At 46.6% G+C, this 45,986-nt stretch carries 36 protein-coding genes; 26 read left to right on the top strand and 10 right to left on the bottom strand.

From position 1 onward, the window contains the following. Window positions 1–486 precede the first annotated feature (486 nt). On the bottom strand, window positions 487–1,173 hold the full coding sequence (locus IEY34_RS15695) for a putative endonuclease domain-containing protein (RefSeq protein ID WP_229757669.1): 687 nt from the start codon (window positions 1,171–1,173) through the stop codon (window positions 487–489). 738 nt (window positions 1,174–1,911) lie between these two features. Here IEY34_RS15695 and IEY34_RS15690 point away from each other — a divergent pair. The 9 genes from IEY34_RS15690 to IEY34_RS15650 all read left to right on the top strand — a co-directional run bounded on the left by IEY34_RS15690 (window position 1,912) and on the right by IEY34_RS15650 (window position 13,173). After that, window positions 1,912–2,358 carry an OsmC family protein gene (locus IEY34_RS15690; protein WP_189012812.1) on the top strand — a complete coding sequence of 149 codons (447 nt, stop codon included), beginning with the start codon at window positions 1,912–1,914 and terminating at the stop codon, window positions 2,356–2,358. Between the two features lie 136 nt (window positions 2,359–2,494). Beyond that, window positions 2,495–4,309, top strand: a complete 1,815-nt coding sequence (locus tag IEY34_RS15685; protein ID WP_189012811.1) for a cache domain-containing sensor histidine kinase — start codon at window positions 2,495–2,497, stop codon at window positions 4,307–4,309. Then, on the top strand, window positions 4,306–5,904 hold the full coding sequence (locus IEY34_RS15680; RefSeq protein ID WP_189012810.1) for a response regulator: 1,599 nt from the start codon (window positions 4,306–4,308) through the stop codon (window positions 5,902–5,904). The genes IEY34_RS15685 and IEY34_RS15680 overlap by 4 nt, the downstream gene beginning before the upstream one ends. Before the next feature lie 93 nt (window positions 5,905–5,997). Further along, on the top strand, window positions 5,998–7,356 hold the full coding sequence (locus IEY34_RS15675; protein WP_229757668.1) for an extracellular solute-binding protein: 1,359 nt from the start codon (window positions 5,998–6,000) through the stop codon (window positions 7,354–7,356). 11 nt (window positions 7,357–7,367) lie between these two features. Continuing rightward, entirely contained in the window at window positions 7,368–8,252 is an 885-nt protein-coding gene (locus IEY34_RS15670) for a carbohydrate ABC transporter permease (protein ID WP_189012809.1), read from the top strand. Continuing rightward, a complete protein-coding gene (locus tag IEY34_RS15665; RefSeq protein ID WP_229757667.1) occupies window positions 8,249–9,064 on the top strand; it encodes a carbohydrate ABC transporter permease in 816 nt (271 codons plus the stop codon). The genes IEY34_RS15670 and IEY34_RS15665 overlap by 4 nt, the downstream gene beginning before the upstream one ends. Window positions 9,065–9,091: 27 nt before the next feature. Beyond that, on the top strand, window positions 9,092–10,723 hold the full coding sequence (gene nagZ, locus IEY34_RS15660) for a beta-N-acetylhexosaminidase (protein ID WP_189012808.1): 1,632 nt from the start codon (window positions 9,092–9,094) through the stop codon (window positions 10,721–10,723). A gap of 30 nt (window positions 10,724–10,753) precedes the next feature. Next, complete coding sequence (locus tag IEY34_RS15655) at window positions 10,754–11,761, top strand: ROK family protein (protein ID WP_189012807.1); 1,008 nt, start codon at window positions 10,754–10,756, stop codon at window positions 11,759–11,761. A gap of 155 nt (window positions 11,762–11,916) precedes the next feature. After that, the gene (locus IEY34_RS15650) at window positions 11,917–13,173 is read left to right on the top strand and encodes an MFS transporter (RefSeq protein WP_189012806.1); all 1,257 of its coding nucleotides are present in this window, start codon (window positions 11,917–11,919) and stop codon (window positions 13,171–13,173) included. Window positions 13,174–14,331: 1,158 nt separating this feature from the next. Here IEY34_RS15650 and IEY34_RS15645 read toward each other — a convergent pair. Next, window positions 14,332–15,087, bottom strand: a complete 756-nt coding sequence (locus IEY34_RS15645) for a DeoR/GlpR family DNA-binding transcription regulator (protein ID WP_189012805.1) — start codon at window positions 15,085–15,087, stop codon at window positions 14,332–14,334. Between the two features lie 390 nt (window positions 15,088–15,477). On the opposite strand from IEY34_RS15645, the gene IEY34_RS15640 reads away from it, so the two are divergent. The 5 genes from IEY34_RS15640 (at window position 15,478) to IEY34_RS15620 (ending at window position 28,953) form a co-directional block, all read left to right on the top strand. Further along, window positions 15,478–16,380, top strand: coding sequence for an ABC transporter permease (locus tag IEY34_RS15640; protein ID WP_189012804.1), 903 nt, complete (start codon window positions 15,478–15,480; stop codon window positions 16,378–16,380). Between the two features lie 14 nt (window positions 16,381–16,394). Next, window positions 16,395–17,264 (top strand): carbohydrate ABC transporter permease, encoded by an 870-nt coding sequence (locus IEY34_RS15635; RefSeq protein WP_229757666.1) that lies wholly within the window; start codon window positions 16,395–16,397, stop codon window positions 17,262–17,264. A gap of 31 nt (window positions 17,265–17,295) precedes the next feature. Continuing rightward, on the top strand, window positions 17,296–18,840 hold the full coding sequence (locus IEY34_RS15630; protein WP_189012803.1) for an ABC transporter substrate-binding protein: 1,545 nt from the start codon (window positions 17,296–17,298) through the stop codon (window positions 18,838–18,840). Between the two features lie 46 nt (window positions 18,841–18,886). Next, a complete protein-coding gene (locus IEY34_RS15625) occupies window positions 18,887–26,485 on the top strand; it encodes a discoidin domain-containing protein (protein ID WP_189012802.1) in 7,599 nt (2,532 codons plus the stop codon). Window positions 26,486–26,658: 173 nt separating this feature from the next. Then, the gene (locus tag IEY34_RS15620) at window positions 26,659–28,953 is read left to right on the top strand and encodes a helix-turn-helix domain-containing protein (RefSeq protein WP_189012801.1); all 2,295 of its coding nucleotides are present in this window, start codon (window positions 26,659–26,661) and stop codon (window positions 28,951–28,953) included. Between the two features lie 59 nt (window positions 28,954–29,012). Here the strand turns inward: IEY34_RS15620 and IEY34_RS15615 are convergent, their stop codons facing one another. Together IEY34_RS15615 and IEY34_RS15610 are read right to left on the bottom strand one after the other, a co-directional pair. Then, the gene (locus IEY34_RS15615; RefSeq protein WP_189012800.1) at window positions 29,013–29,951 is read right to left on the bottom strand and encodes an aldo/keto reductase; all 939 of its coding nucleotides are present in this window, start codon (window positions 29,949–29,951) and stop codon (window positions 29,013–29,015) included. Window positions 29,952–29,972: 21 nt separating this feature from the next. Continuing rightward, window positions 29,973–30,977, bottom strand: a complete 1,005-nt coding sequence (locus IEY34_RS15610; protein ID WP_189012799.1) for a Gfo/Idh/MocA family protein — start codon at window positions 30,975–30,977, stop codon at window positions 29,973–29,975. A 131-nt stretch (window positions 30,978–31,108) separates the two neighbouring features. Between IEY34_RS15610 and IEY34_RS15605 the strand changes: the two genes are divergently transcribed. Beyond that, a complete protein-coding gene (locus IEY34_RS15605) occupies window positions 31,109–31,954 on the top strand; it encodes a helix-turn-helix transcriptional regulator (protein ID WP_189012798.1) in 846 nt (281 codons plus the stop codon). Here IEY34_RS15605 and IEY34_RS15600 read toward each other — a convergent pair. Continuing rightward, on the bottom strand, window positions 31,943–32,764 hold the full coding sequence (locus tag IEY34_RS15600) for a glycosyltransferase family 2 protein (RefSeq protein ID WP_189012797.1): 822 nt from the start codon (window positions 32,762–32,764) through the stop codon (window positions 31,943–31,945). The genes IEY34_RS15605 and IEY34_RS15600 overlap by 12 nt on opposite strands. Window positions 32,765–32,938: 174 nt before the next feature. On the opposite strand from IEY34_RS15600, the gene IEY34_RS15595 reads away from it, so the two are divergent. From IEY34_RS15595 to IEY34_RS15570, 6 genes are all read left to right on the top strand, one after another. Continuing rightward, entirely contained in the window at window positions 32,939–33,595 is a 657-nt protein-coding gene (locus IEY34_RS15595) for a DUF2238 domain-containing protein (RefSeq protein ID WP_189012796.1), read from the top strand. Continuing rightward, window positions 33,592–34,677: a lactonase family protein gene (locus IEY34_RS15590; RefSeq protein WP_189012795.1), complete on the top strand. Its 1,086-nt coding sequence runs from the start codon at window positions 33,592–33,594 to the stop codon at window positions 34,675–34,677. The genes IEY34_RS15595 and IEY34_RS15590 overlap by 4 nt, the downstream gene beginning before the upstream one ends. An 857-nt stretch (window positions 34,678–35,534) precedes the next feature. After that, on the top strand, window positions 35,535–36,905 hold the full coding sequence (locus IEY34_RS15585) for an MATE family efflux transporter (RefSeq protein WP_189012794.1): 1,371 nt from the start codon (window positions 35,535–35,537) through the stop codon (window positions 36,903–36,905). A 254-nt stretch (window positions 36,906–37,159) separates the two neighbouring features. Continuing rightward, a complete protein-coding gene (locus IEY34_RS15580) occupies window positions 37,160–37,609 on the top strand; it encodes a MarR family winged helix-turn-helix transcriptional regulator (RefSeq protein ID WP_189012793.1) in 450 nt (149 codons plus the stop codon). After that, window positions 37,606–38,862: an MFS transporter gene (locus IEY34_RS15575; RefSeq protein ID WP_189012792.1), complete on the top strand. Its 1,257-nt coding sequence runs from the start codon at window positions 37,606–37,608 to the stop codon at window positions 38,860–38,862. Before IEY34_RS15580 ends, IEY34_RS15575 begins: the two co-directional genes overlap by 4 nt. A gap of 79 nt (window positions 38,863–38,941) precedes the next feature. Then, a complete protein-coding gene (locus tag IEY34_RS15570) occupies window positions 38,942–39,340 on the top strand; it encodes a hypothetical protein (protein WP_189012791.1) in 399 nt (132 codons plus the stop codon). 75 nt (window positions 39,341–39,415) lie between these two features. Here IEY34_RS15570 and IEY34_RS15565 read toward each other — a convergent pair whose 3' ends face one another. Continuing rightward, the gene (locus tag IEY34_RS15565) at window positions 39,416–39,778 is read right to left on the bottom strand and encodes a LytTR family transcriptional regulator DNA-binding domain-containing protein (protein WP_189012790.1); all 363 of its coding nucleotides are present in this window, start codon (window positions 39,776–39,778) and stop codon (window positions 39,416–39,418) included. A gap of 194 nt (window positions 39,779–39,972) precedes the next feature. Further along, the gene (locus IEY34_RS15560) at window positions 39,973–41,712 is read right to left on the bottom strand and encodes a sensor histidine kinase (RefSeq protein ID WP_189012789.1); all 1,740 of its coding nucleotides are present in this window, start codon (window positions 41,710–41,712) and stop codon (window positions 39,973–39,975) included. A gap of 93 nt (window positions 41,713–41,805) precedes the next feature. Here IEY34_RS15560 and IEY34_RS15555 point away from each other — a divergent pair, with 93 nt between their 5' ends. The 3 genes from IEY34_RS15555 to IEY34_RS15545 all read left to right on the top strand — a co-directional run bounded on the left by IEY34_RS15555 (window position 41,806) and on the right by IEY34_RS15545 (window position 44,109). Further along, window positions 41,806–42,540: an MBL fold metallo-hydrolase gene (locus tag IEY34_RS15555; RefSeq protein ID WP_189012788.1), complete on the top strand. Its 735-nt coding sequence runs from the start codon at window positions 41,806–41,808 to the stop codon at window positions 42,538–42,540. 231 nt (window positions 42,541–42,771) lie between these two features. Next, window positions 42,772–43,218: a MarR family winged helix-turn-helix transcriptional regulator gene (locus IEY34_RS15550; protein WP_189012787.1), complete on the top strand. Its 447-nt coding sequence runs from the start codon at window positions 42,772–42,774 to the stop codon at window positions 43,216–43,218. Between the two features lie 60 nt (window positions 43,219–43,278). Further along, a complete protein-coding gene (locus tag IEY34_RS15545) occupies window positions 43,279–44,109 on the top strand; it encodes an NAD(P)H-binding protein (RefSeq protein ID WP_189012786.1) in 831 nt (276 codons plus the stop codon). Here the strand turns inward: IEY34_RS15545 and IEY34_RS37560 are convergent. Further along, a complete protein-coding gene (locus tag IEY34_RS37560; protein ID WP_308423025.1) occupies window positions 44,070–44,288 on the bottom strand; it encodes a TetR-like C-terminal domain-containing protein in 219 nt (72 codons plus the stop codon). The genes IEY34_RS15545 and IEY34_RS37560 overlap by 40 nt on opposite strands. Continuing rightward, a complete protein-coding gene (locus IEY34_RS15540) occupies window positions 44,185–44,505 on the bottom strand; it encodes a TetR/AcrR family transcriptional regulator (protein WP_308423024.1) in 321 nt (106 codons plus the stop codon). Before IEY34_RS15540 ends, IEY34_RS37560 begins: the two co-directional genes overlap by 104 nt. Before the next feature lie 171 nt (window positions 44,506–44,676). On the opposite strand from IEY34_RS15540, the gene IEY34_RS37555 reads away from it, so the two are divergent. Beyond that, entirely contained in the window at window positions 44,677–45,231 is a 555-nt protein-coding gene (locus tag IEY34_RS37555; protein WP_308423023.1) for a ketopantoate reductase family protein, read from the top strand. 59 nt (window positions 45,232–45,290) lie between these two features. Next, on the top strand, window positions 45,291–45,470 hold the full coding sequence (locus IEY34_RS37550) for a hypothetical protein (RefSeq protein WP_308423022.1): 180 nt from the start codon (window positions 45,291–45,293) through the stop codon (window positions 45,468–45,470). Between the two features lie 290 nt (window positions 45,471–45,760). On the opposite strand, the gene IEY34_RS36840 is transcribed toward IEY34_RS37550, so the two are convergent. Continuing rightward, on the bottom strand, window positions 45,761–45,986 hold a 226-nt coding region (locus tag IEY34_RS36840), incomplete at its 5' end, for a hypothetical protein (RefSeq protein WP_229757665.1).

Raw genomic sequence — 45,986 nt, 5'->3', positions numbered from 1 at the left:
AACGCTCATCCGCCACTCCGTAAGGCTGAAAAACAACCTTAAAGCAGGCGAATCTGGGGGGAAGCGCCGAAACCCCCACCGTAACGCTGAATTTCAGCGTTAACGAGCGCGAAACGTCCATCCGCCACGCCATAAGGCTGAAAAACAACCTTAAAGCAGGCGAATCTTGGGGAAAGCGCCGAAGCACCCACCGTAACGCTGAATTTCAGCGTTAACGAAAGCGAAACGCCCATCCGCCACGCCGTAAGGCTGAAAAACAACCTTAAAGCAGGCGAATCCTGGGGAAAGCGCCGAAGCACCTACCGTAACGCTGAATTTCAGCGTTAACGAGCGCGAAACGTCCATCCGCCACGCCATAAGGCTGAAAAACAACCTTAAAGCAGGCGAATCTTGGGGAAAGCGCCGAAACCCCCACCGTAACGCTGAATTTCAGCGTTAACGAGCGCGAAACGTCCATCCGCCACGCCGTAAGGCTGAAAAACAACCTTATAGAATGTGTTCTATAAGTTTCATTGCCGAGGGTGTTAAGCGATAACCGCGAATACGCTGCTTACCTTTGCCAGAAGCTTGTATAAGTTCTTTCTCTAACATGATTTTCAAAATCCGTCTGGCTTTCTGACTCTTCACGGAGAGTATCTGACAAACATCTTGTGGGGTCAGGGGTCTGTCCAAGGCCCAAGTGAAACGGATGATTTCCTTCTCCATATAATCTAAGGCATAGATTGACTGAGTGCTTCCGCCAAAGAAGCGGCCCATAAATTGCTGCAACAGTTGTATACACATGCGCGGCTGGTCTTTGATATCGTCGAATGAGAACCGAAGGATTTTCCATCCATCCATCATCAGGTGATTTTGGCGGATCCACTGGTCGGAAAATTGTCTGCGACTTATTTGGGCAGAATGCGAACCATAACCATCGATCTCAATAGCCAGTTTTAGTGCATGCCGAAGGAAAGCGAAATCGAGAAAGCGCGTGCCGTCACGGAAGTCTTTTACTTCGTACTCAGGGTGAAGGTCATTAAAGTTGCCAAACGCAGGCAACCAAATCTGGCTAAGAAACAATCGTTCCGCATAACCATGACCCTCACTAAGTCGGCGATAGCGTTCGCCATTCCGTACTGCCAGATGTTGTGAAAGATAGTTATTAACCTGCTCCTGCAATTGATCCCTCAAATAGAAACCCTCCTCTTGGAAATAAATAAGCCGCTCCTCCCAATCAACAATAAAGTTGATCTGGAAAAGCGGCGTGTGCTTCAAGCCGTATTTGTTATGAATTTGATATGATATGATTATATTACCACAAAATAGAAATAAAAGGTTCTCGTTTCGGAGCGGATTCTAACTCGTATGTCATCGGCCATCCGATCATACGAATAGCCCGACCAAGTTCGGGTGGATTTGTCGCAACCGCGAAATTCGGGGAGAATGCAGAGAGTAGATGCATAGTTGACACATCACCAAATATCCTATATAATTTAAAAATTGATTGAAATGAACCATACAACACTTAAAACCAAACCTCATTTACCCCACACGAACGATTAGCGAGAAGAAAGTAACCCCCTCTCCTTGTTTGTTTTTCTCCCAATGATGCAGTACATCAGCTCATTTATGGTAAACCCGAGGCAACGTAAAGTGTTTCGGAAGCAAGTGTTTGTTAAGCAATTCGCACTGGCGCGGTCATTGGAGCCGCAAGGATGGAAGAGAGGTAGGGCTTTCATTGTTTTGATTCCAACACATGAATTTTGCAATTTCATAGAAATCAATAATAGCTGTACGAGATATAGCTGTAGCCAAATCGTTGTCGGCCTGATGTCATCAGGATCGGGAACGATTTTTTGCATACTGGTGAAACCAGTTGGTTTCCTTTACAATTAGACCCATTAGATCAAAAGACGAGGTGCAACACGGATGAGCGAGCATCGGTTTGAATTAAAAGCGGCGTGGTTCGGAGGCTTGGATGGGACAGGCCATCTCCTTTCGGGACAGCTGAACACGGCCATTTCGGTACCGAAAGAACTAGATGGCCCAGGTGTTGGGACGAACCCGGAGGAACTGCTTTTGGCCGCTGCGGCAACCTGCTATCTGATTACGCTCGGCATGCTGCTGAAGCGCCAAGGGATTACTGCGATTGAACTGAACTCGGAAATCTTGGTTCAAAGCACTCCGGCCATGAAAGTGGAACAAATCATTCATCGTCCGCGCATTGCAGTGCCTTCTCATACTTCCCATGAGCAATTGGACAAAATAAGAAAAGCTGCTTACCGGGCAGAGATGACCTGCATGATCAGCAAAGCGCTAAAGGGGAATGTTGAAGTCTCCGTGGAACCAGAGATCACGCACCAATCCGTGGAGTAGAGGATTTTATCCCTCTTGCATGCAAACCTATCCCTGATCCAGAAATTCAGGCTCATTTATAATTAATAGGTAGGAACGAACAGGCGCCAACGCTCGGAGGTGCCTCATTTTGTTTGGAAGGAGCCATCTATCACGCATGAATTTGAACAAAAAGGTATTTATCGGCTTCTTACTGTTTATTATTATCCCTTTATTTGTGCTAGGCTCGGCCGTGTATACCGTGTCTCAACAGTTGATTGAGAAGAAATATGGCGATTTGACAGAGGTTACCTTGCAAGCGATTTCCCGGAATATTTATTACATGTTCAAAGAAGCGAATTATTTCTCCGATTTCTGGATGGTCAAAGACGGGATTCAAGGCATTTATCGAACCATGGATGAAGTGAAACCGAATGAAGATGCGCCCTCCTCTTATGATTTAAATACATTTGATACGTTGCTCCGGGGGTCCATTCTGACGTATTCACCGATCCAATCCGTGGTTATTTATAATAATGTAGGCAAATTTTTTAGCGCAGGACGAACCAGCGGCAGTGCATTGCCCTGGAAAGCATTGAACAACAGCACGGCCTTCGAGCAAATCAAAGTACTGAATGGGAGTCCGCTATGGATCGGACCTTCTGAGCATAAAGAGTTCGGGAGCGGGCGAGGAGAATTTTATCAAGCGCGCATGGTTAAAGATTTCTGGACGATGGACAATTTGGGGTACATGCTGCTGAAATTTAAATTTAATGAGCTGGACCAGATTTTCAAATCTTTTAATACGAATGAAGAAAATGATAAGCGCTACCTACTCGTCAATAAGAGCGGGCTTATTCTGTATGATAATAAGCAGCATTTGGAAGGTGCGAATGTGCTTCAGCTATTGCCCGGGAAATTGGACCTGGGGCAAGACAACCATAGCTTTCAGGCTTACTTTCAAAACGAGAAGAGTTTAGTCTCCCTCTATCATTTACAGATTAATCAGATGGGTGTACAGGATTGGAGTGTTGTCTCGATCACCTCATGGAAGTCCGTAGCCGGTGAGATTGAAACCATAATGAAGCTGGTGGCTGGCATTACATTTGTCTGTTTGTTTTTCGCTCTGGTCTATAATTTGGTCTTCGTCCGCCGCATTATTCAATTGATTTTGCGTATGCTTTCTTCCATGAAAAAGGTGGAACGCGGAGATTTGACGACACGCATGGAAGAGAGCGGGAAGGACGAGACGACTGCGCTAGCCCGAGGATTCAATAGTTTGGTCGTACGGGTGGAGGATTTGCTTGATGAGGTCAAACGCCAGCAGGATCGTAAAAATAAGGCGGAGCTGATGCTGCTGCAAGCCCAAATCAAGCCGCATTTCTTGTTTAATACACTGGAATCCATCAATGTGCTGGCGATTCAGAATCAAGGCAAAAAAGTAAGTCAGATGGTGTATCGACTTGGCAATTTGCTGCGGATCGGGATGGAAAGCCGGGAAGAGATTACGTTGAAGCAGGAGCTCGAGCATCTTAAGAGCTATTTGGAGATCCAGGAATTCCGTTTCGAAGATCAGTTCCAGTATGAGATTGATGCGCCTCCTGAACTGTTGGATTTCTACATATTAAAGCTGACACTTCAGCCTTTAGTTGAAAATGCGATTCAACACGGCTTTGAGCCTATTGCGTATAAAGGTTTGATCACGATCAAGATTGTAGATGAAGATGAGCGTATTGCGCTGTATGTGAGTGATAACGGTATCGGCATCAGTGCGGAGAAATTAGCGAAATTTCATTATAAAACAGAGCTTGAGACTCCTTTTCACGAAATAATGGATGCCAATGAAGAACGCAGAGGACTTGGGGTCAGCAATGTAGCCGACCGGATAAGAATCCAGTATGGCGAAATCTATGGCATGTTTATTTGCAGTCAAGAAGGGCACGGTACGACGATGAAGATCGTGATCCCAAAAAATAAGGGGGAAGGCTTATGAGACTCAAGGCAATTTTGGCCGATGATGAGCCTAATATTTTACGGAATTTGCAGGCAGTAATCCCTTGGGATGAACTTGAGATTGATATTGTGGGCACAGCCAAGAATGGGTTAGAGGCACTGGAACTTTGTGAAATGCATGTCCCTGATATAGTGATGAGTGACATTCGAATGCCGCTGATGGATGGGATAACGTTTGTGCAAAAACTGCGTGAAATCAATGAGGAATGTACGGTGCTGATGGTCACCGGGTATCAAGATTTCGAATATGCGCGTTCTTTGATGCGGGTGGGTGTCAGTGATTACATTTTAAAACCCATTAATTATGAAGAGTTAGAGAATAGTATTAACAAACTGGCCAATGAAATGAGAGAGAGAAAGATCAGTCATCTGGAGGAACAGATGAAGTGGGGCAAAATGAAAAATTTGGCCTATGAGAAGATTTTGCAGGATGTCTTGATGAATTATACGGAAATTACAACGCATACGCTTCTGCCGATCGATAATATGGATCTTGAAACACTGACTTATCTGTTCGCTATGATTGATGTTGATAATTATTCGCAGAAATCGCTTCCTTGGACCGAACAGGAACGGAAGCTTTGGAATTTCGCTGTGCGCAATGTGCTGCAGGACTCTTTGACAGATGAGCAGTTGAAATTCTCTGTCCTTCAGATGAGGGAAGGGGAATGGTGCCTGCTGATCCAATGGGAGGACGCGGATGAAAGCCAAGTGCAGGCGAAATTAAATGAAATCGCGCTGCGGCTGCAAAGCAACGTATTGCAATCCGTGAAATTAGGGATCAGTGTCGGATTTTTTCCGGTAGCCGTAGGATTGCATCAATTGTCGGAAACGTACCGCAAGCTGCAAAGATTTTTTCAGCTGAATCTGGGAAAACAGCAATGTGTGCTGATCTATAAGGAATCCAAAGAGCTTTCGGATGCCAGCAATTCGCTGTGGTTTCTGGTCGAGGAGATTGTTGCTGGGCTGAAACAGTTGAACCGCGGCAAGACCGAGGATGCCTTGAATCGTCTGAAACTGCTGCTGGAAGGGCTGCCTGACAGTTCATTTGCCAGAGCCTATCAGATGCTGCATTTTCTCATTCTTCACCTATTGCGGGAACTGCGGGAAATGAATTCTGTAGACATTCACGAAGAGGAGCAGATTTGGCGTCTATTGGACAAGAGTGAATGCATTCAACATCTGCTTCAGGTCATGGTTCAACTGGTCGCGATCGGTTTGGAAGGAACGAATAAGAAGAAAAATAGCGAGCTGCTAATGGCAGCTGCGAAGGAATATATTCGAACGCACTATGCCAATGATTTCGGCATTGAGGATGTTGCGAGTTCTCTTGGGATCAGTTCCAGCTACTTCAGCTTACTGTTCAAGCAGTATTTTGGAGAGACATTTGTTGAGTACGTCACCAAGCACCGGATGGAACTGGCTAAGTCGATGCTGCTGCTCAGTGACAAAAGTATTACGGAGATCGGGAAATCGTGCGGTTATTTGGAGCGCCGTTATTTCACGAAGGTTTTTCAGAAATTTACCGGTGAAATTCCATCTGAGTATCGAGATAAGCGCAAAGATGTGAAGTAGAGAAATTTGCCCCTTAATAAGAAATTTGTGGGTCTACAGAGCAAAGATCCGATATTTTATACTTAGATGGCAAGCCCAAAGGAGTTCAATGAGATGAGAACTAGAGCGTTGATTTCGGTTGCTGGCGCAATAGCTGCAACATTCATCGTATCAGCTTGCAGCGGTTTAAACTTGAACAGAGAGCAGAATATCCGCAATACGGGTGACTCGGCCAATCGTCAAACTCAGAAAGTGGAAACGGTTATGCTGACCATTCGCCATACGCAAGTGAAGGATACGCAGAAGAAACGGCTGGCGATGCTGCAGGAGGTCGTGAAAGCAACCGAAGCGAAAGTACCTGGCCTGTCTATTACCTTGGATGGGGTTGAGGACAAAGTCAATCGTTTCGAAAAGCTGAGATCTGAGATGGCCGCGGGCAATCCACCAGAAATATTTGACCTGTTCGGCGGCACCGATACGAAGGATTATGTCAAAGCCGATCGGCTGTTGGATCTGACTCCCATACTAGGTGAGCTAGGATTAATGGATAAATTCTATAGTTTTGAAGAGTTTACTGTTGACGGTAAAATTTATGGCATTCCCATGGCTGGTTATGTTGAAGGCTTGTATTATAACAAGAAGTTGTTAGCGCAGGCCCAAATCGCTCCGCCGCGAACCTGGGAGGAACTGCTGGCTGCCGCGGCAGCGTTTAAAGCGAAGAAAGTGACCCCATTTGCCGTAGCGGCCAAGGATTCCTGGGTTATTAATATGATGAGCAACACGATGTGGGTGCGGACTGCTGGCAGCGATACGATAGAAGGAATCTTGGATGGCAGCAAAAAATGGACGGATGCGAATGTTGTTGACGCCTTCGAGAAGTATCATTTGTTAGTGAAAAATGGCTACTTCCAAGAAGGAAGCTTGGCCTTGTCCTATGCCGAACAGCAAAATAAATTCAGCAGCGGCGAAGCGGCTTTCATGTTCGATGGCAGCTGGGCGAATACGCCGCTGTTGGATCCGGAGAAATCAGCTATCGTGCATGATGTCGGGTTTATGAGTTTTCCTTCGATGGGAGGCCCCGGCGATGGCTATATTAATGGCGGTTGGTCGAATGCATATGGTTTCTCCAAAAAAGTGACGCCAGCCCAGCTTGTGGCAATCAAAGAATTTATTAGACAAATGTATAACGAGCCTATGCAAAAAAGACAGCTGATTGAGGAAGGCATGCCTCCAGCTATGAAACTTCAGGACACCAGCAATGTGAATCCGCTGATTACCCAAATCTTAACCGTGTTTGCAGACAGCAAAGGCGCTTTTCCGGCCTTCGATTCCCGTATTCAGACGAAGGTGCGTGAAAAATTAGAGCGTGGTATGCAAGAATTAATCGGAGGCAGAACGAATCCTGCTTCTCTCATGAGTGAAATACAGAAGCAGCAGGAAGCTTCGAATAAGGAAGAAACTCATACCAGATAATAGGATAATGCATGAATAAAATAGGTAAGAACCCGTGGGCTTACGCCATGTTTACGATTCCGACACTGGTGTTAATTTCTGTGTTCTTTCTATACCCATTGATGATGTCTCTGCGGTATGGCTTCACACAGTGGAACGGAATTATGCCCGCCCGTTTTAATGGTCTGACGAACTTCGTGACCGCATTTCAGGATAAATATTTTTGGATAGCGGTAAGAAATAATATCACGTTTATATGCTTTTCAATCGGGGTACAGATTCCAGTGATTGTCTGTCTCGCACTCTTGGTCAGCAAAGTCAGACGCGGGAAGAGCCTATACAAAACGATGATCTTCCTCCCTACGATTCTCTCAACGGCTGTTGTCGGTGTCATCTGGAGCTTCATCTATCATCCGCAGGCTGGGCTGCTCAATCAAGTGCTGGCAACGATTGGATTAGCCGCTTGGCAGCATGTTTGGTTGGCAGAAGCGTCAACGGCGATGCTCTCCATTTTAGTTACAAATGCTTGGCAATGGATTGGCTTCTATGTTGTCCTTGTTGTTTCTGCCATTTATACCATCCCTAAGACGATTCTGGAGGCTGCTGAAATCGATGGGGCGGCCGGCTTTCGGCAGACTTGGTGGATTACGCTTCCTTTATTGCGGCCGATCATCATCGTCATGATGCTGCTGAGCATGATCGGAGCGATGAAAGCTTTGGACATCGTCTTCGTGATGACTGGCGGGAATCCATACGGCATCACCGAGGTCATGGCTACTTATATGTATAAAAAAGCATACCGAATTGGGGAGTATGGCTTTGCTAACAGCATCGCTCTGCTCATTCTGTTGTTTACGGGAATACTGACCGCCGTATTTGGCCTGTTGACAGATAAACAGGAGGAGGTGCGTTATTGAAGGGAAATCCTTTGCGCCGTGTCTTCCCGCATGCTGTCCTTGCGATTTATATAGGAATTAGCTTGTTTCCATTACTTTGGGTGTTGAATTCTTCTTTCAAAACGAATAAAGAGATTATTGCCTCACCCTGGTCTTTGCCGCAGGAGTTGCTGGTGGCGAATTATTGGAATGCCTGGACAGGTACTCATATCAGTCAATATTTTATGAACAGCTTGTTTATTTCAGTTGTATCCGCAGTCGTTACGCTTACGTTGGGAACAGCAACCTCATATGCCCTGACCCGAATGAAGTTTGCAAGGATAAGTAAAGTGATAGGACGTGTGCTGCTGCTTGCCCTGATTGTTCCTGTTGGATCACTGCTCATCCCTTTGTTGCTGCTGCTCAGGGATTTGCAGTTGTATAATACACCGCTTGCTTTAATTCTGCCCTACATAACGATGGGGCTGCCCTTGACTGTGTTTATGGTGAGCGCGATGATGAAATCGATTCCGAGTGAATTAGAGGAAGCGGGAATCATGGACGGCTTATCGATTTATGGCATTCTATGGCGCGTCATTGTCCCCTTGGCAGGACCGCCTTTGGTTCCCGTATTTATGCTCGATTTTCTCAGCAACTGGAATGAATTTATGATGGCTAATTTATTTTTGACCAAAGAGAAGTTTCGGACACTGCCTGTCAGCATGGTAGCCTTTTATGATCAATTGAATATGAACTATGGTTCTTTGTGCGCAGCGATTATGTTTAGTCTGATTCCTGTTGTTCTTATTTATCTGATCGTACAGAAGCGTATCATTGCAAGTGTTAAAGCCTAATCACCTATATCAAGGAGCGTGTCATTCATGTCATTGTCATCTACTAACTCACATCAACCCTTAACTTTGCGTCAAAAAGTAGGTCAATTGTTTATCTGTGGCTTTGAGTCCTTGGAACCGAATGAAGCTATTACTCAATTAATAGAAAAATACGGCCTTGGCGGTGTGATCTATTTTCGGAGAAATGTGAATGATGCGCATCAACTCGCCCATTTGTCGAATGACCTGCAAACGCTGAGTCAGCAAAGCGGCGGACAACCCTTGTTCATTGCGGTAGACCAAGAAGGCGGGATGGTATCGCGCATTGAAAAAGGAGCGACGCTGCTTCCAGGCAACATGGCGCTCGGGGCCGCTTTTGCTCCAGCAGGCGTATATGCAAGTTCGAAAGTGATGGGGAAGGAACTTCGCCAAATGGGTGTTAACATGAATTTCGCGCCTTGTTTGGATATCAACAATAATCGTTTGAATCCCGTCATCGGCGTGCGTTCTTATGGTGAAACCGCAGCGATTGTGAGTGATATGGGAACACATGCGGTGAAGGGCTTGCAGGATATGGGCGTAATTGCTACGGTTAAGCATTTCCCAGGTCACGGCGACACGTCGGAAGACTCGCATCATGATCTGCCTGTTGTGCCCCACAGCATGGAACGGTTGATGGAGCTGGAGTTAGCCCCGTTCGTGAAAGCGATTGAAGGTGGCGTAGATGCGATTATGACCGCTCACGTGGTGTTCGCTGCGCTTGAGGAGAACGGCGTTCCCTCTACGTTGTCATACCGTATTCTAACGGAATTGTTGCGTGAACAACTTAGTTTCCAAGGACTGATTGTGACCGATTGCCTGGAAATGAAGGCGATCTCTGAGGGAATCGGCGTCGCGGAAGGCGCTGTTCGCGCTATTGAGGCTGGATCGGATATCATTCTCGTCAGTCATAGGCTTGATCGTCAAGTAGCGGCGATCGAAGCGGTCATAGCGGCCGTTGAGAGTGGACGTATTCCAGAGTCGCGTATTGATGAATCGGTACTGCGTGTTATGACTTACAAATATAAGCGGGAAATTAACTTCGCCTCGCTTGCTCCAGTTCCGACCGAACCGATTTCTACTCCGGAGCATCAGCTTCTGGCCAAAGAGCTTAGCCGCAAAAGCATTACATTGGTCAAAGATGAAGTTGGCAAAGCACTTGATCTGAATGAGCCTACATTGGTAATATGGACGGAAGTACAAACAGGAACAGAAATCGATGAGGTTGTTGACCGCCAAGGGACGTTGGGCAGTACGCTTGCAGAAATCAGCGGAAAATCCGTTGATGAGGTATACTTAGGATTGTACCCGACAGATACGGAAATTGCAGGTGTTCTGGAAGCTTGTGCAGGCAAGAAACAAGTGGTTATCGTGACCTACAATGCCACTTTCTCCACTGGACAGACAAGCTTGGTCAAAACCTTGGCGCAAAAGGAAGGACTGCATTTCATTGTAGCTGCAGGCCGCAACCCGTATGATTTACTTGAGTTTCCTGAAGTGAAAACGTATTTGGCTTGTTACGAAAATCGTCCATTGGCGATGGTGTCGCTTGCGAATGTACTGCTGGGGAAAGAAAAACCGGTTGGACGACTGCCTGTTACGTTATCGGAACAATATCCGATTGGCTGGAGGCAGTACTGAGGTCTGACGGTGAACAAGGAGAGCGAAGAGATGAGTGGGGAAGAGAAACAAGATGGAAGCCTACGCGAATATTATGTAGGCGTTGATTTGGGCGGCACGAAGATGTTGGCCGCTCTCGTTGCAAGCGATGGCAGCATCATCGCGCAGGAAGAGATTCCCACCTTGGCGAAGCAGGGGGCGGATTCGGTTCTCGATCGGCTGGGCAGCCTGATCGAGGGCTTGCTCGCGGCGTCGCCCGGCGGCCGCGGCATCGTTCGCGGGATTGGCGTTGCCACCGCGGGCACGCTGGACACGGCGAAGGGTGTCGTCACCTACGCCTCGAACCTCGGCTGGCGCGACGTTGCCGTCGCCAGCGTGCTGTCGGACCGCTTCGCATGCGCGGTCCGGCTGGAGAATGACGCCACCGCGGCTGCGGCTGGCGAATGGCTGGCCGGCGCGGGCGAAGGCTCGCCGGACTGCTTGTTCGTGACGATCTCCACGGGGATCGGCGGGGGCATTATATCCGGCGGCCGCTTGATCGCCGGAACGAACCACAACGCAGGGGAGCTTGGTCACATTACCATTGATGGCAATGGGATGCTCTGTCCCTGCGGGAATGTGGGGTGCCTGGAGCTCTATGCGTCAGGCACTGCGATAGGCCGTCGCGGCGCTGAGCACGTGCGCCGCGCAGCCGAGGGCGCCAGCAGCCACGGCGCCCTCGCGCGGCTCGCGGGAGGCGACCCGGACCGCGTCGATGCGCGGTTGGTCGCGGCTGCAGCCGCGGAAGGGGATGCCGATGCAAGCGGCATCCTGCGCGAAGCAGGACGAGCCCTCGGCATCGGGCTCGTCAGCATCTTCCACCTGCTGAATCCGCAGGTGGTCGTTCTTGGCGGCGGCGCTTCGCATATCGGCGAGCCGCTCCTGGCTCCGATGCGCGAGATCATCGAGGAGCGCTGTCTGCCTTCGATTCGCAGTCAAGTGCGATTCGTGGCTTCTGCGCTAGGCTCCTCGGCAGGCGCCGTAGGCGCAGCGCTTCTGATGACGAGAAACGATAACTGACTTATTCATTTGTGACTAGTCATATGACAAATGGCACTGTACGATAAACATCTTTTTCGATAAATTAGAAAAGGTTATGAAACTTCTTTCTTCCTGGCACGCAGGTTGGAGGTCAAGTTTGATAAAGCAATCTAATCTCGAAGGGGTGTTTTTCTATGTCTCAAGGTGCTTCAAGCGGCGCGCCGACGATGCGGACTTTTTTCTCCAATCGTTTCGTGCAGTCGATTATGCTATCAGGTGTTTTTCTCCAAGTGGGGATTTGGATTCGCAACTTTGCGATTCTTCTTTATGTCACGGATATGACCAATAATGATCCCAAATCGTTATCTTTAATTTCAGTTGCCGAGTTTGCGCCAATATTTATTTTCTCCTTTATTGGTGGTGCTTTTGCGGATCGCTGGAGGCCTAAGTTGACGATGGTCTGGTGCGATATTCTTAGCGCCGTGTCCGTTTTTATTATTATGATTACGTTATATTATGGGTCATGGAAAGCGATCTTTTTTGCCACGTTAGTATCGTCGATTCTATCCCAATTTTCCCAACCATCCGGGATGAAGCTGTTCAAAGTTCATGTGCCGGACTCGCAAATGCAAATGGGAATGTCGCTTTATCAGTCCATGATGGCAATATTCATGATTTTAGGCCCTATTATGGGGACATTCGTCTACTATCATTTTGGGATCGAAATAGCTGTAGCGATTATGGGCGTATGTTTCCTGCTCTCAGCATTGATGCTTATGTTCTTGCCTGCCGATCGGAAAGTAGAAAAAGGAGCAGAACCGCGGACAACGCATATCTGGGCTGAAATGGGGCAAGGCTTCCGTTACGTGCTCAAGAACCGCATGCTGGTTACTTTAGGCGGCTGTTTCGCGGTTGCGGGACTTGCTATTGGATTAATTAGTCCGCTTGGCCTTTATGTCGTAACCGAAAATCTGGGGCTGCCCAAAGAGAATCTGCAATGGTTCATGGCTAGCAATGGGATTGCGATGATCATCGGTGGCGGCGTTACCATGGTTTTCTCCAAAAAAATGCTCCCGCAAGCCATGCTGACTCTAGGAATGGCAGTAAGTGTGGTCACATTCGCTGTCATCGGAACGACGCATCTTCTTTGGTTAGCGCTTGTCATGCAATTCCTCTCTGGATTTGTTATGCCTGCTATCCAAATTGGCATCAACACGATGATTATGGGAAATACGGAGGAATCTTTCGTCGGACGTGTTAACGGAATCTTGAATCCCCTGTTCATGGGCGCGATGGTTATCACGATGAGTTTGGCCGGAACGCTCAAAGCGTCCTTCTCCTTGGAAGCCATTTACTTCACAGCAGCAGCGCTGTTTGTTGTTGGTGTGCTAATCATGCTGCCTTCGTTAAAATATAAAGCCAGCGCTGCTCCTCAAGCTGCTAGTGAATAGAGTTTTCAGAAAAGAGTCCTCTGGGCTCTTTTTTGCTTATAGCCCGTGTGCGCGGCAGACGCAGATGAGCTGTATTTTAAGTTCGAGTACCAGTCAAGGTACAAACGTAAGTACCGGTCCAGGTGCCGGTCCGAGTACCAGTCGGGTGCCAATGCCAGGTGCCGGTCCAAGTACCAGTCGGGTGTCAATGCAAAGTGCCGGTCCAAGTTCCAGTTCCTCCAGTCACGCGGATCGTAGATACGCTAATTGTGAACAAATCCCAAAAATTGTGTTCTCGGGGAACTACGATCCGCGAGGGGAGGAAGTTCCGTATAATTACGGAAATAAGTGATCTACAATCCCTGGCAGGAGGTGTCCTGCATCTATCGCGCGCCAAATCCCACTTGTCCCACCAATAGCAGTCTCCAGAGACTCGTATAACTTCAATTAGCTAGTGTTTCGCGTTACCTGAGCCAGATAACAGCCTGCAAAGACTCCTATTCCGCGCCAAATCCCACTTTTCCCGCAAATAGCAGCTTCCAGAGACTCGTATCCCTTCAACTTGCTAGTATTTCCCGTTACTTGAGCCAGATAACAGCCTGCAAAGACTCCTATTCCGCGCCAAATCCCACTTGTCCCACCAATAGCAGCCTCCAGAGACTCGTATAACTTCAATTAGCTAGTATTTCCCGTTACCTGAGCCAGATAACAGCCTGTAAAGACTCCTATTCCGCGCCAAATCCCACTTTTCCCGCAAATAGCAGCCTCCAGGAGTCTGTCCGACGAAAAGAAATAACTAATAAATATGCAGAACTCTGTAATACGAGGAGAATAAACGTGTATTTCCAGCGTGTTTCGACCTATAAATCCAACGTTTTTTATTAAAATCAAGATGTAAACTCCCTTGTATTGAATATATCTGAATAAATATTCATCAAAAGTATTCCGTCGGACAGACTCCCAGAGACTCTTATCCTTTCAACTAGCTAGTATTTCGCGTTACCTGAGCCAGATAACAGCCTGCAAAGACTCCTATCATGCGCCAAATCCCACTTTTCCCGTAAATAGCAGCCTCCAGAGGCTCTTATTCCTGAGGCGTTGGCTTATGCGAGAGGTCCCGCCGCATACACCATCCCGCAAATAAAAAAACGCAATTCCGTCATCCGGAATTGCGTTTTTTTATAAGAACGGAGCGCCGGCTTCTTTGAAGGCGAGCTTCATTTCCGGGGTGATTGTGGAGTCGCTGATGATGCCGACGGTTTCTTGGACTTCGCCGATGACGAAGAGCGAGCTGCGGCTGAATTTGGAATGATCAGCGACGAGGTAAGTTTCCATCGATTGCTTCATCATGCGGCGATTGGTTTCGGCTTCGAGCTCGTTATAAATCATCATGCCGCGAGATAACGAGATGCCGTCTACGCCCATGAACGTTTTGCGGATGCTGAGATTCTCGAGCGTTGCGTTGGCAAGAGGACCAGAAAGCTCGAACGTTTGGGTGCGAATCACCCCGCCCGTGAGAATGAGCTGCAGACCTTGGGTCCCGATAAGCTCATAGGCGATATTCACCGCATTCGTGATGACGGTAAGGTTTTTGAATTGGTTCAACTTTTTGGCGATGAAGGTGGTTGTAGTTCCACCGGTCAAGCCGATGATATCGCCATCTTCAATGTAGTTCAGCGCCTTGTCGGCAATTTCTTTTTTCTCATCGGTGTAGAGGTCCATTTTGTTAAAAAAGGGAACTTCGACCTTCAAGCTCTCAAGGACGGCACCGCCAAAGGTGCGAATGCAGCGTTTCTCTTGCTCCAGAATTTCAAGGTCCCGTCTGGCTGTGGCTTCCGAAACAGCGAACTGCTGTACAATATCGGTCAAGGCAATAGAGCCCTTATCTTTAATGGCTTGCATAATGGCATCTCGACGAATGTCTGTCTTTCCCATGGTACCTCCTTAAAGCTTTCCTGGAGGAAAGCGAATGCAATCTATTTGTCAGCAGATTCTGCTGGGTAGAACTCTTCATGAATGAGATAACGCTTACTTCTATCTTATCATGCAGACAGATAAGTCGTCCATTAAGTGGTATTTATCAGTCATCCGTATTTTCCGGCAAATGCTGAGAAATTGATATCATATTAAAAAATTTAAGCCGCAAATCATAAGATTTTAATATGTTAAATGGAATGAGAAGTAGGCATTTCCAGATGAAAATCTTATGATCATGCTATGAAGTAAAGCGTTTACATAAAAAGGGTGAAAGGAGCTAATCCATTGCGTCAGGCAGCTTTAGCAGTTCGAACTGGTTATCAGGGAAAGAGATCCAAGAAGGGTTTTATGTATGAGTTATGGAAAAATGGATGGTATTACACGATGGCGTTGCCAGGCTTGCTTTTTTTTATTGTCTTTAGTTATATGCCTTTGCCGGGGATCATCATTGCCTTCAAAGATTATCGTTTTACAGATGGCATTTTCGGAAGTAAATGGGTCTGGTTTGATAATTTCAAGTTTTTCTTCAGCAGTGAGTACGCCTGGAAAACGACATTCAACACACTGTTTATTAATGCAAACTATATCCTTTTCGGTACGTTTTTTGCGGTTGTATTTGCACTGTTACTAAATGAAATAAGAAACGGACTTTTGAAAAGACTGTATCAAAGTTTAATGTTTCTGCCTTATTTCTTCTCAGCGATTGTCGTTGGCGATTTCGTGTATTTGATATTCAGCACCAAATTTGGCATAGCGAATCAATTGCTGTCTCTTTCCAGCAAAGCGCCTATTGATTGGTATTCCAGCGCGCAATATTGGGTGTCGATTCTGGTCGGTGTATTCATCTGGAAAAATACTGGCTATGCTGTCGTCATGTATCTGGCAACTATCGTAGGCATCGACGGTGAACTGTATGAAGCCGCTGCCCTTGATGGGGCAAACAGGTGGCAGAAGATCCGCTTCATTACGCTGCCCTTGCTAGTCCCGACAATCATTATCCTTACGCTGCTATCCGTAGGCAAAATGTTCTATGGTGATTTTCAAACGATCTATTCGATTGTTGGCGATAATGGCTTGCTATTTGCTACGACAGATGTCATTGACACTTATGTCTTCCGGGCGGTCAAATCGGTAGGCGATATCAGTATGCCAGCTGCTGTAGGGCTCTACCAATCGGTTTGTGGATTCATCACCGTTCTCGTATGTAATTGGGCGGTAAAAAAATATAACAATGAGCATTCGTTGTTTTAGTCAGGGGTGGAGTAGTGAACAACCATGGAAGAATGACGCAACTGCTATTCCATTTGATCTTTCTTGTTTTTTGTATCTTTACGACAATTCCTTTCCTGCTAACAATCATCGTTTCGGTGACTGACGAGAAGTCAGTTGTGCAAAATGGCTATCGATTTTTCCCCGAACATTTTTCATTGGATGCTTTTCAATTGATTTTCTCATCCAGCGAAATTTATCATGCCTATTTGATCTCAGTAACGGTGACGATTGTGGGGACTGTGCTGAGTCTGCTGGTGACTACCATGCTGGCATATGCGATCGCCGTTCCCAAAGTCAAATACAGAAACGTGCTTGCTTTATGTATTTTTATTCCAATGATTTTCAACGCAGGTTTAGTTCCGTGGTATATATTTATAACGAAGTACCTGCATCTCAAAAACTCTATGTTGGCTTTAATTTTGCCAATGCTCGTAAGTCCATTCAATGTTTTCCTGGTTCGCAACTATTTTAAATCCTTGCCTCCGGCATTGGTGGAATCGGCAGAAATTGAAGGGGCTAACCCGCTGTATATTTTCGGTAAAATCATCCTTCCGCTTTCAACGCCCATCACGGCGACTATTGCCTTATTCAGCTCACTGGCCTATTGGAATGATTGGAATTTGGCACTGTGGCTGATTGATAAGCGCGAGTTGTATCCACTGCAGTTTATGTTGTTTCGTATTTTATCAATGATTAACTATATCAGCTCAGGCGGGAATTACGGTGTAGGCAGCACGACGCTGCCAACTGTCACCGCCCAAATGGCGATGGTTCTGGTGACGATCGGACCGATCATCCTGGTATACCCATTTGTTCAAAAGTACTTTATTAAGGGCATCATGATCGGTGCTGTTAAAGGTTAACCCAAAGCTTAATTCATGAGGAGGATCTACATTGAAAAAATTACAAATGAAAGCAGCGAGAGCGGCCTTGATGCTTGCGATATTCATGAGTTTTACGGTTGCCTGTTCCAAAGAGGAGGGAAATAACCCGCAAACGTCTCCTGCGAATGCTTCAGCAAATTCTTCATCAACTGCAGCTAAATCCAAAGCAGAAGGAACCGTGAAGATTGTGCTGCCAGGTGATGCGCCCAAGGATTTGGCTGGCGTTCAGAAAGCTATGGAAGAGAAACTCAAGACAGACGGTTTAAACATTAAATTGGATTTTACGTATTTCCCATGGGATCAATATAACAACAAGCTCAATCTCATTGCCGCTTCTGGAGAGAATTACGATCTTGCTTGGACGCATGTCAGCTGGCTGTCACAAATCGCGGCCAAAAATGTTATCATCCCGCTGAATGATTTGATTGCGGAGCAGGGCCAACAGTTAAAGGCTGATATCCCGGCCGCAAGCTTTGCGAGCGCATCGATTGAGCAGATGATCTATGGCATCCCAACCTTGGTCCCTTCCGCCGAGAACAATAACTTCTTCGTCATTCGGGGTGATTTAAGAGAGAAGTACAAATTGGCCCCGATCAAAACGTTAGCAGACTTTGAAAACTACCTGGATACGATCAAGAAAAATGAACCGAATATGGTCCCGATCGCCAATGACAACACGCGTGGCCTCTTACGGGAATTCGGTGATATCTATTTGCCGATAGGTGATTATGGTGCAGGTCCGGCTTACATAGATCCTGCGGATAAGAGCCTTCAGGTGAAAAACTTCTATGAATCTGAGATTTTCAAAAATATCGTAAAAACCAAAAGAAAGTGGTATCTCAAAGGCTGGTTCCCCAAAGACGCGCAAGAAATCAAAGATTCAGAAGCAGCTTTGAACAATGGGAAAATAGCGGCTACTTGGTCTAATGTGCTGAAAACGTCCGAGCGTATCGATGCTTTCAAAGCAGGCGTTCCTACAGGTACGTTGGAAGATGTGTTTCTGAATCCTGAAAAGCCCAAATATGTCTTCGACGCCGCTTCTAACTTATTGTCCGTCTTCTCCACAAGCAAGAACAGCAAAGCTGCAATCGCTTTTGTCAACTGGTCTAGAAGCAGTAAGGAGAATTATGATTTGTTCTCTTACGGCGTGAACAATGTGAACTACAAGCTCGATGGGAACGCGGTTTCCACACAGGGAATTGCGGATAAGTCGACTTACAATCAAGTGAACTGGGCTTGGGATGATATTCGGATGAAGCGTTTCAGCAAGAATGTGAGTCCCAGCTATATTGAAAATCTCAAAGTATGGGATAAGAATGCCGTTGTGGCGCCAACCCTTGGTTTCAGATTCAATGCAGATCCCGTTAAGTCAGAAATCGCGCAAATCGATGCGGTAGGTCAAGTGTATGTCGGAGTCGCCAATAATGGCTACGTGGAGTATGACGATTTCTACCCTGAGTTTAAAAGCAAATTGAAAGCAGCCGGAATCGATAAAGTGATTGCCGAGGTGCAGAAGCAACTGAATGATTTTGTTGCAAAAAAGGCTGCTAAATAAGCGAAGCTCGTGTATTCCAAATTGACTCTAAAGGGGGCAAGTTGACATGCGGAAAAGCAAGATGTTCCTCCACTTCATCTTGTGTTTGGCGATCATAAGCAGCAATTTCCTAGTGCTGCTCCCAGATGCAAATCGTGTTTATGCTGCTGCAAATAACGGGAATTTGGCTTTAGGTAAGACGGTCATCGCGAGCAGCTCGCTATCCCAGCATCAGCCTAGCTATCTGGTCGATGGGTCGATGGATACGATGTGGTCGACGAGTGATACGGGCTGGCAAACAAGTCCCATAACGGATGAATGGGCAGTTGTTGATCTTGGGGGCAATTACGATATTGCCAGATGGGTGGTTAAGCATGCCGCTTCGGGAGCGCTGATGACAAGCGATTTCCAACTGGAATACAGCGCGAATACCCAAGGCCCTTGGCAGACAGCAGATACGGTCACTGGCAATACCTATAAGGTAACAGATCGCATTCTCACGCAGACAGTTCAAATGCGGTATGTCAGGCTTCATGTGACGAAGAAAACGTCGGACGGGGTTGATTGGCCTGCGGTAAGAGTCGGCGAGTTCGAGCTGTACGGGGCTGAGGTGGTCGTACCTGAGCTAACGGCGGTGCCAGGCTCCGGCACCGTTGCCAAAGGGACGAAGGTCGTGCTTAGCAGCTCGCTTGCCACTGCGACTATTTATTATACGACCGATGGCAGTGATCCCACCTCTTCGGCAAGCAGGCAGCTCTATACGGAGCCGATAGGGATTGATCAGGATATGGTTTTGAAAGCTGTGGCGCTGGATACAGTGAAAGGCGGAGCCAGCCAGATTCAAATTATGACGTATAAGCTCGCCAAGACTACAATTGCCGGCAATTTGACGCTGGGCAAATCGGTTAGCGTAAGCAGTTCGCTAGCCCAGCATCAGCCAAGTTATTTGGTTGATGGCTCGATGGATACGATGTGGTCGACAAGTGATACGGGGTGGCGAACGAGCCCCATAACGGACGAATGGGCAGTTGTAGATCTTGGAGAAAGGATGGACATCGCTAGGTGGATCGTTCAGCATGCTGCCACGAACGAGTTGGCGACAAAGGATTTCCAGCTTGAGTATAGTTCAGGCAATGGAGGCGGCCCCTGGCAAACGGCAGATGCCGTAGTAGGCAACATAGCCAAGGTAACGGACAGAGTACTGCCGCAAGTCATAAATACCCGATATGTCAGACTTCATGTAACGAAGAAGGCTGCGGAAGGCTCTGATTGGCCGGCTGTGAGGATTGGCGAGTTCGAGCTGTATGCGGAAGCAGCGATGATCCTGCCAATCGCGGCTTCGCCGGGCTCCGGCATTATACTTAAAGGGCGAACGGTGACCCTGAGCAGCACGTTATCCACGGCTTCGATTTATTACACGATCGATGGAACTGACCCGATTACGTCAACCAGTCGAATTAGGTATCATGAAGCGCTGGCTATTGAGCGCAATACCAGTCTTCGTGCCGTTGCCATTGATGAAGTAGGTGGTGGCGTAGGCGTACCGCAGACATTCACCTATCAACTGCCTGTGGATGACTTAAGCCAATATGCCAATCTCGCGCTTGGAGCTGCTGCCACGATGACCGTTGAAGCAGGATGGGGTAATGTCGCAGGGCGAGCGATTGACGGCGACAATACGACGTACGCGCAACCGGAGAAATCAGGCCTATGGGATCTTATCCTTGATTTAGGGAAGAAGCAGCCCGTCAATTATGCCATTTTGCGTAAAAATCCAAATCATCAAAATTATCTCACGAAATATACCATAGATACCTCTGATGATGGGCAAAACTGGACGTCTGTTGTCACGGAAAATAATCATACGGATTTGGAAGACCAAGTTCATCCTTTCCCAGTAACGAATGCACGCTATGTGAGATTGCATCAGCTTGCTACTGTCGGCTCTCCTGCCGCCGTATGGGAGTTCAATCTGTTTAACACTTCTACAGCTTTACCTGTAAATACGGATCTAATGCCTGCGATAGTCTCAGAAGGAACAACAACAGGGCTATCGAGCAGCGAGTCTACTGCCAAAATTTATTATACGACCGACGGCAGTGATCCCAGAACATCAGGAAGCAGTCGGTTATATACAGGTCGAATACCGCTGACGGGAACTTCTATCGACTCCACAGTCACAGTAAAAGCCTACGCAAAAGTTGACGGGAAAACGGATAGCGATGTAACGTCTTTGGCCTATCAGGTTATAGCGCTTACTGCCAATCCTCCTGCGGGCATTCTGACTGAGAAGACGGATGTTGCATTATCCAGTTCAATCAGCGGCACTGCCATCTATTACACGACGGACGGGTCAGATCCCAAAAGCTCCGGAACGAAACAGATGTATGTGAAACCGCTTGCCATTACGCAAGATACAGCCATTAGAGCCTATGCGGTCAAAGCTGCGAAGGAGAGCGCCGCTATCACTTTTTCTTACACAATGGTTGGTTACAATGAGATCAATGCAGCACTTGGCAAGACGGCCAAGGCATCTACAGAGGAGCCCGATCATCTGGCGGCAAGTGCCGTCGATGGAAAATTGGAAACGGCTTGGGCAGCTATGGATACAAGCAAAGGCAATTGGCTGCAAGTCGATCTGGGCCAAGATTACGAATTGACCGGCACAGAGGTAACCTGGAAAGAGTCAGGGAAAAGCTATACATATAAAATCGAGGTCTCGAGTGATGCAATGAATTGGTATCCGGCTGTCGATAAGACTAATCAGACGGAACGCAGCCAAGTGAATACGGACCGATTCCTGGATGCAGCCAGACGATATGTTCGGATAACGGTGACGGATTTCGAACTTGGCAGCAAAGCCGGGATTGCTGAGTTTAAGGTGTTCGGATACATCAGCGACGCCATGCCTGTTGTACCTGTAGGGCTTGAAACGAATGGCTGGCCGCGCCCCGTGATTGCTCCTTTGCCTGCAGCCGTTAGCGGCGTGCAGCATCCGATCATCAACTTGAGCGGGATTTGGAAATTCACGCAAACGCCTGTCCAGGGTTTCTGGAAAAATAGCGCAGAGCCCTCGGGATGGTCTGACGCCAAAGTGCCGGCTAACTTGGAAGTGCTGGGGTTTGACATTCGCGGCAAGCAAGGCGGCGATTGGTTTCCTGATCGGAATATAGAGAACGTGTACAAAACGTCGGTCTCCATTCCACAAGATTATCAAGGCAAGAAGGTCGTGCTGCGATTTGAAGCTGCTTTTGATTTCGCCCGTGTGTGGGTGAATGGTCATTTGGTTCGTACGCACCGAGGCGGCTTTACGACATTCGACTGCGATATAACGGACTATGTGAAGCCAGGCGAGGCAGCATGGGTTACCGTAGGCATTACGGCTGAGAAAAACTTCGTGGAATACCAGCATGTCAGAGGTTTGGTAGGAGAAGTGAAGCTGCTTGCGCTGCCCCATGATTATTTGACGAGATTGCAAGCGGATACCTCCTTTGATACAACTTATACGGATGCGACATTGAAGCTCACTGCAGGGATGATGCTGGCAAATACGGAAACAGGAACAGGAACTACTGGAACTGCCAGTTCTGTTGTAGAATTTAGTCTTGTTGACCCTGATGGCAGGCCAGTCGCAATTGATCCTGGTTACATGCAGTTAACTGTGCAGGATTCAGAAAAAACGATCCTTATTCCAGTTAAAAACCCATTGAAATGGGATGCTGAGCACCCTAATTTGTATAAGTTGACGGCAAGCGTCAAGGTGAAGGGGGAGACGGTGCAGACCGTCATTCGCAAAATCGGCTTCAGGGAAATCAAAGTCACAGGGAACAAGATGCTCGTTAACGGGAAGGAAGTCAAACTGCATGGCGTGAATTGGCACCAATCCTCTCCTTTTGTCGGCGTTGCGGTAGACCCGCAGCACGATCTGGCTTCGCTTGCGAAATTGAAAGATGGCAATATCAATTACATCCGTACATCGCATTGGCCACAGTATGAATATGTGCTGGATTACGCAGATGAAATCGGCCTTTATGTAGAGCAGGAGAACTCAGTTATGTTCATCAATGACGCGCGATTGAATGACGCTGCTTATTTGAGTTATTTTATGGGTCAATTCTCGGAAACGATCGAAAAGGATCGGAGTCATCCCAGCATTGTGATCTGGTCGCTCGAGAACGAGAGCGGGTGGGGCTCCAATATTGCTGCTATTCATGACTATGTGAAAAAAATCGATCCAACAAGGCCGGTCAAATCAAGCTTCGGTTTTAATGCCCCTAGCAGCTATAATGATTTGTTCAGTGTGCATTATGTGGGCAACGGGCAGAAGATCGGAGGGCGGGATAAACCAGAAATCGATGATGAGTACGCGCATTTATATGTGTACTATGAAGATTGGTTTAATAACGACCCTGCTTTCGAGGATTTCTATGGTGAAGCCATTAAGCGCTATTGGGATGAAATGTATGCTTCCGAAGGTGCTTTGGGCGGAGCCATTTGGCACTCGCGGGATTTGAACACGTATTGCAAGGATGAAATCTGCGGTTTCCGTGTCAAATGGGGCATTCTGGATTCATGGAACAGGGAAAAACCGGAGTATTGGAACGTCAAGAAGGCTTATTCGCCAATCCGGATTAATGCCAATTCCTTGCCGAATCCAGGAGCGGGCAATGTTATGGCGATTCCGATCGAGAATCGTTATAATCACACGAATCTGAATGAAATCAAGGTGGAATGGAGCTTTGGAGATCAGACAGAAACGATAACGGGGCCATCTGTCGAGCCGATGCATGCAGGCGAATTAGTCCTTCCTGCTAAAGGTTGGAAGCTAGGGGATGTGGTGCATCTCAAGTTTTACCAAAGCGATCGTTTTCAGTCCTCACGACTAGTTGATGAATACAATTTGATGATCGGGGAGAAGACCTTCCACTTCGCCGAGCCGCAAGGCAAAGCCCCTGATATCAAGAAAGATGACACGCAGGTCACCCTTTCAGGTCAAAACTTCAAACTCATCTTCGACAAAGCCACGGGGATGATCACAGAGGGAACGTACAAAGGGGAAAAGATACTTACTGGAGGCCCTTACTTAACTATGGGGTTCACATCCAAGCTTGATCCTTGGAAACTGAGCAGTTTTGCCAGCTCGAGCACAGAAAGTGAGGCTATTATCAATATAGCGGGTTCTTATGGAGGTACCGGGGTGACGTTCACGCTCCACGTTGATGGAACGGGACTGATTTCAACAACCTATACTGTCACGAACCTGCCTTCTGTCTATGATGCTGTGGGCGTAGCATTCGATGTCTCAGCGAATGCAGATAGAATGACATGGGACCGAAGCGGTCTCTGGACTTATTATCCGGTGGAGCAAATCGGAAGAAACGCGGGAACTGCCTTCAAGAGCAAGCTGGCGGGCGATGACAGATACGGGATCGAACCGACTTGGGCATGGTCGCAAGACGAGAAGGATTATCACAAGTATGGGAAAGACGATATCGGGAAACGAGGAACCTCTGATTTCGTGGCTTCCAAAAACAATTACAACTACGCATCTCTCCTAATCGGAGAAACAGGGAAGAGACTCACCGCTGAAGGAGACGGGAATGGCTCTGTTAAAAGCTCTGTCAACGCAGACGGGTCCATACGCTTTCAGGTAAACAATATTTGGTCGCATCCAGCGGCGTTTCCTGGTTGGGTGGAAGCTAATTCGATCAGCAAACCAATCATACTAGCCTCCACTTACACGAATACGGTGAATGTTCGACTGGCGGACGAAGATCGTTTTACAGTGAGTTATTCGGATGTACCGACGTATGCAAGCGATATGAACTGGGTTTCTGCAACGACAGGATGGGGTTCGGTAAGAAAGGATTCCAGCGTTCAGGACAACGTACTTACCCTATTCGATGGAATGGGCAGCAAATCTTATACCAAAGGGATCGGCACGCATGCTTATTCTGAGATCGTGTACGACATTGCGAATAGAGGCTTCGAGAAATTCGAAGCGGTTGTTGGAGTTGATCAGGAAAGCACAGAAGGCAAAGTAGCTTTTCAAGTGTGGGCAGATGGACAGCAGCTATTCGACAGCGATAAGATGGGAATCCGCACAGCAGCGAAGAAGGTTAGTGTAAACATTGTCGCTAAGCGTGAGTTGAAATTAATCGTAACCGATGGAGGCAATGGCAACAGCAGCGATCATGCCGATTGGGCGGACGCCAAATTCATCAAGTCGGCGGCTGTGATCATCCCAAGTTCGGACGCCACCTTGCGTTCCATTGAGGTGAACGGTCAAACAGTGCCTTCCTTTGACAAGAACAAATTCGAGTATCAAGTGGTATTACCAGCAGGTACGAAAGCCATTCCACTTGTAACAGCATCTACCACCGATGCCAAGGCTGATCTAACCGTAAACCAAGCGATAGCTTTACCAGGAACGGCTTCTGTTGAAGTGAGAGCGGAAGACGGAAAATCCGTGAAAATCTATAAGGTTAAGTTCACTGCAGAATCCATTCCGACGGGGCCTGGCGGCGGCTACTCCGGGGATAGCGGATCAGAAGCCACAGCTGCGAAGGGGAAACCAATCGTTAAGGTGCTCGAAGTGAAAGACGGTAATGCTATTGTGAACTTAGATTCAGGTGTCACGGAGGTGCTTATTCCCCTCGAAGACAAGTCGCTGCACGACATGACCAAACTTATTATCCGCAACGAAGACCTGAGTTTGGAAATTCCAAGTGCTGTCATGATGGAGTGGGCTGGATTCGTCAAAGACTTGAACCCAGCGTATGTAAGCTTCAAACTGAGCAAAATCGAGAAGAGTGAAGCGGAGAAACTGCTGAATGCTGCAGCCCAAGAAGCGGTTGCGAAGATCGTATTAGCAGGATCGATGTATGAGCTATCGCTGCAAATTAGTGATCGCGATGGGACGAAGCTGAGGACGCTATCCTCCTTTGCTCAGCCGCTTGTCTTAAAGCTGAAGGCCGGAGAGACGGCAAACAAGGAATTAACCGGCATCTACTCTTTCAAAGATAACGGAGGACTTGAGTTCGTGGGCGGATCAGAGCACAATGGCATGGTTGAAGCGTCGATTCATCATTTCAGCAAATACGGTGTCCTGATGTACGACAAAACGTTTACCGATGTTCCCCCATCCCATTGGGCTGCTTCGGTCATTCAGAGGATGGCGGCTCAAGGTATTATCACAGGCGTAAGCGATAAGGAATTTGCTCCGCAAAGCAAAGTAACTCGTGCAGAATTTGTTGCGATGCTGACGCGTGCTCTCGACTTGAAAGCGACAACGGGTCCGACGACATTCCATGACGTCAACGAAAGTGATCCGTATGCAGGTGCAATCGTGGCAGCATATCAGGCTGGCATTGTAACGGGGAGAAGTGAAACCCTCTTTGCTCCTAAGGATACGATTACACGTGAAGAAATGGCCATCACGATCATCCGTGCCTATGAAGTAAAGACAGGCAAGAAGGCTCCCGCTCTTCCAATGCAGAGCCAATATGCAGATGATGATCAGATAAGCGATTGGGCCAAAAAGGCGGTTGACGCTGCTTCGAACTTAGACCTTCTTCGTGGGCGAGGGGAGAATGAGTATGTACCGCAGGGTGTCACTACCCGAGCAGAGAGCACACAAGTCATTGCTAATTTAATGGGTAAATAAAATGTAAAGTTGGAATCTAAAGCACTTGGCTTCTTGAAGCGGGGAAGTTGAAGTGCTTTTAGATTCGAACAGATGCTTGACGCGATTGAATTATCGGCAGTATAGTTGACATGAGTAATGACATAAATTTACATTGTGAAAACGCTCTCAATTTGGGTAATGGGGATGATTCGATGTTGAGGCTTTTCAAGCTAAGGGGAAGTTTCCTAAGTCGAATAATTGTAGCGACGGTAGCTATCTTTTTATTTTCAATTATTTTGATTTCGATCATCAATTATTCCTACAACACCAAAATCAATGATAAGCATACTTCTGATACATACCAGAAATTACTATCGCAAACCGATTATAATATCGAAACGCTGTATGAGCGAGTCTTTCAGATCGGGGAACAGCTTCTCAATGATAGCGAAATCATTAGGGGGCTATATTCCAATGAGCTTAACCCGATAGATGCCATGAAGGTTGAAAACCGAGTCGATGAAGTGGTCAGTGCGAATCCCTATATTAATTCCGTCTATTTGTACAATGGGGAAACGGGAAGGTTCATTCATACGATTAACAAGGATGTTGACATTCCAGCCATTGATCAGCAGGCGGTAGGACTCATCGATGTGCGGAAAAAAATGAACAAAATGCTGTTTCTTCCTCATCAACAAAGCTATATCTACGATTCCAAACCTTACGTTAGCAACATTCTCTCTCTGATTTTCACGTATTCAGGCAGCAGGAATGGACACGCTATCTTTATCAATTTGGAGCTGAAATCCATTCAGGATCTCTTCAACAAAATGGGCAGTACCGCCTATTCGAACTTTATTATTGTCGATAAACAAGGCGTGAATATTCTCAACAGCAATCAACCGGAACAATTCATGCATGATCGCAGTAAGCAAGATTTTATAAGCAAAGTCATCCATTCCGAGGCAAAATCCAATCATTTTATTGAGCAAATTGATAAGAAGAAGTTCCTGATCACCTATGTTTATAACGAAAAGCTGGAATGGTATCTCATCAATACAACAAGTTATGACTACCTATCCAAAGATAGTTTTACTTTTCTGAGGAATATCATTCTTATTTCGTTGGTTGTTCTATTGTTTAGCATTGCTGCGACAGTGCTCCTAATCAATAAAATCTATCTGCCATTCGGTAAAGTCGTTAAGATGATTAAATATAGTCATCCTTTCGGTTCCTCTGCCGAATATGCGGATGATGTGGAATATGTCAGCGATGTCTTCAAGGGACTTATTCACAAAGTCATGTCACTGGAAGACTCGGCCGTCAAAGATCGCAACAAATTGAAGGAAGGCTTCCTCAGAGAATGTTTGAATCAGGAAGGAAGCATGGATGAACAGGGCATTGCAGCTCATTTCCAAAAGCTCGAAATCCAGCTAAAGACGACGAACTTGCGTGTACTCGTGCTGGTGATGGAAGGGGAACATGGCGTCATATCCAACCAACGCGACACGCAGCTCTCGCTTGTTAAAGAGGCTGTTTATGAACTTGCACTGAGAACAATTGCGGATCATGGAGCGTTGGAGAAAATTGAAACAGGCAGCCATTCCATGGTGCTGTTGATGAATGATATGGAAGGCATGAGTGACGATGCCTGGTTAGGATTTGTTCATCACGTGGACAAAATGATGGGAATTCAGCTGAAAATCGGCGTTGGCGAAGGGGCGGCTACGATGCAGGAGCTGGCTAATTCGTATGAAACAGCCAGAGAGGCTTTGGATTATGTATTTCTGAGGGATGATCAGCGCATTTATTTCTATGACAAAATTCAAGCAGCGATTCGCAAGAAGTTCCATTACCCTTTCAAGCTTGAGAATTCCCTGCTTAACCATTTGAAACTTAATGACAGCAAGGCGGCGCTGGAGAACATTGATGAATTGTTTGAGGAAATTGAAGACTGTTCCATTAAGGATATCCATGCGACTTTAAAACAGATTGGTTCCAATCTGGATAAGGTTTTCAATGAGATTGTGGATTTGTCCCCCATCTATACGGCTCATCAGATGGAATCTTTAGCAGATGTAATCTCAAGCTTTGTAAGAGTGGATATGCTCAAGCAATTTTTCAAGGAATTAGTGCCATTTATTATCCAAGAGCTTAAGGGGAATAGGCATCGGGATTGCAAGGAAATCATCAAGCAAGCCTGCGATTATATTCAGCAGCATTATAGGAAAGATGACCTCTCAGCGGATTCGGTTGCTACGGCGCTCCATATCTCGATTCCTTATTTCAGTAAATTATTTAATGAAAATATGCGGGTATCCTTCTCTACCTATGTCACCAATTTGCGCCTGGCGGAAGCGGAAGATTTATTATTACATACTTCGCTAAGAGTCAAGGAAATCGGCGAACAGATCGGCTTCTTGAACAGTACTTATTTTATTACGGTTTTCAAAAAGAAACATGGCCTTTCGCCGAATCAATTCAGGCAAATGAAGAAAGCGAATTAAGGGAACAGAGAATAGAGAGAACCCCCCGGCCCATCTTCGGCCGGGGGGTTCTTGACTAGTTACACGATTGCAGCGCTCAAATCAAGCCACGCCAACTCCTGCGCAGTGAGCACCAGCTCCGCGCCGTCACGGCATGACTGCATCTCGGCTTCGCTGCGCGGGCCGATGAGCGCACACGCCGGGAACGGCTGGCTCACGACATAGGCGAGCGCGATCTGAATCGTGCTTACGCCTTTCTCTTGCGCAAGCTGCTGAGCACGCTGCAGCCGCGTCCAGTTCTCGTCGCTGTAGAACACGCGGACGATGTCAGCATTATCGCTGATCTCAGGGGAGAACCGCCCGCTGAAGAAGCCGCGCGCCTGCGACGACCAGGAGAGCAGCGGAAACTGCTGGGCTTCGTACCAGCGCAGCGCTTGCTCATCGACGGAGACGCAGCCGGCCCAGAAAGGCTCGTTGGCTTTGGCGAGGCTGAGGTTCGGGCTGCTGAAGGTGAAACCGATGAGACCGTGTTTCTCAGCGTAGGCATTGGCTTCTTGCAGCCGTTCGTGCGTCCAGTTGGACCCGCCAAATGCGCGGATGCGGCCTGCTTCTACATGCTCATTAAGCGCCTCAACAATCGCGCCAACCGGCGTTGCCAGATCATCCCGATGCAGGGCATAGAGGTCAATATAGTCGGTGCGCAGTCGTTCCAGACTCGTGAACAAATCGCTGCGAATCGCTTCCGCATTCACGCGCGGACCGTGTTCATTATGATGAGCGCCCTTGGTGAAGATATTCATTTCATCGCGATTGCCCATCTCATCGAGCCAAATCCCGATCGCTTGCTCGCTCTCGCCGCCGCAATAGATGAAGGCTGAGTCAATCGTATTGCCGCCAATGGCCAAATAGTGTCCAAGAATTTCGCTGACTTCATGGGGGTTATTCAAGCGGAAGAAGTCTGAGCCCATGACTAATTTAGAAACAGGTTTTTCCAAGCCTTTAATATGAATGTGCTTCAAAGATTTCATCTCCTCTGTTATTTAGGATTCATTCATGACAATGCGTGAGCGCTCTCTGGCGGATTGCAAGCAAGCATCGATTAATTTCATATTCAGGACGGCATCACTCGCAGGGAAGCGAGCGGCTTTCTCGCCCCAAGCCGCATAAGCCAAATCATCTGCTTGCAGCGCATATTGATTAAGGAAAGGCACTTTCTCTTCACGACGCTCATTCCCTACTTGCACGATAAAGTGACCGGATTCCTCCGTAGGTGTCACGAAAGCAGAGGGGACTTCAATGCGTCCGATGGCACCGACGATTTCAAGCGTGTTGCGGAAGCCCGCCCACATACCGCAATCGAAGGTTAAAGCGACGTTGCCGCTGAATTCAACCAAACCGGACATCATCATATCGACATGATCGTGTTCAGGTGAGAAGAAAGCGTGCGTCGTAACGGCTTCAGGCTCTCTACCTAGAATTAATCTAGCTGCGCTAAGCGGATAACAGCCAACATCATAAGCAGAACCGCCGCCCCACTCGCGAACGTAGCGAACATTCTTGCTGTCGCCAGGATTGCTGAAAGTAAAAGCGCCATGAATGCCGCGAACATCGCCAATTTCTCCAGAGTCAATAATCGCCTTGATACGGTCGTAACGAGGGTGATGCCGGTACATGAACGCTTCGGCAAATTGAACACCAGCTTGTTCGCTTGCTGTAACCATCTCTTGCACTTCAACAGCAGTCAAGGCTGCCGGCTTCTCACAAAGGACATGTTTGCCTGCTTGCACAGCGCGAATGGTCCACTCTTTATGAAGATGATTCGGCAAAGGTATATAGATGGCGTCAATATCGGGATCGGCTATTAATTCTTCATAACTGCCATACGCTTTTGGAATATCAAGCTCAGCGGCTTTCTCCTGCGACTTCTGTAAACTACGGCTGGCAATAGCGCTTACAATTCCTGTTTGCGACTGTCTGATGCCTGGGATACAGGCTCTAATAGCAATATTCGCGCATCCCAAAATTCCCCAACGAAGCTTTGTCATTCTGAAATTTCTCCTTTGTCAAATAAAGTGATATCGTTATATTGTTATTATAGAACGAGTTATTTAAAATGAATATGACAATATATTGTGCCAGATATCGGAATATTGTCATTAGGAAACGGGGTGTGCCTGTGTCAAGACAATCTATGCTGCCGAGATTGCAGCAATCCTCCTATTTCATTTTTCCAGAATCGGTCGGTTGGTATTATGATATGCTGACCCATACCGTCTACCGGCCTGAAGGGCTCTGTGAAACGTTCAGTATCCACTTTGTAATTTCCGGCAAGGGGTATGTCGAAATAGACGGCGAACAGCATGTGCTTCAAAAAGGAGATGCTTTTCTATATTTTCCGTACCAAGAGCAGAAATACTATACGTCCAAGGATGATCCATGGAGTGTGCGTTTCGTTCATTTTTACGGGAGCTATCTCAAAGAATTTTTGCTGGAAAAAGGTTTTTTTCGCGTGTTGTGGTCACTAAAAAGATTGAATGAACTCGAGGAAGCCTTCCACCACTTATTGCTGGAGGCGGAGACGAACGGGATTCTTCGAACAACCAACCTATCGACATTGACGTATCAGATATTGAGCGAATTCATGAGTTATGCGGCTCCTTTGACCGTGAATCGTGGGATGGAGTCGGTTGATCGCATTCTGTCACTGCTCCCAACGATGCAGCAAAAAGCATGCGAGCCGTTCATCCTCGAGGAATGGGCGGAGCTCACAGGCGTCAGCACGTACTATTTCTGCAAATTGTTTCGGAAAGCCATGTCCATGACACCGCTCTCGTTCATTACGTTATGCCGGATCCAGTATGCGAAGCAACGTTTGATTGAGAAAGAGCATTTATCGATCAAGGACATTGCGCGGGAAGCTGGCTATGCAAGCGCAAGCTATTTCAACCAACGGTTTCAAGAACAAGAAGGCATGACGCCCAGTGAATATCGGAGCTTTTATGCCAAAGGGTTATTCAGCTAAGCGGGATCGGATCGGTTGACCATCCCAGATAAGCTCTGTGGCAGCTTGGCGGGCTTTCACTTCGGGTTCTTCCAGCAGCAGGAAGAAGTTCGCGGTAGGCAGTTCACCAAGCTGATGCTTCACCGAAAGCAAATCCAAGTAGGGACGCATGTTGTCTAATTGCCCTGACATGTTGCTGGTTCCTTGTTGGGCAAATGCATAAAGAACACTCGCGATGGGTGCGCGTTTGACACGAAACTGTTCAGCCGCGCGCAGGAAGAAATCCCAGTCCCAATAATGGAACACCTCTGTGTCAAATGGACCCAACGCGGCAATAAGCTCAGGCCGGAAGATGCAGCCGGAAGAAAAGAACGTGGAAAATCTGCGCATGGCCGGGACATCGAATTCATATGCAAAGACGAAGCGATCTGTTATGATGCGTGTTTGGTTTTCATAAGCGTAATGGAAAATTTCAACGTCTGGATAGACGAGATCATAGCCCTCAATCTCCTGCAGCATGCGTTCAATATGAATGGGAAGCAGTAAATCGTCATCATCACAGAGCATGATGTAATCGCCCTTCACTTCTTGCAAACCGCGATTGCGGGCATGGACGTGCTTCAAGTTTTCCGGCATATTGATAATTTGGATATTCAGTTCAGGGTATAGGTCCTGAATGAAATCAACGGATGGACCGTAATCGTTCACAACGATAATTTGCAAATTTTTGTAGGTTTGACGCACTAAAGATTCAGCCAGCTCAGCCAGCTCAATGCGGCGATTATAGGTTGGAATAATAATGGATACCAAGGGTTGGTTTTGGTTAGACATCGCGGAGATCACCTCTATTTTTATATAAACCAAGCTTACCTTAATTGCGTCCTATTTCTCAAATATGGATTTGAAATTTTTCGCGATTTGTTCAGTACTACATAAATCTAGTACTTTTGCAAAAAGTGGCGGCGAGTTACCCTGAACGTATAGAAGCGATAGGGGGATGAAGCCGTGAGAGAAAGAGCAGGCAAGTGGTTGGGAAAAGAACAAATGTTTGCTTCGAACCGTCCACTGCATGTGATGATTATCGTGTATCTGGTCATATGGATATGGATGGCAGTATCGCCGTATAGCAGATTTGATTGGGTGCTGGAGAATCTATTGATATGGGCCGCACTTATCGTGTTGGTAGGTACATATAAGCGGTTTTGGATATCCAATCTATCCTATGGGCTTATTGGCTTATTTCTGGTGCTTCATACAGTAGGCGCGCATTATTCGTATAATGAGAATGTAGTGGATGTCTGGATGAAGCTCCTGTTTCATTCGCAGCGAGACAATTTCGACCGCTTGGTACATTTCAGCTTTGGGCTGCTGCTTGCTTATCCAATTAGGGAAGTCATGTCAGCCTGTACGACACTAAGTCGCAGATGGCTTTCTGTCATAACCTGTGTTATCGTTTTGGCTATGGGAGCTTTCTATGAGCTGATCGAAATGTGGGTGGCATTACTTGTTGCCCCGGAAATTGGGATCTTGTTTCTTGGGACGCAAGGGGATCCATGGGATACGCACCACGATATGGAGCTTGCACTTTATGGTTCGATCATTGCGATGTGCGTGACCGCATTCATGCAGAGGATTAAACAAAGGGAGGCTGGTTGTAGATGACGATTGGCGGACAAAAGGAGCAGTTTTTGTATGTTGGGTCCTATACCGATGAGCAAAATCAAGAAGGAATTCGCTTATACAGTTTGAATTCCGAACATGGTGAGCTGACGCTTGTAGCAGCTTATCATGATTTGCCGAATGCTTCATTCCTGGCATTGAATGATACTCGCAGCGTTTTGTATGCCGTTAGCGAGACGGTAACATATAACGGGGGGTTCGGAGGCGCTGCGGCGGCCTATGCGATTCAAGCCGGAACCTGGACGCTTGAGAAAATCAATCAGCAGCCAACGGACGGATCAGCGCCTTGCTATATCAGCTTAGACAAGACGAATCGCATTGCCTTGGTCGCTAACTATGGAAGCGGCGATGTAACGGTCTATCCCATCGAGGATGGGGGCGGGTTGGGCGCACATAGCCCGCTGGTGAAGCATGAAGGAGCTTTGGGTCCGCAAACGGACCGTCAAGAAGCTCCGCATGCCCATTCGATTGTTCCGTCCCCGAACAATCGTTTTGCGATTTCCGCCGATCTGGGGCTCGATCGGCTGATGGTTAGCCGGATTGACGCGGAGCGCGGTATCCTGCTGCCACATGGCGAAGCTGTGATGAAGCCGGGCGCGGGCCCGCGTCATTTGGTTTATAGCGCGGACAGCCGGTACGTGTACGCGATTAATGAGCTGGACAGCACGATCTCCGTGCTGGGCTTCGAGGCAGACGCGGGCGTGCTGACCGCGCTGCAGAGCATTGAGACGCTGCCGGAAGGCTTCAGCGGCGAGAGCACTTGCGCAGACATCCATCTCAGCGGAGATGGACGGTTTCTGTATGCCTCGAACCGCGGACACGACAGTATCGCGGTTTATGCGGTGGACCGAGAGAGCGGAACGCTCTCGGTCGTGGGCTGGCAGGCGACGCTGGGGCGGACGCCGCGGAACTTCGCCCTGTCGCCGCAAGGGGATTATCTCCTCGCGGCGAATCAGGACTCCAGCAGCATTACGGTTTTCCGCATAGATGCGGAGACCGGCATGCTGCAGGAAACCGGGCAAAGCGCTGCGGTAGCGCGCCCGGTTTGCATCAAGTTTCTTTAGGCTTCGCCCTAGCGTGGCGAGTGTCTATACGTTGAGAATAAGGTAGTTAAACGAAGCTAAATGTGTTTAATTGTTCGAAAAGAGGCTTTCCGCTTATAAACTGACGTCCACCACAGAATTAGGGGGGCGGTCTCAGCGGGCATCTAATGAACTGTAGGATGCTTATAGACCGGAAAATGGCTACTTTGGCGATTTAATGAATTGGATTAACGCTATAGAGCAAATTTTAGCTGGAAAAATGATCATTTGGTTGTAATAGAACTTCTGGGATTCATTAGAATTTCAGAATGAGCGATTTTGACCGAATAAAGGGTATTGAGTTCTTTAGGGGGCTTGGGTTTGCCTCAAGGTGCATGGACTGGATGACCTAGCCGCAGGCTGGGTTTTTCTTTTGGAGTGAACGTGGAGCTACTCCGGCTGCCTCGCGTGGCGGTAAGGGAACTATAGTACGCTATTCTAGTAAAAAGTGGCATTATCGCGGGGAGAGGGAACTACAGTACGCTATTTTGCTGTTTCATGGGAAATTCAGCGCTTTTCGTGGAAATAAGACCCTGTAGTTCCGCTATGACCCTCGTATCCCTGCTTTTTGCCTAAATAGCGTACATGAGTTCCCCTTACTTGGGTTTGTCGCTAATAAGAGGCTGATCTCTCGTGGCGGCGAAGCCGTTAATCTCATGCTTAAAACTCCCATGAAAGCAGGAACTCCACTGAAAATCTCGGATTAACCCCCTTTCTGGTTGTCATAGACCGGAGAAGGGGGTTGTTTTTACTTATTTTAGGCATTGACTTCTGTCCAAGAGTTGCTAGAATAAATTCTTGAACGCGTGTTTATACTGACAGAGAGAATAGGGATGGCTATGGAAACTGCAAAAAAAATGACACTTTTCGGGCTGGTTTGGCCGATCATGATCGAATTATTTCTTCAATTTATGATTGGAACTGCGGACACATTGATGGTTAGCCGAATTTCGGATGATGCGGTTGCTGTTGTTGGCATCAGCAATCAATTTTTCCAGGCGGTAATTATGTTGTTCGTTCTTATTTCCAGCGGAGCGGGGATTGTTATCTCACAGAAGCTTGGAGCGGGAAAAGAGGAGGAAGCTCGCAAAGTTGCTTCAATGGCTTTCACGTTGACCGTGGGTCTAGGCTTGGTTGTTTCGTTGTTCCTATTTTTTGGAGCAAATATTTTCGTCAACATGCTTCATGTGCCGGAATCGCTGCATGCGATGACTTATCAATACATCCGTGTAGTGGGCAGCGGAACGATTGTGATGTCCGCCATTTTAACATTAAGTACAGTCATTCGCAGTACAGGGAACACGAAGGGCCCCATGCTTGTAGCAGTGGGAATGAACATCATCCATATTATCGGCAATTATGTGTTTATTTTTGGTGCTTTGGGATTGCCGAAATGGGGACTTTTGGGCGTCTCCTTGTCGACAGTCGGCAGCCGTGCGATTGCGTTGCTGGTCTTATTTTATATTTTTCGAAAATCTTTTACTGGACTCATCCAGTGGCGTGATCTTCGCCTATTCGACCGTCCATTGTTAAAAGAAGTGGCCAAAGTAGGTTTGCCGATGGCCTTCAGTTCGGCGTCTTGGACGATTTCGCAAGTGATTCTCTTTTCCATGATCGCCACGATGGGAGCCGAGCAGCTAGCTGCTCGAACGTATCTCAACACGATGGAGTCCTTCTCTTTCCTCGCTGGTTGGTCATTCGCAATGGCGGTGCAAATTCAAGTTGCGCACTTGTTTGGCGCAGGTCAGATGGAAAAAGCTTATCGCAGCCTGTACAAAGCTTTATTCTGGGGCGAGCTGATTGTTATTACCAATACCATCCTGCTATTCATTTTTGGCAAGAATGTGGTGGGCGCCTTTACGGATAATCAAGAAATTATCTCCATCGTCGTAGGAGTGATGGCCTTGAACTTGCTGCTGCAGCCGCTCAAAATGTGGAATATGCCGCTGAACAATGCGCTTAACGCGGTGGGTGAAACCAAATATGTGATGAACATCAGTATTGTTTGTATGTGGATTATTGCCGTCGGTGGTACGTATCTGTTCGGGCTTCAACTTGGGTGGCTCATCTATGGCGTGTATGTAGCGATGATTCTGGACGAAGGAATCCGCGGCTTTCTGGTTCAACGACGCTGGCTCGCGCGGAAGAAACTGCCCAAAGAATCTGCACCCATGATCCAAGAGAGGCGTGGTATCGCTGGGCAGATGTGATGAGCTGTCAGGTAGGACAAGCAGCTCGAGAACGGTACGAATACAGCTCCCTGTGGGGGGCTTTTTTTTGTTCTAATTAGTTTGACGATGCAGCAGCAAGCGAAATTTAGAGGATCCCTCTCAAGCGACAGAGCGCGGGCTTCAGCTCCAAAAAAATGGTTGCGAGTGCAACCATTTCGCAGTATGATATTTTAGTGGCAAGTGCAACGATTCGGATGAGAAACAATTTTGAGACGAGACGAGGTGCAGGTTTGATGATAGATAACCGAAATTCAATTCCGAGATGGATCTCACTGTTGTACCGCTATGGGCAGATGTATATCGGTGAGCATTTGAAGGAGTATGAGATTGGGCGGGGGCAGCATATTTTCATTAATGCGCTATATCGAGAAGATGGTCTCACCCAGGAAGAACTGGCCGACCATTTGAAAATTGATAAAGGAACAACCGCGAAGGCATTAAAAAAATTAGAAGAGCAAGGCTACATAACCCGCACAGTGAGTGAAAAGGATAAGAGATGCAATGAAGTCCATCTTACGGATAAAGCGCTCCTGATCAAGGAGGATGTACGTAAAGTTTTGACGGATTGGCGCGAGCGCCTGACGTACGGCATGAGCGAGGAAGAGAAAGCATTAGCTTTAACCATTTTGGAGAAAATGGGCACTAATGCCGCCCGTTTCGCAGAGGAGCCGATGGAGCCATGAATATGAAGCTGGCAGGGTCCCTGTTTATCGAACGGCATTTCCACGCGTTAACGCATCGCAATTATCGGTATCTCTGGCTTGGCCAATGCGTATCCCTGATTGGCACCTGGATGCAAAATATCGGGCAATCGTGGCTCGTCCTCACGCTCACGGGTTCACCTTTTAAGCTGGGGGTCGTCGCGGCATGTCAGTTCCTTCCGATTATGTTATTCTCCTTGTTTGCCGGCATCATTGTTGACAAATTTCCCAAAAAGAACATATTGTTAGTCACGCAAACGGTCGCTATGATTCTCGCTTTCACACTCGCAATCTTAGTTCTTACCGACAGTGTTAAGTACGGCTACATCCTTGTATTAGCGCTATTGTTAGGATTAAATAATACGCTGGATATGCCGACAAGGCAGGCTTTTAATATTGAAATTGTAGGCAAGGAAGATTTGATGAACGCCATCGCTCTCAATTCCACGACGTTTAATATGGCTAGAATTGTAGGGCCTTCTATCGGGGCGGTCATGATGGCTTTGCTCGGCGCAGGCTGGTGCTTTTTACTGAACGGAGTTAGCTTCATAGCTGTTCTATATGGGTTATTTCATATCGAAGCAGCCCCTTATGTTCGCAAGAAAACGTCCAATGATGGCATTATGAAAGAAATTAAAGACGGCATCGTTTACATTGCCAGAGATCCTTTGTTGGCTCAAACGGTTCTGCTTGTAGCCGTAATCGGTACGCTTGCGTTTAATTTCAATGTCCTTATTCCTGTCTTCACGAAAAATGTGCTTCATATGGGGGAAACAACATACGGAACGCTGATGTCTTGTCTGGGGATCGGTTCCTTTGCCGGGGCTCTGACGATGTCATTCCGCAGTAAGCAAGGGCCTCGAATTAAGCTGAGCATTATTGCTAGCTTAGTCGTAGCTGTTTGTCTTATTTTGAATGGACTTAGCACTTCGGTTTGGGCATGCGGAGCACTGCTGGCGCTAACGGGCTTCTTCAATATTATGTTCGCAACCAACAGCAATTCTTCCTTGCAAATGCATGCCAAAGAGGAATATAGGGCAAGGGTCATGAGCGTCTATTCTCTCGTATTCGCGGGTTCAACCCCGATTGGAAGCCTTTTTGCCGGGTATGTGGCAGACCGTTTTGGGGCAAATGGCGCCTTCTTGGGCTGTGGTGTTTTGACTGGCATTTTGTGTCTCATTATCATTTGGAACTATAGGAAAAGAGCTGTGAAAAGGCCAATAGAATCCATATAACCAAAATATGGATTGTCAATTAGGTGTGTATCCATTACAATATGATTTAGATTCATGTCGTTATAGAGGAGGTTACCTTGTGTTGGGTTTTCTGAAGAAATGGATGCACACACCAAAGCAGGAGCCGACGAGCGCTGTGGATTATAAGACGATGGAAATCGACGTTGTTATCAAGTGCTTTGTATCGGATAAAGAAAAGCCGTTTCGCGTTATTTTTAAAGTGGAGAAACAAGGCTCATTCTTTTCCAAAGATATATTCGTGAAAAATGTGGATCATAAGACTCCCTACGAACTGGTTAATAATTTCTCCACACTTGGAATGAATTATGAAGAGTTGAAGAAGTACGAAAGCACAGATCATGCTGAGTACAGCTTCTCTACTTTGGAAGAAGCCAAAAAGGTGAAAGAAACAACAGTCGAGTACATACGCTTTCTTATCCGCGAACATCAGCAAGAAACCATTGCCAAAATTTCATAGGTATACGCTAAAAAGGAGCTTGCGAGGCATTTTCGCTGGCTCCTTTTTTCAATTTGCTATAGTCGTCTGTCTGGACTATTTGGCGATATCATGTGAGGCCATTTCTTGTTTGAATTGCTGCAAGATTTCTTTCAGTCGGTGTTGACGCAATTTCGTAATCGAGGCGTACTTGGATTCGGCGCCTTTCATTTCGAAAAAGACTTTGCCATCTTGAATTTGCAGAATTTTTCTTGTGTTCACATAGCAATCTGTATTGACCTTGAAAAATGTGTTATCTGATGTAATTTCTTGAATTTGTTCGGTAGACATCCGCTTTTTGATATGATAGTTTTTGCCATGAAAAGAGACCAGACCATGTTCACCGACGCGGAAATACATAATGTCTTTTTCTAGCACAAAATCTTCATAACTATTTCTGCTTTCGAGCGCTACATTCATTTTAAAATCCCCCTTTAAAAATGATAACGCTTACATTGAGAACATTTTCATCTTAGCATATTTTAAAGAAGATTTAAAGACTTTTTTGCGGATTTAAATAAGGAACAACGATCGATTTTTTTTAGCATCGGATGCTGTTCCTTCTTATCCATTTATGACAAATCGCAGCGTATTTCCCCGGAAATAATGAATGGTTACAGAGGAATGGATATCGTAAAGCATGTTTCGTTCATTGAACTGTGGACATGAATCTTGCCGCCATATTGATGTACCAGATTTTTAATGATACTTAAACCTAGACCGGCGTGCTGTGTCCCCTCATCTTTCGTGGAGAAGCCTGGTTCAAATATGCTTTCCAGGCGTTCATATGGAATTCGTTCGCCATTGTTATACACCTGAAAGATGAGGGAGTTTCCTTTCACGAAGCCCACAAGGCGAACTTTGCGCTCCACATACTTCTGTGGCGCAACCGCGTCGAAGGCGTTGTCGATGAGGTTGCTCAGGATACGGACCAAGTCTGTTGCCTTGACAGCTCCCAGATGAATCTGCTTTAAGTTGGCTACTTCGTGCTCAAAGGTAATTCTGCGTTCAACCGCTTGGATGACCTTCGACTGTACAATGGCACTCAAAGCAGGAACATTAATTTGGATAATATCGTTCAAGGCGGTTGTTTCTTCCGTGATTTCGGCTGTATAGCGATTTAATTCCGCATATTCCTTCAGATGAACAAGTGATTGAATCGTGGCGACATGATTGTTAAAATCATGCCGCTGTTCCTTCATGGACCGGAAAAGGGAGTCGATGTGATCAACATACACCTCCTGAACATGCTCTGCCGCTAATTCTCGTCTTCTGTTCATGAATCGAATGCTCACGATAACAAGGAAGAAAGCGATTAGACCCGTTGTCCCGATCAGCAGCAGAAGTCTTAATTGCTGTTTCCCGATAGATTGCTGCACTTGTTCATAATCAGCAGTAAGACCGATAACGACAGGCATATCGAGCTGGAGTGGAATGAACATTTTGAGCAAAGTTTTCCCTTGGATGGTTGTAATCAACTGCTGAGTCTTCTTCGAACGAATGACCTCTTGCACCATTTCCAGATCACGGCTGTCTTTCATCGTATAGGTTCCGAACAAGATTTCTCGATCCGAGAACCAGGTATAGCCTTCTTTCTTGAATTGCTCCTGCTGCTTCAAAAAAATAGGTGGATTAAAGACAGCGATTTCTGCGGTTCCATGGTTCGTATAGCCATTTATCATTTCATTGATGACGGCATTCACACCTGTTTCACGTTGATAGTTTTGGATGAACGTATCATGTACGTAGGGGTCCAGAATATAGTTCGTGCGTCCATCGTAATAGTATCCCCATTTATCAACGTATTGCGGATCGGACATGGACGTGTTGATGGGACCAGACCAATAATGTGGCAGCGCTTGTCCGCTGGACACATTCGTTTCGGTCGTATCCAGCAGTTGATTGAAGGCTTTGAACCAGTCCCGGCTCCACGTCTTGGTGCTCATATTAATTTCCTTGGGCTCTGTGGATTTGTAGCCGATAATGTCATCGCCGCTTCGTTTCAACAAAGTCATATGATCAATCATTAATTCTTTACTGATCGATATGAGTTCTTCATTGGTCACTTTCTCAATATCCGGATCGAGCCTATACTGCGCGGCTAGCGCGGCTGTGCGAAGATTTTGGCCAATCAAGTTTTCAACATATTTCTCACCTAATTTGGAATGTTTAATCGAGATAGCGACATTATCTGCAATCAGTTCCAGCTTGGTTTGAAGCTCGGCGGTTAGCATTCGTTTCGTATAATAGTAGAATACACTATCTGTAAGTAGTACAATGATTACCGATATCATCAGGATGAAAAGCGAGGAACGCAGGTGAATCTTGGGCTTGGCTTGCTCGGGTCTATTCATGTTGTCCTCCTAGAATGGCAGCGGATTCCTGTCTCATTTACAAATGATAGTACAAATAATCCAAGATGCACATATCGAATTGGAGGCGTTTTTGTGAAAATAACATTTTTGGGGTGCGGCGATGGTTTTAGCGTCGAGCAAGGTCATAATAGTGCGTTATTAACCTTTGGGGATACAAATCTTTGCATTGATTTCCCGGAGTCCAATCATTGGGGATTGCATCAGTTAGGTATGCAGCTCAATCAAATCGAACATATTTTCATCACTCATTTGCACGAAGATCACGTCAACGGCTTGCAAAAGCTAGCCCTGTTTCACAAAGTGTACCCAGGTAAAGTAAAACCAAGATTGTATATCCCTATTGGTTTAAAAGATGATTTGTGGCAGATATTGCGCCACGGCTTAGAACTGACAACGCGAGGGAAGCGCGTGTTCGAGGATTATTTCGACCTCGTTGCGGTGGAGAATGAATTTGAAATTGCAGGTGTACGTTTCGAACTCATTCAGACTTTGCATGTGCTGGACATGCTGAGCTATGGACTTCTTTGCAAGCCTTATTTTTATTTTAGCGGAGATACAAGACTGGATGCTGGCTACCTTCTCCAGATTTCGGAAGAGGTGCAAACGATTTATCATGAATGTCATATGCAGGACGACCAACTGCCCTCGCACACCTCGCTTGAGGAAGTTTTAACACTGCCGGAGACGATCCAGAAGAAGATGATCTTGATGCATTATGTCGATGATTATGTGCAAAGCAGTGCGCGGCAAGTGTTCCACGACAAGCATCTCGTGCGGTTGGCTGAACCATTGCGAGCGTATGAGTAACAAAGGCTGTCACGTCTTCTAGACAGATGGCCCATCAGGAAATCCAGTGCAAGATAAGAGTCCCCTGAGACTTCTATTCCGGAAAAAGAGCTGCTTATGGCGGGGATAGGAGCCTTTGAAGACTCTTATTGCTCAAGGGTTTTTAAATTCAATTTGACAATTGTCTTAAATCTGTAGTATTTTGAACATAAATAAGTTAAGTGCTTAACTATTTTTGAGGTGGTGAATCGTGTGAAAGACCTGCAAGAATACGTTCACGAATTGCCGCTGCATTCGCTTGCTTTTTTTGCGCTTGTTGAAGCAACAGCCAATTTGGTCGATGTCTCGGAGAAATATTGGCAATCCAAAGGCGTGAATGGCGCGAGAATTCGAATTCTGGTTGAAATTATGAAGGAAGGAGGCACGATCTTACCGTCAATGCTTGCCAAGAAAATTGGTGTGACGAAGCCGAATATTAGTCTTTTATTAATTCCATTAGAGAATGAGGGATTGATTGTCCGGGCAAGCCACCCAAAGGATGGCAGGAAAACCGTGATTTCAATCACGAGTGAAGGTCAGAGCCTCTTACTCAAGTTTTTGCCAGAAAATCGCCAAAAAATCTCGGAAAAAATGAGTGCGCTGTCCGATCAAGAATTAAACCAACTCCTTGTTTTATTAAATAAACTAAAAAATAAGTGAGTTTTTTTGTTTAACTAGTTAATAGCTTAACTACTTTGAAAACTGAAGGGATGAATGACAATGTCGATTGCCATAACTGGAGCCAATGGTCAATTAGGAAGTTTAATAATTAAGGAGCTTCTTCAACAAATATCAGCAGATCAAATCATTGCGTGTGTCCGCCACCCGGAGAAAGCGCAGGCCTATCACGAACAAGGAATTGAAGTCCGTTATTGTGACTACGATCAGCCTGAATCACTCATCACGGCTTTCGCAGGAGCTTCCAAGCTGTTGTTGATTTCAAGCTCAGACAAAGATGATACCGTTCGGTTAAGACAACATGCTCATGTTCTTGAAGCGGCGAAAAAAGTGAACGTTGAACATCTCTTATTTACGAGTTTTGCTTTTCTCGAAAAAGGTTTGATTTCACCTTCTCATTTGTATTTGGCTACGGAACATGCCATACACACAACCAGAATACCGTATACGATTCTTCGAAATGCTTTGTATACAGATTTTGTTGGCGTGCTTGGTCTAGAGGCTGCAATAGCATCAGGTCAGCTTCCTATTCTGCCAGGCGTATGGAAATTTAACACCGTTACACGGGGGGATCTCGCTTTGGGCATAGCGGCAGTCCTCACAGGAAATGGGCATGAGAATAGAACTTATGAGTTGACTGCGTCACGTCCATGGACCTTCGATGATCTCGTGTTGGTGCTTTCTGAACTAAACGGTAAGCCGATTACCCTCGTTGAAGACTCACAGCTTCAAAATTGGATTTATGGGTTTTTGGGTAAAATTGATACCTCCTCAACGTCACTGGATTTAGAGAGATTAATCGGTGGCCCTGTCACTTCTTTGAAGGTAAGTATTCAACAGTTGATGTCATCTAATGTTGGGGGGATCATTTGATTATTCTCAAGAAGGGTCCACAACTGTTCCGTGATATCTGCTGCAGAATAGGGCATTGAACTAGTAAACCACCATTCAATAACGCCAACCGTTGCTGAATTCAAAAACTGCACTAAAATGTCCTGCTGCAAACGTGTGGCGTAATGAGTGCTTAGAGGGATAAGCTCTTTGCCCTTCATCTGGCATACAATTCCGGATTAATTGCTCGAGATGAAACGCAATGCAGGCATCCAATAGATCATATTTGTCCAAATAATGCGAGCAAACGGTACCGCGGTTCACATCAGCGCGCTCGGCAATTTCATTAATCGTTATTATTCTGAAATCTTTCTCGGCCATTAAAACAATGAAGCTATTCATAATGGCTTCCTGGTTTTTTTTGATTCTTCGATCCATTGAGATACTCCTTATGTACGCCAACTTTTTAGACAATCTAATGAAATCTGTTGAAAAAGCAACAGTATCGCGCCATTTAGCGATTGATACAGGTTGTGCAGGTTGATAATCTTATTGTATTGAACAAATGTTGAAGAAACAACATTTGTTCAAATAATAGGAGGTTTGATTATGAGACTATTAGTTTATGGTGCAGGGGTGTTAGGCAGCTATCTGGCTCATGCGCTGGTGCGTGGGGGCCATGATGTCACCATGCTCGCCAGAGGAAGGCGTGCCCAGCAATTGCAGACAGATGGTCTCGTTATACGCCATTATTTTCAGCGCAAAACGACTGTCGATGAAGTAAACGTCATCCAAACCCTATCATCTGAAGATGGTTATGACCTCATTTTTGTCGTTATGAAATATAATGATTTCCCTTCCGTGCTTCCTATCCTTGCCGCAAATCAAAGCAGCCATATCATCCTTGTTGGCAATAATGCGGATGCCTATGGCATGCTGAATTTCCTGAATGAACATAGCGTTGTTCCCAAACATAACGTTTTCGGCTTTCAGCTTAGCGGGGGACTCCGGGAAGAATCGGGGCGCATTATTTGCATACGCGGAGGCGGTCAGATGATTCTGGGAAGCCTGAGCGGTGAGATTTCATTTAAACCGTTACTGGAAAAAGCCTTTCAGCATGCTTCCTATAAGCTAACGTATCAGAATGATATGGAGCCTGGCTGAAAAGTCATATCGTTCCGATTGTGGCTTTGAACTCTGTTAGCTATCTAAACGGCGGCGATTTGAAAAAAACAGCTAAAGACAAGAAGCTTCTAAAGCAAGCTATTTCGGTTATGGATGAAGGTTTTACGGTTTTGGAGAAATCAGGCTATACGATCATCCCTGCAAGTCCGGTTACCTTTATTCGTAAATATAGGAGACTTGCCTACCTTCGCGAAATGGGTAGATGGTTCCTTTGCTGAAATTGTAGCTTTGTATGATTCGTTTCAACCGTTGAAAGACCAATCAACCGTGGCGACTCCTCAGTGGGATGACCTTAAAAAACGAGCGGTTGCTAGATTTATGGGTGAGTGATAGGGAAAATGGGCGCACAATTGCAGGTGACCTAGCCGCCAGGCTAGGTTTTTTCTTATGGCGTCCACGGCAGACTTTTCTGCTGTGGCGGTTTTCGGTTTCAGAAGGCCTAATGAACTGTATGATGCTTATACAGGAGAAATTGGCTGCTTTGGAGATTTAATGAACTGAATTGGCGCTATCGAGCAGATTTTAGGCGGAAAGGTGGTCGTTTGCTTGTAATAGAGCTTCTGGGGTTCATTAGATTTTCAGAATGGGCGATTTTGAGCGAATAAAGGGTATTGAGTTCGTTAGGGGTTCGGGCTTGTCCCAAGGTTCGTTGACTTGGCCCGGCTTGACTTGGCTTGGCTTGATGACCTAGCCGCAGGCTAGGTTTTTTCTTATTGGCGTCCACCGCAGACTTC

This window comes from Paenibacillus marchantiophytorum (genome assembly GCF_014640555.1).
GTDB lineage: Bacteria > Bacillota > Bacilli > Paenibacillales > NBRC-103111 > Paenibacillus_E > Paenibacillus_E marchantiophytorum.
The sequence above is the reverse complement of the archived record's forward strand: the minus strand, read 5'-3'. Positions and strand labels throughout refer to the sequence as shown.

Bases quoted from the DNA above. Each gene is read 5' to 3' on its own strand.
- IEY34_RS15645 (WP_189012805.1), bottom strand. From the start codon at position 15,087: ATGGGAAAGACAGACATTCGTCGAGATGCCATTATGCAAGCCATTAAA.
- IEY34_RS15565 (WP_189012790.1), bottom strand. From the start codon at position 39,778: ATGAATGTAGCGCTCGAAAGCAGAAATAGTTATGAAGATTTTGTGCTA.
- IEY34_RS15655 (WP_189012807.1), top strand. From the start codon at position 10,754: ATGAGTGGGGAAGAGAAACAAGATGGAAGCCTACGCGAATATTATGTA.
- IEY34_RS15650 (WP_189012806.1), top strand. From the start codon at position 11,917: ATGTCTCAAGGTGCTTCAAGCGGCGCGCCGACGATGCGGACTTTTTTC.
- IEY34_RS37555 (WP_308423023.1), top strand. From the start codon at position 44,677: ATGAGACTATTAGTTTATGGTGCAGGGGTGTTAGGCAGCTATCTGGCT.
- IEY34_RS15560 (WP_189012789.1), bottom strand. From the start codon at position 41,712: ATGAATAGACCCGAGCAAGCCAAGCCCAAGATTCACCTGCGTTCCTCG.
- IEY34_RS15640 (WP_189012804.1), top strand. From the start codon at position 15,478: ATGTATGAGTTATGGAAAAATGGATGGTATTACACGATGGCGTTGCCA.
- IEY34_RS15580 (WP_189012793.1), top strand. From the start codon at position 37,160: ATGATAGATAACCGAAATTCAATTCCGAGATGGATCTCACTGTTGTAC.
- IEY34_RS15675 (WP_229757668.1), top strand. From the start codon at position 5,998: ATGAGAACTAGAGCGTTGATTTCGGTTGCTGGCGCAATAGCTGCAACA.
- IEY34_RS37560 (WP_308423025.1), bottom strand. From the start codon at position 44,288: ATGAAGGGCAAAGAGCTTATCCCTCTAAGCACTCATTACGCCACACGT.
- IEY34_RS15590 (WP_189012795.1), top strand. From the start codon at position 33,592: ATGACGATTGGCGGACAAAAGGAGCAGTTTTTGTATGTTGGGTCCTAT.
- IEY34_RS15625 (WP_189012802.1), top strand. From the start codon at position 18,887: ATGCGGAAAAGCAAGATGTTCCTCCACTTCATCTTGTGTTTGGCGATC.
- IEY34_RS15545 (WP_189012786.1), top strand. From the start codon at position 43,279: ATGTCGATTGCCATAACTGGAGCCAATGGTCAATTAGGAAGTTTAATA.
- IEY34_RS15600 (WP_189012797.1), bottom strand. From the start codon at position 32,764: ATGTCTAACCAAAACCAACCCTTGGTATCCATTATTATTCCAACCTAT.
- IEY34_RS15585 (WP_189012794.1), top strand. From the start codon at position 35,535: ATGGAAACTGCAAAAAAAATGACACTTTTCGGGCTGGTTTGGCCGATC.
- IEY34_RS15620 (WP_189012801.1), top strand. From the start codon at position 26,659: ATGTTGAGGCTTTTCAAGCTAAGGGGAAGTTTCCTAAGTCGAATAATT.
- IEY34_RS15540 (WP_308423024.1), bottom strand. From the start codon at position 44,505: ATGGATCGAAGAATCAAAAAAAACCAGGAAGCCATTATGAATAGCTTC.
- IEY34_RS15575 (WP_189012792.1), top strand. From the start codon at position 37,606: ATGAATATGAAGCTGGCAGGGTCCCTGTTTATCGAACGGCATTTCCAC.
- nagZ (WP_189012808.1), top strand. From the start codon at position 9,092: ATGTCATTGTCATCTACTAACTCACATCAACCCTTAACTTTGCGTCAA.
- IEY34_RS15680 (WP_189012810.1), top strand. From the start codon at position 4,306: ATGAGACTCAAGGCAATTTTGGCCGATGATGAGCCTAATATTTTACGG.
- IEY34_RS15685 (WP_189012811.1), top strand. From the start codon at position 2,495: ATGAATTTGAACAAAAAGGTATTTATCGGCTTCTTACTGTTTATTATT.
- IEY34_RS15670 (WP_189012809.1), top strand. From the start codon at position 7,368: ATGAATAAAATAGGTAAGAACCCGTGGGCTTACGCCATGTTTACGATT.
- IEY34_RS15690 (WP_189012812.1), top strand. From the start codon at position 1,912: ATGAGCGAGCATCGGTTTGAATTAAAAGCGGCGTGGTTCGGAGGCTTG.
- IEY34_RS15610 (WP_189012799.1), bottom strand. From the start codon at position 30,977: ATGACAAAGCTTCGTTGGGGAATTTTGGGATGCGCGAATATTGCTATT.